Raw genomic sequence first — 57,273 nt, 5'->3', positions numbered from 1 at the left:
GGCTCGCCGACCGCGCGCGGCCGGGCGTGGCGGAGCTGCTCACGGGCGCCGAGCGCCTCGAGTCGGTGCTGCTCCGGACGCGCGATCCTCAGCTTCAGGTGCTCACGGTCGGCCGGGTCGACCCCACGACGGTCCCGGGCTTCGAGGACGCGCTCGCCCGCGGGCCCGTGCTCCCGAGCGTGCTCGCGAGGATCGCGCCGGACTTCGACCTCGTGGTCGTGGACTGCCCCGCGGGGCTCGGCAAGGTCACGACGCGCGCGCTCGAGGTCGCGACGCACGCGCTCCTGCCGCTCCAGGCCGAGCCGCTCGCGCTCCGGTCGGTCGGCCAGCTGCTCGCGGTGATCGATCGCGTCCGCGCCGAGAAGAACCCGCGGCTCTCGCTGCTCGGCATGGTGCTGTCGATGTTCGATCGGCAGGCGCCCGCGTCGCTTGACGTCGCCGAGGCGCTCTGGACCCGGTTCCCCGACGGGATCATCCTCGATACCGTCATCCCGCGCGACGAGGCGTTCCTCGAGGCGTCCCTGCGCGGGGCGCCGCTCCTGCTCATGCAGAAGCGGCCTCCGCCGCTCGCGCGCGTCTTCGACCAGCTCGCGAACGACGTGCTGGTTCGCCTGGAGCCCACCTCGCCGGACGATGACGATGGCCCGATCTCGCTCCTCCTTTGACCTCGACGGCGCCGTCCTCACCGCGGCGGCGCTCGTCAAGCAGCCGAAGCCGCGGAAGCGGCAGGCGCCGTCGATCGCCCCCGCGGGCGCGCCGCTCGTGTCGTTCGACTCGCGGCCACCGCCGACCGCGCGGGCGGACGTGGAGCCGGTGTCCGCGGCGCCGCTGTCGCCGTCGTTCGAGGAGCTCGCGCCGTCGAGCGACCTCTCGCCGATGTCGAGCGTGGGCGCCGGCGGCGCGCTCGGCCTGCGCAGCGCGCTGCCCCCGTCGGCCGACGACGGCGACGCGCGGCAGGCGCTCGATCTGCCGTCGCCCGCCTCGTCGGCGTCGTTCGTGGCGGCGCGCGAGCCGCTCGCGGATCGGCTTGACCTCGCCGTCGAGGCGCTCGCGGCGGGGCGCGCGGCGCCGCGCTTCCCGGACCTCGCCGCGGCGGGCGGGCCGCTCGCGCGCTGCGAGAAGGTGGTCGAGTGGATCGCCGAGGCGACCGGCGCCACCGACGTCTTCCTCGCGGACGCGGCCGGCCTCCCGTTCGCCGGCGCGATCCGCGACACCGAGGCGCGCCTCGCCGCCTCGGGCCTCATCGCGTCGGCGATCGGCTCGCTCGTGGCGGCGCTGCCGGGCGCGCCGTCGCAGCGGTTCGAGCTGTGCGTCGGCGACGGGCCGTTCTTCCAGCTCATCGGGTTCCAGGCGCGCTCGGCCGCGTACATCGTCGGCCTGATGCGCGCGGTCCCGCTCATGCCGCGCGAGGCGCACGCCGTCCGCATCGCGTGCCGGCACGCGCTCGACGCCGCGGTCGGGGTCGTCGGGTGAGCGAGGAGTACGGCGAGGCCTCGCTCGACCGTGAGATCGCGGCCGTCGCGGGCGCGCTGGACGACGACGATCCGCTCGCGCCGATCGCGCTCGACAGCATCGGCTACGGCGTCGACGGCCTCGACGCGATCGTCGTGTTCCACCTCAGCGACGCGCGCGTCCACGCCCTGTTCGTCCGCGAGGGCGCGGCCCTCTCGCCGGGCGACGTCGCCGCGGGGCTCCGCGACGCGTACCTCGGGAGCCAGCTCGCCGCGCAGCGGCTCGTCCCGGAGCGCGAGGCGTCGGCCCGCTCGAGCCGCGGCCGCGGCGCGCGGTCGTCGAGCAAGCCGCCGGGCTCGCACGGCCGCGGGGAGGAGCTGCCGGACCCGGTGGTCACCCTGGAGCTGAGCGGCCGGACCGTCCTCTTGCGCCGCGTCCGCGCGTGCGTGGTCGCGAGCCTGTTCGACGCCACGATGCCGCTCGGCATGGCGCGGCTCGTGGCGCAGCGGCTGGCCGCGGCGCTCGCGCCCGAGCTGCCGCTCGAGGAGCCGCCCGAGGAGATGCTGAGCGACCCGCCGGGGCTGTTCGAGGAGGCGCTCAGCGCGGACACGGTGGACGATCTCGTGCGGGGCGTCGCGCGCTCCGCGCCGCCGCGGGGCTCGTCGAGCATCCCGGCGCGCCGGACCGGGGGGACGCCGCCGCCGGCGGACCCGCCGTCGGCCGAGGCCGCGCGGATCGAGCGGCTGCTCGCGCTGCTCGAGGCCCGCGCGCCGGAGCCGCACGTCGCGCGGCTGCGGCTCGCCCTGCGCGCCGGGCTGACGCCGCTCGCGCTCGATCACCCTGGCGAGCTGGGGGCGGAGGCGACGGTGCTCATCGAGACGGCGGTGGCGGACATCCTGGGCCTGGAGCGCGCCGCGCTGCGGAGGCTCCTGTGACGGCGCTCCGGCGCGGCCTGCGGGGCCGCATCGACGGGCCGCTCGGCGATCTGCTCGGGCCGATCGCGCCGCACTGCCTGCTCCACGTGGCGGACCAGCTGGTGATCGCGCACTCGCACCACTTCGCGCTCTTCCTGGAGCAGACGATCTTCGACGCGCTCGGCGGCGAGAGCCGCGGCGTGCGCCGGCAGGCGGCGTTCGAGGCGGCGCACGCGCTGCTCGGCCCGCTGTACGCGGCGCGCCACGGCGCCTCGCCGGAGGAGAAGCTCGAGCTCGCGGCCGAGCTGTTCGCGGCGATGGGGCAGGGGCGCCTGCGCTTCGAGCTGAGCGCCGAGGGCGGCGCGGTGCAGGCGGAGGCGCTCTTCCACGGCACGAGCTTCCACGCGAAGTACGGCGGTCGGATCCAGAACCGGCTGGCCGTGGACGCGTTCGCGTCCGGCTACTGTTCGGCGGCGGCGAGCCTCGCGTTCCCGTCGGACTGGGGTCGGCTCGACGCCGACGAGGTCACGTGCGTCGCGCGGGGCGATGCGGCCTGCACCTTCCTGCTGGCGCGGCGCTCGGAGCGGCCGCGCTTCGGCGAGGCGCTGACGCGCAAGGTGGTCGAGTCGGCGCGGGTGAGCTGGGAGCCCGAGAGCGGCCCCGAGGCGCGGGCGCAGCGCACGGGGGACGCGATGCTGGAGGAGCTCGGGGCGCAGCGGTCGGACGAGCGCGGGCTCATCTCGGCGTACGGCGTGAACCTGGCGCTCTTGCCGGTGGGGTACATCGATCAGAAGACGTTCGACACGGTGCACCTCATCGAGCGGCGGTCTCCGGAGCTGGTCCCGGTGTTCGAGGCGCTGGTGCGGGAGGCAGCGCAGACGGGCGCGTTCCATCTGCTCGGGGGGATGCTCGCGTCGGCGTCGTTCGAGGCGATGTGCGGTCCGGTGGGCCGGGATCAGCACGGGCGCCTGGAGCAGCTGCTCGGGCTCTCCCGCGCGCTCGGGTGGGGGGCGCTCTCCGCGCCCGAGTTCCAGCCGGGCCGGGTGCTGGTATTGCGGGCGCCGATCACGCACGAGAGCGCGTATTACGCGATGAAGCACGGGTCCACGGCGCGGCCGCGGCTCCTGTTCCAGCAGGGGACGGCGCTCGCGATCATGCAGCTGCTCCACCGCATGGATTTCGGGACGGAGCGGCCGATCGACGCGGAGACGTACGGGGGGTTGTTCAAGATCGGGACGCGGTTCCGGGTGCAGGAGACGAAGTCGCCGCTGCGGGGGGACGACGCGTGCGAGGTGCGGGTGGAGGCGATCGAGGACCGGTGGTGATGGCGGCTCCTGCGGCTCGCCCGGCGCGCGGCATCGCAGTACGCTATGGGGGAAGAGGTTGATCATGGCCGAGCCCGCGCGGAAGCGGACGTTCACGTTCGCCGAGTACCTCGCCCACGAGCAGGCGAGCGAGGCGAAGCACGAGCATGTGAACGGCGAGATCTTCGCGATGGCCGGGGGCACGCCGGAGCACGGGCTCATGGCGGTCAACGTGGCCAGCGTGCTCCGCGGCCAGCTCGTCGATCGGCGCTGCCGTGTCTACAACTCCGATGTTCGCGTGCGCGTCCAGGCGACAGGGCTCTCGACGTACCCGGACGTCAGCGTGGTGTGCGGTCGGCTGGAGCGCGATCCGGAGGACGAGAACAGCCTCCTGAACCCGGTCATGGTCGTCGAGGTGCTCTCGCCGAACAGCGAGGCATACGACCGCGGTGAGAAATTCGCCCACTACCAGATGATCCCGTCGCTTCGCGAGTACGTGCTCGTCTCGTACCAGCGGCGGCGGGTGGAGGTCCTGCGTCGCAACGACGACGGCACCTGGACGCTCCACGACGTGCGGGAGAGCGGCGTCGCGGAGCTCGCGTCGATCGGGTGCAGGCTCCCGCTCGACGAGGTGTACCGGGGCGTTTTCGATGGGCCGGAGGACGAGGCGGGCTGAACGGAGCCGATGACGTCGCGCCTCGGCGGGCTGGAGCGGTTTTTAGCTGAGACACCGTTCTCCGTCTCTCGTCCCCGTCTTCCGTCTCCGTCTCCGTCTCCGTCTATCGTCTTTGCTCTTCCGTGCGCGTGCGCGCTGATTCCGGCGAATCGCGCACGCGCACGAAGGACGCGCACGAAGACGGAGGACGGGGAGGAGAGACGGGGAGGAGAGACGGAGGACGGTGTCTCAGTCGCAGCCGAGAACCGCTGACGCGCGCGGGCGCGAGTCGACCCGATATGCTATAGACGCCACTGAAGATGCGCCGTTTTGTGTCAGGTCTTCCTCGATCGCCAGCCTTCCTTCTCTCGGCGTTCGCGCTCGCCGCGTGCACCGCGACCCCCGAGATCATCGGGAAAACCATCGACCTCTCCGGGACGGGGGGCGGCTCCTCCGGGACCGGCCTGGGCGGCGACTTCTCGCCGGTCGGCGGCGGCTCCTTCCCGGGCGCGTCCTCCTCGAGCGGCGGGCAAGCCGGCTGCGCGCCGCGGCTCGAAGGGGTGGTGCGCGATTTCAAGGCCTACGACACGCCCGGCGGGCACCCGGACTTCGAGCACTTCGAGGGCACGGGGTTGCCGGGGCTCGTCGAGCCCGTGCTCGGCCCTGACCAGAAGCCGGTGTACGCCCACGCGGGGGCCACGGAGTACACGACCGGGCCCGAGTACTTCGATCAATGGTTCCGGGACGTCCCGAGGGTCAACCGTTCGATACGGTTCGTCGTCCCCCTCGACGTGAGCGATGGCGAGTTTCGTCTCTTCTCCAGCAGGGAGTTCTTCCCCATCGACGGCAAAGGCTGGGGCAATCAGGACAGGGACCACAATTACGGCTTCACGTTCGAGCTCCACATGAATTTCAGGTACAGGGGCGGGGACGACTTCATCTTCGGCGGCGACGACGACATCTGGGTGTTCATCAACAATCAGCTGGTGATGGATCTGGGCGGGGTCCACGGCGCCATGTTCGACACCCTCGATCTCGACGCGATGGCCGAGGATCTCGGCCTCGATCTCGGGAAGGACTACCCGCTCGACATCTTCTTCGCGGAGCGCCGCAGCGGCGGATCGACGTTCATGATCTCGACGCTCAAGTACACGAACTGCGAGCCGATCATCCTGTAGCGGCAGGGCCGCCGCCGGCAGCACGGGAGCACCACGGCGAGATCGATCGCGCCGAGCGGCGGCGCGGGGCTGGGCTCCTCGTCCCTCCATCCACGTGCCCAGCGCGGCGTCGGGTGACGCTGGCCCCCGGCCATGTGGTAGATTGCGCCGCCTGCACGTCCGATCCGCGGAAGCGTTCCGAACGCAGAGCACGTCGACGCGAGGCTGGAAGGAAGCAGATGACGCCGATCCTCTTCAGAAACGTGACGGTCGTGGACGGCACGGGCGAGCCGCCGTATCGCGGTGAGGTCCTGATCGAGGGCAACCGGATCCAGGCGATCTCCCGGACGGCGGGGGCGCTGTCCGCGCCCGGCGCCGAGGTGATCGACGGCGGAGGCGCCGCCCTGATGCCGGGCATGGTCGAGGCCCACGCGCATCCGAGCTTCGCCAACACGTCGGACCTCGCGTCGCTCGGCGATATCCCGCCGGAGGAGCACACGCTGCTCACGATGAAGCACGCGCGCGTGCTCCTGGATCACGGCTTCACGAGCATCCTGAGCGCCGCGTCGGCGAAGCCGCGGCTCGACGTCGTGATCCGCAACGCCATCAACGCCGGGGAGATCCCGGGGCCGCGCATGCTCGCCGCCTCGCCGGAGATGACGGTCACCGGCGGCCTCGGCGACGTCCGGCTCCACCACCTCCACCGCGAGAGCTTCGCGCTCATCGCCGACGGACCCGACGAGTTCCGCCGGGCCGCGCGCCATTTCGTCCGCGAGGGGGTCGATACCCTCAAGATCAACCCCTCGGGCGACGAGTTCGTGCCGAGCGCCAGGGCGATGCACACCGTCATGAACGAGGCCGAGGTGGCCGCCGTCTGCGAGGTGGCGCGCTCGCGCGGCAAGCGCGTCGCCGGCCACGCGCGCAGCGCCGAGAGCGTGAAGATGTGCCTGCGCAACGGCGTCGAGATCCTCTATCACGCGACCCTCTCGGACGCCGAGGCGCTCGACATGCTCGAGGCCGCGAAGGACAGGATCTTCGTCGCGCCGACGCTCGGCATCACCTACACGTCGCTTTACGAGGCGAAGGATTACGGCGTCACGCCTCCCCCGGACGTGGCGCGCGCGCTCGAGGTCGAGCTCTCGCTCGGCTGCGAGAACATGAAGGCGCTGCGCCGGCGCGGGGTCCGCATCCTGCCGGGCGGCGATTACGGCTTCACCTGGAACCCGATCGGCCGGAACGCGCGCGATCTCCAGCACTTCGTCGACCTGCTCGGCTATACGCCGATGGACGCGATCGTCGCGGCGACCCGGCTCGGGGCGCAGCTCATGATGATGGGCGACGAGCTCGGGCAGGTCAGGGAGGGGTTCCTCGCCGATCTGCTGCTCGTCGACGGGGATCCGTCGAAGGACGTGCGAATCCTGCAGGACAGCGGCCGGCTGCTCGCGATCATGAAGGACGGCCAGCTCCACAAGCGACCGCCCGCCGCGCGGGGCGCTTACGCGATCGCGGCGGAGTGACCGCCCGCCGGCGCCGCGCGGCGGTCCGGCTCCCCGGCGGGCGGCGCGGCGCTCGCTCGCGCCGCCGGTGGGCTCAGTGGGCCGCCGCCTGTCGTTGCGGCCTCGCGTTCCACACGCGCGTCGCCAGCGCGAAGCCGACGAGGGCGACCGGGAGCATGGCGACCGGCCATGGCATCCAGTTCCCCGGGTCCTTCGCCGCGTCGCCCGAGGGCAGGATGCTGGCGTAGAGGAACGATTGCGCCGCCGTGCCCAGATAGACGAAGCCGTCGATGATGCCTGTCGCGACGCCGGCGTTCTTCCTTCCGCCGAAATCCATGCTCGCGGTCCCGGAGAGCATGCCGTGGACGCCGATCACGCACAGGGACATGAACACGACGGTCCACCCCGCGATGGGCAGGCTCAGCGTGAAGATGACGATCACCGCGCCGATCACGAGCCCTGCGTACAGCACGGAGGCCACGGGGCCGCGGCGCGACTCGAACACGTGGTCCGAGATGAAGCCGGCGAAGACGCCGCCCAGGATGCCGGCGATGCAGAGGAGCACGCCCCAGTGCGTCGACACGAAGCCCTTGAGGCCGGTCTTGTCGGCGAAGATGAGGTACCACTTCATGACGGCGTTGCGGAGGAAGCCGCTGCAGAACTCGATGGCGACGATGATCCAGATGACCCTTTGCGAGAACATGCGCCGCGCGACCTCGATCGCGCCGAGGCGCTCGCCGGTGTCGCCCGAGGAAGCGTCGGCCGTATCGAAGTCCTGGAAGCCCGCCTGGCCAGGCGTGTCGCGGATGACGAAGAAGTCGAGCACGAGGAAGCCGAGCAGCAGCAGGGCGGGGACGTAGAAGACCCACGGCATCGGCAGGTGTTTGGCGATGAATCGACTCCAGTCGTAGGCGAAATAGAGCCCCAGCGAGATGAGGATACCGAAGACGCCGCCGAGCATCCCGCGCTCGCGGACGTGGAACCAGGGCGCGTTCACCTTGACGATGGATACGGCGCCGAAGCTCTGGAAATACATGTTGCCGGCGAAGAGCGCGGTCATGGCGGTGACGGCCGCGTCGTGGCCGAGCTGTCCATCCTGGGCGAGGCGGACGGCGCCCCCCATGAGCAGGTTCATGAGCGCGGAGCCGCCTGCGGCGAGGAGGATGGTGGCGCGCCCGCCCCATCGGTCGGTGAGCGGCCCGTTCAGCAGGAAGGCGACCCCGTAGACGGTCGAGCCCCAGCCGTCGATGTTCCCGAACTCCTGCTTGCTGACGAGCTGCATCGCGTCGAGCGCCGACGCGTTGGCGGAGAAGTTGTACCGCCCCATGTAGAGGAAGGCGTAGGTGAGCCCGAGCGGAAACCAGTTGAAGAGCCGCCGGCGCTTGAACTCCTCCGAGTGTCCGAGGTCGATCTTCGGCAGCCGCCGCATGACGACCGCGATGGCCGCGAGCAGCAGAAGGATCGGCAGCAGCTGATTGAGCCAAGCAGGCATGGATCGCCCTCCGGCCGCCGACGATAACGGCCCCCCGCACCAGCGGCTACGCCTTCGCGCCCGCCCGCTTCACCGAGAGCCCCCGCACGAACAGCCGTCGCGATCCAGCAAGCCCCCACTCTCCACCAAGCCGCCGCGCAGCGCCTCCCTGCTGGCGGCCTCGAGCCGCCGGAGGGGGCAGGGAGCGCGTGCGGCGCGCGTGGGGACGGGCCGATGTCTGAGCGCGCGCCCTGGGCCTTACCCGCAGGGTAAGGTCCAGGGCGCGCGCGAGTCCGGCGGGGCCCCGCGCGCGCCGCACGCGCTCCCTGCCCCCTCCGGCGGCCCCTGCGGTTCAGATCCCCGCTGCCCCCCGGATCACCCCCCGCGCCCGCGGAAAATCGCGTGCCGGAAGTAGTTGATCTGGCTCTTGGCGAACTCCTTGGCCGCGTCCAGCCGGTCCCCGTCGCGCGACGAGCTCCGGATCAGGAGCTCCCCGTTCTCGTAGAGCTCCCGCGTCTTGCTCCGCTGGAGCTTCCCGCTCGACGTCTTCGGCAGCACGCCTGCCCCGACCGCCACCACGTCGTCGACCGTGAGCCCCATGGCCTGCTGCACCACGCGGCGCACCTCGCCCCTCAGCGATTGCTTCTCCTGCTCGTCCGACGCCGTCGTCTCGAACACGATGACCACCCGCTCGCGGTCGTTGTGCGGCTTCATCGTGCCGAACGCGATCACGTTCCCCTTCCGGACCCCGGCGACGCGGCTCGCCTCCCACTCGAGATCCTGCGGGTAGTAGTTGCGCCCGTTGACGATGATGACCTCCTTCGAGCGCCCGCAGATATAGACCTTGCCCTCCGCGAGGTACCCGAGATCGCCCGTCCGCAGCCAGCCGCCCGCGAACGCCTCCTTCGTCAGGTCCGGCTCGTTGAAGTACCCGGGCATCACGCTCGGCCCCCGCAGCCGCAGCTCCCCGACCTCGCGGTCGCCGAGCGGGCGCGCGCTCTCCGCGTCGTCCGACGCGAACACCGCGATCTCGTGCCCCTCGAACGCCGACCCGCACTGCACGAGCGACGACGCCCCGTCGCTGTCGGCCGGCACGGGCACCGCCTTGCCCTCCTTCCAGAGCGTCTCGCCGTCCACCGCGTCGGTCTGCAGCCCGGTCCCGAGCGCGCTGAACGACACCGCCAGCGTGCTCTCGGCCATGCCGTACGAGCAGACGAACGCCTTCTCGTCGAACCCGACCGGCGCGAACTTCTCGGCGAACGCGCGCAGGTTGTCCGCCCGGATCGGCTCGGCGCCGCAGCCGGCGACCCGCCACGTCGACAGGTCGAGCCCCGCCATCTCCTGCTCCCGGATCCGCTTCACGCAGAGCGCGTAGGCGAAGTTCGGCCCGAACGACACGTTGCCCCGGTGGCGCGTGATCGTCTCCAGCCAGCGCACCGGCCGCTTCAGGAACAGGAGCGGGGGCAGGAACGTCACCGTGTTCACGTGGTAGAGCGGCGCGATCACGAAGCCGATGAGCCCCATGTCGTGGTAGAGCGGCAGCCACGACACGCCGGTGTCCACCGACTCGCGCACCGCCAGGCCGAGCTCCACGATCGCCCGCACGTTCGCGGCCAGGTTCGCGTGCGTGAGCACCACGCCCTTCGGCCGCGACGTCGAGCCGCTCGTGAACTGCAGGAAGCACACGTCGTCGAGCTCGACCTTCACCGGCTTGAGCTCCTCGCGCGAGCCCCGGATGCCCTCCACCGCCACGATCTGCTGGAGCTCCGGCGCCTGCGCCTGGATCGTGCCGAGCATGCGCTTGATCTCGCCGCTCGTGAGCAGGACCTTGGCCCCGCTCTTCGCGACGATGTGCAGCGTGTTCTCGAGGTAGCCGGTCAGCTTGCCGAGGCCCGTCGGCGGGTAGATGGGCACCGGGATGACGCCCGCGCGGATCGCGCCCAGGAAGGCGAAGATGAAGTCGGCGTTGTCCGGCAGGATCAACGCGACGCGATCGCCCTTCTCCAGCCCGAGCGCCTGGAGCGCGCCGCCGATGCGCGCGCTCGCCCGCTCGATGCCGCCGTGCGTGAAGAACGGCTCGTTCTCGCTCGACTCCTCGATGAAGCGATAGCCCGTCTTCGTGCTCGCCGCTGCGTCCTCGATCGCCTGTGCGACCGTCCGCGCTTTCCAAACAGCCGTCATCCCGAGAGCCTTCCTTCGTTCTTGAGCCGGAGCTCGATGGCCTTGACGACGTCGGCGACCGTGTCGACCTCGCGCAACATGTCGTCGGGGATCGAGAGGTCGAACTTATCCTCCATATCCGCGACGATCTCCATCACCCCGAGCGAGTCGAGGCTGAGATCGGCGACGAGATGGCTCGACTCCTCGATCTTCACCTCGCCGGCCGTGTGTCCCTCCAGGAGCTGGATGATCTCTGCCCGCAATGTCTCCCGTGTCCACGTCATCATACGGTCCTACCCCAACTGCGGCGTGGCGAGGAGGGGCTTGCTCGGCCGCGGCGCTGCCCGGCCGCGGCGTCGCCCGGCCGCGGGGACGCACGACCGCGACGTTACTCGGCCGCAGGCGCTCGCGCGCCCCTGAACGGACGATCGCTCCGTGCATCATGGACGGGCGGCGTCGATGATCTCTCGCAGCCGATTGAGCCCCTCGAGCGCCCGCGCGCCATACCACATGAGGTCCTTGCCATCGCATCGGATCACGCGGCCGCGGCGAGCGGCGGGGATGTCGAGGGAACGAAATATTTCTGCGTCGGCGTCGGTGAAGGCGTGCGGCTCGTCGGGCAGCAGCACGATCTCCGGGGCGCGGGCGACGACCTCGTCGAGGGTGACGCGGGGGTAGCGGACGTCGCGGCCCTGGACGCGCTCGGGCGGGAGCGGCGGCGCCTTGCCCAGGTCGGCCGCGAGCGGGTAGCGCCGGGGGCGATCCGCGAAGACGTTCTGGGCGCCGGCGAGGTCGAGCATGTCGGAGATGAAGGTGTCGCCGTGCACGGTCATCAGCGGGTCCATCCAGATCGGGACGAAGGCGCGGAGCGGCGGGCGATCGCGGCGCAGCGCCTCGGCCGCGGCGTGGGCGCGGTAGGCGGCCGCGACCTGCTCGCGCGCGGCGGGCGGCGGCTCCAGCGGGTCCTGGGCGCCGCCGTCCGCCGCGGCCGGCGCGGCCTTCACGCCGTGCCCGAGCAGGCGCGCCAGCCGGGCGAGGTGCGCCACGCCGTCGGCGACCCGCCTCGGGAACGAGACGAGCACGCGCAGGCCCGCCGCGTCGAGGCGCTCGATGTCGCGCTGGTTGTTCTCCTCCTGGTTCGCGACGACGACCTCGGGCTCGAGCGCGACGATGCGATCGACGTCGGCGTCCTTGGTGCCGCCGACGAGCTCGATGCCCTCGACGTCCCCCGCGGGCGCGACGCAGTAACGGGTGCGGCCGACGAGGCGGCCCTGGGCGCCGAGCCGGACGAGCGAGTAGGTGTCGCTCGGCACGAGCGAGACGATGCGCCGCGGGGGCGTGCGCCACTCGTGCCGGCGCCCCCGGTCGTCGACGATGCGGATGAACGATCCGGCAAAGGGCTGTCCCCAGCCTGCGCTGAACGTCATGCGCCGGATGTAGCCCGCCGCCGCGCGCGCTGCACGCGATCGGCGAGGCAGGCTGCGCCGGGGGCACGGGCGAGCGCAATCAGGGCAGGGGAGCTGCGGGGGAGCTGAGCAAAAAAACTATAAGATTCCAATGGTTGGTTCCTTGCGTGGGCTCCCTCCGGGCCTGCGCGGCCGTCCCCGGTGCCCGGGGGCGCCCGCTTAGTTGGCCCGTCCGCGCGAAGTCTGCGAGGAGGGGCCGTGCAGATCGATCGCCTCGATGTGCGTCGCGGAGGCACGCTCCCGTACCCGCCTTCCGGCCTGCCTCCGCTCGCCGGCGGCGCCGGCCGCGAGGAGCGCCCGCTGCGCCGGGCGGCGCCCCGCAGCGGGCGGCCGTTGCCGTGCCGGATCGGCCGCTACACCCTGTTCGACCACATCGGCCAGGGCGGGATGGCCGATCTCTACCTGGCGCGGGTGCGCACCGATCTCGGCGCCGCGCGCCTCGTCGCCATCAAGGAGGTCGCCCCGAAGTTCGCGCACGATCCGCGCTTCGTGGAGATGCTCGCGAGCGAGGCCAGGCTCGCCGCGGGGCTGCGCCACGCGTCCATCGTGCAGGTCGAGGACCTCGGCCGCGAGGACGGCGCGCTGTACATCGCGATGGAGTACGTCGAGGGGTTCGACCTGCGCGAGCTGCTCCGCCGCTGCGCGCGCCAGAAGGTGAAGCTCCCGGTGGCGTTCTCGCTCCTGATCGTCGCCGAGGCGCTGCAGGCGCTCGCCTACGCGCACCGGAAGGGCGTCGTGCACCGCGACGTCTCGCCGTCGAACGTGCTCCTGAGCTTCGAGGGCGAGATCAAGCTCTGCGACTTCGGCATCGCCCGCGCGCACGAGCGCTGCGGCGGGACGCTGGACGAGGCGCTGCAGGGCAAGGCCGGCTACATGAGCCCGGAGCAGGCCCGCGGCGAGGCGCTCGACGCGCGCTCCGACCTCTTCGCGGCGGGCATCCTGCTGTGGGAGCTGCTCGCCGGCCGGCGGATGTACAGCGCGGGCCCCGGGGCGGCCCTCTCCAAGGACGAGGCGCGCGTCGAGCTGCTCGAGCTCGCGCGGCGCGCGGAGATCCCGCCGCTCGCGGAGCGCGGGCTCCCCGACGAGGCGGCGCTCCACGCGATCGTGGCGCGGGCGCTCGCCGAGTCGCCCGAGGATCGCTACCCGAGCGCGGCGGCGATGCTGCGGGACATCGCCGCTTACGCGGCGGCGGCCGAGCTGACGGCGAGCCCGCTGCGCTTCGGGGCGTGGCTGCGCGACAACTTCGGCATGGAGATGGTCGCGGCCCGCCGGGCGCGCGAGCGCGCGGTGCGCGCGCTGGAGCTCGGTCCGCCCGCGGTGCTCGAGCCGGTCGCGACGGCGGCCGCCACGCCGCGCGCGATGGACGCCGGCGCGGCGCTCGCGCGGGAGGCGGCGGCGCCCGCGGCGAGGCACGAGGCGGCGGCGAAGGAGGCGGTAGCGCCCGCGGCGCGCGAAGCCGCCGCGCAGCTCGCCAGGGCGGCGGACGCGCAGGGCGCGGCGCCCGCCGCGGTCGAGCCGCCGTCGCCCTGGGTCAAGCCGCGGCGCCCGCTCGCTCCCCCGGAGCGGCAGGGGCTCGCGCCGCTGCTCCTGCACGGCGCGCTGCTGTTCGCGCTCGCCGCGCTCTGCATCGCGGCCTGCTACCTCGCGGCGCGATAGTCAACCCACGTCGGCGATCGGCGCCTCGGGCACGGGCACCTGCGCCTCCGGCTTCCGCTCGCACGCGTCGTGGCTGACGCCGACGCCGTAGCGGTAGATCAGCTCGCCTCCCAGCCAGCCGCTCGCGCCCGCGAGGCCGAACCCCGCGGTCGACAGCGCGATCCCGAGCGGCCGCAGCCCGATCGCGCGCGAGGCGAGCGAGGCGCCGTACACGCCCGCGATCGCCAGGTTCATGGCGCCGTGGACGAACCCGATCCGCTTCGCCGAGCCGAGCGTGGTGCTCCAGTCGGCGAGCCCCGCCAGGGCGGCCACGAGCGCCCCGCCGAGGCCGATGGCCGTGCTCGCGTCCGCCCCCCGGTGGAGCCGCCGCCCGCGGCGGCCGATGCCCGCGAAGTCGAGCACGAGCCCGCAGGACCACGCGCCGATGGGGATGGTCACCAGCACCGGATGCAGCGGGTGCCCGAGGAACTTGCCGTGGAGCACCTTCGCGACCACGGGCGCTCGCCTCAGCACGGACCGGATGCCGTGCTGAAGCGGGTCGGCGATCCGGTCGATCCAGTCCTGCCACTCGATTCCCCCCAAGACCGCGGTTCCGATCATGTTCCCTCCTCGCAGGCGCCTCATCGCGCACATTTCCAGCGCATGGCGCCCGCCCGCCGGCCCTCCAGCGGTGAGCCCCTGACCCGGCTCCCGAGCAATCGGCGGACCCCACGGGAGCGGCTCGGGCGTTCCCACCCCCTCACGCGGTGCGTGCCGGTGCGACGCGCGGACACGCCGGCGGAATTCGCTTCTGCAATGGTGAATTGCTGAAATTTCAGATTCGAAATCCAGGAACGCCTCATCTGGAACGAAATACGTTCGGATCGCGAACAGCAGAGATGGCACGGACGGTGCTCTCTGTCCGGCCAGCGCTGCCGGCGCGGCCTTCCCCCCCCCGAGGCCCCGGCGGCGCTTTTTTTTGCCCGCTTTTCGGGACCGCGGGACTGGACGGGCGCACCGTGCGCGCCCGTCTCGTGCATTCCTCGTCCTGAGCGGCGTTCTCTGGTATCTCGCCCGTGCCGCGCCGAGCGCGGCCTCCCGGAGCGATGCCCCTCCTCGCCGACGTCGCGGTGCCCGTCCCGCTTTCGCAGGCCTTCACCTACGAGGTGCCGGCCGCGCTCGCCGGCGAGGTGCGGCCGGGGGCGCGCGTGCTCTGCGAGTTCCACCGGCGCAAGCTGCTCGGCGTCGTGCTCGCCGTCAGCGAGCGCAGCGCGGCCATCGACCCGTCCAAGATCAAGCCGCTCGCGGCCCTCATCGACGCGCGCCCGGCGCTGCCGGCGGAGCTGCTCTCGTTCCTGCAGGAGCTCGCCGCGTACTACTTCGCGCCGATCGGGGAGGTGCTCCGCCTCGCGCTGCCGGCGATCGAGCGCGAGCAGGTGCGGGCGCTCAAGGCGCAGGGCGAGCTCGACGGCATGCTCGATCTCGGCCGGGCCAAGCAGGTGGGCGGCCGCAAGGTGGCGTACGCCAGCGCGACGGACGTGGTCGAGGAGCCGGGCACGCTCCGCGGGCAGGCGGCCGCGGTGCTCGCGCTGCTCCGGGCGAACGGCGAGCAGCCGGTCGCGCGGCTCGAGGAGCGCTACGGCAACGCGCGCAGCGCCCTGAAGAAGCTCGCCGAGCGGGGCCTCGTCGCCCTCGACGAACGCGAGCCGCCGCGCGATCCGTTCTTCCGCCTGCCCGAGGAGCGCGACGTGCCCCCCGAGCTGAACCCGGCGCAGGCCGAGGCCGCGGCGCGGATCGACGCGGCGCTCGCGGCGCTGTCCGCGCCCGGAAGCGCGGCGCCGTCCGTGCCCGGAAGCGCGGCGCCGTCCGTGCCCGGAAGCGCGGCGCCGTCCGCGCCCGCAGACGCGGAGGCGCGCGGGGCCGCCCCACGCGAGGCGCGGCCCGCCGGGCCGAGCGCGTTCCTCCTCTTCGGCGTGACCGGCTCCGGCAAGACCGAGGTGTACCTGCGCGCCATCAAGAGCTGCCTCGACCGCGGCCGCGGCGCGCTCGTGATGGTGCCGGAGATCGCCCTCACCCCGCAGCTCGTCGCCCGCTTCCGCGCCCGCTTCGGCGACGAGCTCGCCGTGCTGCACAGCGGGCTGAGCGACGCCGACCGCCACGCGATGTGGGCGAGCCTCCACGGCGGCAAGGTGCGCGTCGCCATCGGGGCGCGCTCCGCCCTGTTCGCGCCCGTGCCGGATCTCGGGCTCATCCTCGTCGACGAGGAGCACGACGGCTCGTTCAAGCAGGAGGAGGGCGTGCGCTACCACGCGCGCGACATGGCGCTGCTCCGCGCCCACCGCGCCGGGGCGGTGTGCGTGCTCGGCTCCGCGACGCCCTCCATCGAGTCGGTCGCGCTGGTGCGCCGCGGCAAGCTCGCCGAGCTGCGCCTGCCGGACCGCGCGCACCGCGAGGCCAGCCTCCCGGAGGTCGCCCTGGTCGACCTCCGCCGCTTCGGCGCCGGCCCCTCGGGCGACCCGCTGATCTCGCTGCCGCTGCACCGCGCGCTCGAGCGGACGCTCGCGGCGAAGGAGCAGGCGATCCTGTTCCTGAACCGGCGCGGCTTCGCGCCGAGCGTCGTCTGCGGCTCGTGCGGGAACCTGACGACGTGCTCGGCGTGCTCGGTCGCGCTGACCTACCACCGCGGGCGGCGCCGCGACCCGCGCCCGCAGGCGCCGGCGGGCGCGCCTGCGCCGGGCGCGCCCGCGCCGGGGCCGGCGGCGCCGCTCGACGAGCGGCCGCAGGGCGGGCTCCTGCGCTGCCATTACTGCGACTACGCGGGGCCGCTGCCGGAGCGCTGCGCGTCGTGCGGCTCGCGGACCCTGCTGCTCGAGGGCCTCGGCACCGAGCGGCTCGAGGCCACGATCGCCGCCTCGTTCCCGGAGGCGCGCGTGGCCCGCCTCGACCGCGACGTCGCGGGCAAGGACCGCTCGCAGGCGATCCTCGCGAGGATGCGCGAGGGCAAGATCGACATCCTGGTCGGCACGCAGATGGTCACGAAGGGCCACGATCTGCCCAACGTGACCCTGGTCGGCGTGGTGAACGCCGACGCCGCGCTGGGGCTGCCGGATTTCCGGGCGGCCGAGCGCGGCTTCCAGCTGCTCGTGCAGGTGGCCGGGCGCGCGGGGCGGCGCGACCGCCCGGGCCGGGTGCTCATCCAGACGCGCAACCCCGAGCACCCGGCGATCGCGTTCGCCGCGGCGCACGACGTGCCGGGCTTCCTCGAGCGGGAGATCCGCGACCGCGAGGAGGTGGGCTACCCGCCGGCCACGCGCCTCGCGCTGATCCGGATCGACGCGGTCGACGAGGGCGTGGGCCGCGGCGCCGCGGCGAAGCTCGCGGCCCACGCGCGCACGTGTCCGGACGGGCTCGCGCGGCGCGTCGAGGTGCTCGGGCCGTCGGCGGCGCCGATCGCGCGGCTGCGCGGGCGGTACCGGTTCCGGGTGCTCCTCCGGGCGCGCGAGCGCGGGCCGCTCCGGGGGACGCTCGCGGCGCTCACCGGGCTGATGCGCGACGGGATCGACCGGAACGCGCGGGTGATCATCGACGTGGATCCGGTCGCGATGCTGTGACCGGCGCGGCGCGCGCGGCCCCGCGCGGCGCGGCGCCGCCAGGCGACCGCCATCGCCGCGCCCGCCGCGCGCTACCCCGGCGCGGCGAGCGCGGCGAGCTCGCCGCGGGACGCGCTCGAGAGCCGCTCGAACTCCGCGCCCAGCCAGTCGAGGAACGCCGCGTCCCACGACGGCCCTTCCGGCCGGGAGGCGATCGCCTCGGCGAGCTCGCGATCCCAGCGGCCGTACACCTCGCGGAGGAGCGCGTGCGCCCGGCGGCTCGCGGCCGAGGCCGGGTCGGCCTGGCCGTCGACGCGCTCGGCGAAGGCGTCCTCGCAGAGGAAGTAATTGCAGGTCGCCGCCCGCCGATCGGCGGGGATCGTGCAGCCGCGCGCGCCGTGATAGACGCACTTCGAGCGCCGCGGGGCCGCGGGGCCCTCCCGCTTGCGCACGCGCCGGAGCGCGAGCCCGCGGCTCGCGGGGAGCAGGTTGCCGGCGGCGATCTGCTCGAGCAGCCAGCCGCGGCCGGAGAGGGAGACGATGCGCCCGATGTCCGTCCAGTCGAGCTCGGGCGGGCTGACGCAGCACCCCGCGGGGCCTTGCGGGCACTGGCCGCACAGCGTCGAGTGCAGCCGGGTGTGCTCTCCTGAAAGCTCCAGACGGATCATCGATGCCCTCGCCGTCCCCCGAGGGGCCGAGACGGGCGCTCGGGATAGCGCACCTCGGGGACCACGGCTCGCCAGGAATGACAGAAGCGCCCCGCGGTCGCAACGGGCGCTGGCCGAGCGGAGACCCGGCGCGGCGCACGTGAGCTTGGCGCCGGACCCGCGCGGCGGCCCGGCGCGGACCCGCGCGGCGGCCCGGCGCGGAACCGCGGCGGCCCGGCGCGAATCCGCTCGAGCCGAGCGCGAGCCCGGCGCCAAGCTCACGTGCGCCGCGCGCTCGTCGACGTCGACATGGTGTTCGAAAAGAGCGAGAACGCGCACTCCCGGGCGCTCGTGGAGGAGCTGAATCAGTTATAGTAAGTAACGGGGCATCGACGCGCGGTCGCGGAGGGCGAGACGCGAAGGGCGAGAGGCGGAGGGTGAGAGAAAGATGCGATCGTCCTTTTCTGGCCGCGGCGGGAGTTGATAGGCTGCGCCGGCCATGGGCGATGCGCTTCCCAAAGAGGTCGGTCGGGCCATTCGCGTGCTCCGGCTGCTGCACGGCCTCAGCTACGCCGAATTCGCCGAGAAGGCGCGCCTCTCTGCGACGTACCTGCGGCAGGTGGAGCGCGGAGAGCGCGATCTCGGGCTCGGCGCGCTGGCGCTCATCGCACAGGGGCTCAACTGCGATGCTCGTCTCCTCCTGCCCGGCGACGGGCGGAGCCCGGTCTCCGCCGTGGTCGCCGATCGCTTCGACCGCGCGCCCGAGGCGCTCCAGGAGGCGCTCCTTTTTCTGCTGATCGAGCCGGACGACTCGCCGAAGAAGCAGGCCATCCTCGCCCTCATCAACGATGATCCGGAGCGCGGCCGTCCGCGCTCCCGGCCGCGGCCCGAGGAGCGCGGCTCGCGCGGCTCCTCCCCCCCGTCGTCGAGCCGGAAGCCCGGGCGATGAGCCCCCGCGCGGTCACGGCCGCGCGGACGAGATGAGGACGAGCATCGGCGGCGAGCGGGGCGCCAGCAGGCCGCTGCTCTGAAGGTCTATCCCGTCCATCGCCGCGAGCCGCTGCGCGGCCAGGAGCTGAAACGCCGCGAGCGCGCGCGTACGCCGCTTGTACGCCGTCGAGAGGGGGATTCCCGACTGGCTCGCGAAATCCGCCATCGGGACACCCTCGATGTCGTGGGCCACGAGGACCGCGCCGAGCTCGGCGTCGAGCTCCCGGAGGATCGAGAGCGCAAACAGACGATCGCACTCCGAGATGATCTGCTCCTCGGCTGACGGCTCCTCGAGCTCCGCGTCGAAGTCGTCCGGCAACGGCTCCTCCACGCGGCGCCGCGCGCGCTCCGCGTAGTGGGACGCGGTGTGGACCGCGATCCGGTTGAGCCAGCGGTCGGGCGGGCCGCGCGCGGGGTCGTAGTTCGCGAAGCTCTCGTGCGCCGCGAGCATCACGTTCTGGGCGACGTCCCGGCGATCTCGGCGCGGCACCCCCAGGAGACGCAGCCAGCGCCGTACGAGCACGATCGTTTTCTTGTTGAAGAGCCGCCAGTAAGCCCCTTCCCTGTCGTTCGGCGGCATTCCACCGTCGCTCCCATGCCCTGTGCCCGGCATTGCGTAACGATCGTTATCACAAGAAACCAAACTTGCAAAACGCGACCGAAGCGATCCCAGGCAGATTTTCGCTCTTTCGGGTGCTTTGGGGTGGGATAATGTGGGTGCAGGTGGGCGCTGCGTCGGGGGATCGCTCTCCTGCATGTTACGCAGATACAGGCTGAATCGTTCGGAAAAGCGTCGCTCGACGATGGTTCCCGGGATGTAACGATCGTTCATCGTCCGGCTCCGGCGGCGGGAACCGTGCGTCGCGCCCGTCGCGCCGGCCGCGCTCGTTCAGCGGGCCGGCGCCGCGCGCTCCCGGTGGGCCCAGGGCGGACGCGGCCGGGCGCGCGCCTTCGGAGCCGGCCGAGGGCCGCTTTCCTCGCTGGACGCCACGGCACCGCGCCGGTAACAGGCGGGCTCGATGCACACGCTCCACCGAAGGATGCCGGCCCCGCGGCGGGCGGTCGCGCCCCGCCGGGGGCATGTCGCGATCGCGCGCGCGGGCTCTGGCGAGGCGCCCATCCCCCATGTCGGCTGACGCGGAGGGGGCGGCGCGCCGCGGCGAGGCGGCTGCGGCAGGCGACGCGGGGGAGGCCCCCGCGCCGCGCCCGCGGGTCGCCTACTTCGGGCGGCCGGGGACGTTCAGCCACGAGGTGGCGTCGCGGCGCTTCGGCGCGAGCGCGGACCTCACGCCCCGGCGCACCATCTCGGAGGTGTTCGACGCCGTGGCCGGCGGCGCGGCGGCGTACGGCATCGTGCCGATCGAGAACGCGGTGGGCGGCCCGATCTACGACACCGTAGATCAGCTGATCCGCCGCGAGGGCACGGGCGCGGCGCTCGTCGTGTGCGAGGAGCTCTCGCTGCACGTCACGCTGTCGCTCCTCGGCAGGCCGGGCGCGGCGCCGAAGCGCATCTATTCGCACTTCGTCCCGCTCAAGCACTGCGGCGACTGGCTGCGCGCGAACTACCCCGACGCGCAGATCCTCGAGGCGGAGAGCACCGCCGAGGCGGTCGAGCGCGCGGCGCAGGACGGCGAGGCCTGGGCGATCGGCAACAAGGGCGCGGCGGCGATCTACGGGCTCGAGATCCTCGTGCCGAAGCTCGGCGTGAAGGGCGAGAACATCACGCGCTTCTTCATCGTCGGCAGGGCCGCCGAGCCGCCGCCCTCGGGCGGGCGGACGCTGCTCCTCTTCGGGCTCGACCACCGCCCCGGCGCGCTGGTGGCGGCGCTGTCCGCGCTCGGGAGACACCATATCAACCTCACGCGCATCGTCTCGCGCGCGCTGCCGGACAGCCCCGAGGAGTACCTCTTCCTCGTCGAGTGCGAGGGCAGCACGGAGGAGCCCGCGTTCAGGGACGCCCTCGCGCAGCTCGAGCAGCACGCGACGGGCGTGCGCTCGCTCGGCTCGTTCCGCGTCAGCCAGAAGTACGAATAGCCGAGTAGGCGCCCCCACCGGCGGGCGGAACAACGCCGCTCGGAAGCTGGAAATATCCTCGCGCAGGGTGGCCTGCGTGACTCCTCTGCTCTTTTCGATAGCCAGTCGCGCCTCGCCTGGGACTAGAACGCTCGCCGCGAGCGATCTTGCGTTCATCGACAGGCGAGGTGACATGAATCTACGTTGGCAATGGCTCTTCGTGGTTGTGCCGGCGCTCATGGGTTCTCTGGAAGCGTGTGACATGGGCCCATGGAGGCTGGCGCCGCCGGGCGACGGCGACGGCGACCTGCGCGGCGGGATGGAGCCGAAGCGGAACCCCGCCGGCGCGCGCTGCGGCTGTGATGCGGATTGCGACGGCGACGCGGCCGTCTGCATGCTGGGCATCTGCATGCAGCGCGCGGAGGGGCGGTGCGCGGCGCCGAACGGCGAGGAGGGCTGCGCGCCCGGCTCGCGCTGCTTCAACACCGACATCCTGGCGGACACGGGGGTGTGTTATCCCGTCTACGATCTCGAGACCTGCGAGGGCGTGGAGAACCGTCACGGCCTCTGCTCGCCTCGGCGCGGCGACGGGTGCAACGCGGCCTGCGGCGCGGCGTGCGCGGAGGACACGGTGGGCCCCGGGCGCGTCGGCGCGGCCTGCGACGCGGACGAGGCGTGCTCGCTGCCCGGCGCGACCTGCTACCGCGACGCGGACCCGGCGGAGCCGAACGGCTGGGTCGAGGGATACTGCCTCGCGTTCGACTGCGAGAGCGACGACCAGTGCGGGCCGGAGGCGGGCTGCTTCCCTGCGGCCGAGGGCGGCGCGCCGGTGTGCATGAACACCTGCGGCAGCGATCTCGACTGCCGGCCTGGTTACGTGTGCCACGTCCTCGACGAGGCGCACGGATCCGCGTGCTTCGCCGGTTGCGACGCCGCCGCCACCTGCCCGGACGGCGCGACCTGCCTCGGAGAGCTCTGCGTGTCGGACGAGGTCGCGTGCTCGCCGGACGTCCCGTCCGGCTGGTGCCCGGAAGGCAGCCACTGCGACGACGGCGCGTGCCGCAAGGACGCCTTCGCCTGCGAGTCGGAGGGCGACGCGCTGGAGCCCAACGACGACGCGGGAGCGGCGGTGAGCGCGCCCGTGGGAGTCACGAAGGAGCTCACCCTGTGCGAGGGGGACGAGGACTGGTTCAGGATCGTGGTGCCGGAGCGGACCATCGTCCGCGTGGGCATCCGGTTCCGCCACGCCGCGGGGGACATCGATCTCGTGGCGTATGACGGCGCGGGCCGCCTGCTCGGCTCGCGCTACGGCGAGCAGTACCCGTACTCGTACCGCGATCAGGAGACGAACACCGAGTTCTACGGGTTCTACTCCGAGCGAGGCGGCGCCGAGTACCTCGTCCGCGTCGTCGGCTACGACGGCGGGCAGAACGCCTATGATCTCGACGTGACCTCGTATCCTTATGTCGACGGCCCGAGCTGCGTGGGCGCCGGCTTCTCGTTCGGCGAGTGCGCCGGCTTCGGCGACGGCGGCGGCGGGCTCTTGCCGTTCCCGTTCCCGGATCCCGACGACTCGGTCGTCGGCGGCGGTTACGTCTGGGAGACCTTCAGCAACTACCGCTTCGCGCGGCGCGAGCTCATCATGCTCGTCCGCGACGCGCTGGCCGAGACGCTGCGGGCGTTCCCTGGCACGGCGCCGCTCTCGCTGATCGACGTCTGCCAGATGAACGGCGTCACGCCCGGATACGACGTCGACGACCCGCGCCACCCCGAGTCGACGCACGATCAGGGGGGCAACATCGACATCGCCTATTTCCAGACGGACGGGTCGAACGACGGGCAGATCATCTGCGGGGACGGGTCGAAGCACGAGGACGGGTACTGCTCGTCGGCGGCGAAGCGGAAGCACATCGTCGATCTCGAGCGGGAGGCGTTCTTCATGGCCAGGCTGTTCCGCTCGGCGCGCACGCGCGTCATCGGGGTGGACAAGATCATCGCGCCGTTCCTCTCGAAGACCGCCGAGAAGCTGAACGCCCTCCCGAACAGCGATCCGAGGAAGATCACCAACGGCGAGCTCGCGAGCTTCTCGGACCGGATGGCGTACGGCGAGGGGTGGCCGTATCACCATCATCACATCCACCTCAGCATGGACTGGTGGCCGAGGCGGGCCGCGGGCGACGGTGCTCAGGCGGGCGCGTCGTTCGCGGCGCCCCCTGCCATCCACCGTTCGCCCGGGCTCGCGGGCGAGCAGCGGATGGCGTGGCCTCCGCGCCCCGGCGCGGTGAAGCGGTGAGCCGCTAGACGAGAAGAACAACCACAGAGGCGCAGAGGGCACAGAGGAGAGAGGAAATATCTAATCTTCTCTTCCTCTGTGCCCTCTTGCGCGTCTGTGGCTCGATCCTCTCTTTTCTTCCCGTGTCTCGCCGCTGGCGAACGACCCGTTCTTCGGCGGCGAGGCTCCCGCTCAGGGCACGATCGTGATCCGGTCGAGCGCGGGCGGCGCGACGGGCGAGCGCGCCGCGAAGTAGTCCCGCAGGGCGTCCAGATCGAGGGCGCCGCCGAGGCGATCGGCGCCGTCGTTGAGCACGGTGAAGCCGTCGCCGCCGGTCGCCAGGAAGCTGTTCACCGTCACGCGGTAGGTCCGCGCCGCCTCGATCGGGACGCCGCCGATCCGGATCGAGGCGATGTCGACCTTCGCGCCGATGGGCGCGCTCTGGCTGTACGTGTACGTGAAGCCGTCCGACACCTGCAGGATCAGGTTCCGCGGCGCGCCGCTCGCGTCCACCCGGAACTGCTGCTCCAGCAGCTGGTCGATCTGCTCGCCCGTGAGGGTCATCACGACCAGGCTGTTGCCGAAGGGCTGCACGGTGAAGATTTCGCCGAACGTGACCACCCCGTCCGTGATCTCGGTCGGCGAGGCGGCGTAGGTCAGGTCGGTGCGGACGCCGCCCGGGTTCATCAGCGCGACCTCGGCCCCGCCTTTGCTCGCCTCGCGCGTGGCGGCCAGCTGGGCGTCGGCGATGACCGCGCCCATCGCGAACAGCCCCGCGCCCATGGCCGGGACCGCGCGGTCGAGCGTCGCCGTGATCGTGCCGACCTGCATGTTGGCCAGCGGCGCCGAGAGGTCCTTGTAGCGCGTCACCAGGTCCGCCACGGCCGCGTAGGGCTCGTCGTGCGTGTCGTGCGTCACGACGACGTTGTTCGCCGTCTTCGCGGTCACATCGCCCGTGGTCCTGCTGATCTCCAGATCGATGTCCGTCACCAGCCGCCCGAACGACGCCGCGCTCGTCACGATCTTGTCGCCGAGGAGGCAGTTGTACGCCTGGTGCGTGTGCCCGGTGACGAGCACATCCACGGCGGGGTCGACGTTCGTGGCGATCTCGATGATGGGGCCGGAGATGTCGGGGCACTCGTTGAAGTGGCCTGTCGGGAGCCCTCCCTCGTGGAGCACCACCACGATCGCCTCGATGCCCTGCGCCTGGAGCTCAGGGACGATGTCGTTCACCGTGTCGACCTCGTCCATGAACGAGAGCCCCGCGACGCCGACCGGCGTCACGATGGACGGGGTGCCCTCGAGCGTCATGCCGATGAAGGCGATCTTCACGCCGTCGAACTCGCGGACGTCGTAGCGCGGGAAGAGCGTCCTGCCGGTCGTCGTGTCCACGACGACGTTGGCGGCGAGGAACTGGAAGCTCGCGCCGGCGAAGAACGTGCCATCGGTGCAGCCGTCGACCGGGCTGCACCCGCCGTACTGCATCCGGAGGAGCTCTGCGGTGCCTTTGTCGAACTCGTGGTTGCCGACGCCGTTGATGTCGAGTCCGAGGAGGTTCATGGCCTCGATGGTGGGCTCGTCGTGGAACAGCGCCGACACGAGCGGGCTCGCGCCGATGAGATCGCCGGCCGAGACCACCACGGTGTTCGGGTTGGTGGCGCGGAGCGCGGCGATGCGCGAGGCGAGGTAGGCGGCGCCGCCCGCGTTCACCTGCGTTGTATCGGGCAAGGTGATCCTGCCGTTGTTGCCCGGGGGGTGCTCCAGGTTGCCGTGGAAGTCGTTGAAGGCGAGGATCTGCACGCTCACGGTGTCGCCGCCGCTGGTGCCGCCTGCGCCGCCGGTGCCGCCGCCCTGCCCGCCGGTGCCGCCGCCCTGCCCGCCGGTGCCGCCGCCCTGCCCGCCGGTGCCGCCGCCCTGTCCGCCGGTGCCGCCGCCCTGTCCGCCGGTGCCGGTGGCGCCCCCGGTCCCTGAACCACCGCCGCCCGAGCCGGTACCCGTGGCGCTGCCGGTGCTGCCGGTGCCGCCGGACGCATCGCTGGGGCCGATCGGCTCGTCGTCGTCGCAGCCCGCGCCGGCGAGCGGGGGCACGCACAGCAGGGCGCCAAGCAGCGTGACCCGCCACGCCGGCGCGCATCTCCCCAGGACTCCGGAAGCACCGCTCGCTCTCATCTCCGCTCCTCCACTCCGCCGCGCTCGCCGCACCAGGCTCTCACATGCTGGGTTCGCGTGGAAACAGCCGTGTGAACGCACCGCAGCGGGCTCATGGCTGGCCGCGGCCGCGGCTCCAGAACGCGACGACGTCCTCCGGCCGCTCGCGCTCGCGCAGGACCCGGATCTCGTCGCCGTCGACGCCGAGCACCGCCGGAATGCCGCGGCTGCAGTGGCGCGACCACATGCTCAGCGTGTACGCGCCCGTGTCGCGGATGAGCACGAGATCCCCGGGCGACAGGTCCGGCAGCGGGAGATCGCGGGCCAGCACGTCGCCGCCGAAGCACAGCGGGCCGCCGAGGGTGCACGCCGAAAGCGGCCCCTCCTTCGCCGCGGCGTCGGGGTCGAGCGCCACGAAGTCGTGGTGCCAGTCGTCCGGGTGATAGGCGCGGCGCAGCAAGAAATCGGCCCCGAGGTGCAGGATCGCGGTGCGCCCGGCCGAGTCCTTCTTCACGTACTCCACGCGCGAGACGGCGAAGCCGCAGCCCGCCTGGACCCAGCGCCCGAGCTCGGTGATCAGCGTGGTCCCGCCCTCGAAGAGCGTCGGCACCTCGCGGCGCAGCGCGGCCGCGTAGTCCTCCAGCGCCGGCGGGCGGTCCGTGCTCCGGTAGGCGACCGGCAGCCCGCCGCCGATATCCATGACGGAGGCGGCGCCCGACCCCCGCGCGCGCCGGATCTCCTGGCGCAGCGCCTCGACGCGTCGGATCCCGTCGATCAGCTGCGCCTGCGCGCACCCCTGCGAGCCGACGTGCACGTGCAGCCCGGCGAGCCACGGGTACCGCGCGAAGGCGGCGCGCACCGCGTCGGCCTGCTCGAGGGGGACCCCGAACTTGGAGCGCCGGTCCGCCACGCTGGTGATGGCGATGCTGGACGCCCCGACCTGCGGGTTGATGCGCAGCCCGATGCGGCCGGCGGCTGCCTCGGGCTTGACGAGCGCGTCGATGCGCTCCAGTTCGTCGAGGTTGTCGGCGTTGAGCCGCACGCCCAGGCGGAGGGCCTCCGCGATCTCGGCGCGCGTCTTGGCGGGGGAGTCGTAGACGATGCGCCCGGGCGGGCAGCCGGCGGCCAGCGAGAGCCTCACCTCCTCGAGCGAGGCCGCCTCGAGCCCCGCGCCGCAGTCGACCGCCGCGCGCAGGACCTCCACGAGCGGGTTCGCCTTGATCGCCACCGCGTGGAGGGCGCCCGGCGGGAACGCCGCGCCGATCCGCCCGATCCGCGCCCGCATGCGCCCGAGGTCGTGGAACAGGACCGCAGGCTCCACCTCCATCCCGCGGCGCCGCGCCTCGCGGAACGCGCGCGCCATGCTCGCTGGCTCCAGCCGATCCGTGTCGCTCATGGCACCTCTCTACCGCAGTCTGCCAGCCGGGAGAGCGATTGTCCGCCCCGCGCGACGTCCCGCGGCGCCGCGCGCGTGCGGCGAACAGGAGGGTTGCCTCGCTTCCAGGATGTCACGAGACGCTCGGCACCCAGGGGCCGGGCGCCTCCCGGGCAGACCCAGGGAGAGCCCGAGTCGGCCTCGGGGGCGGACGCGCACCGCCCCGGGCACCGCCGGGAGTCCTGTGCGCTCAGGCGCGGTCGACGACGATGTTGAGAATGCCGGTGACCAGGCCGGGGGTGTACTGCATCCTCGGCATGGCCGGGCTGTCTCCCGGCAGGTCGAGGCTGGACGCCGGGATGTTCGTCGACCGCCCCGCGTACGCCGGCTCGGCCTGAGCCACCTGCCGGCTGAGCTCGGCATCGAAGTAGAGCTGCGTGGTGATCAGCCGGGTCGTCTGGCCGTTGATGCGAGCGACCAGGTGAACGTGGATGGGGCGCGCCCCATCCCACCCGGGCCAGATCGACGTGAAGCCCACGATCCCGTTGCGGTCGGTGAGCTGGACGCCGCGGCAGAAGCGGTCCAGGTGCTCCGGCGCGCGCTCGAAGGCTCCCGTGTACGGCGTGGAAGGATCCTGGTTGTTGGGGCCGCTGTAACGGCCGTCCGCGTCGCAGTGCCAGATGTACACCTCGGCGTCGGGGATCGGCTCGCCGTCATTCCGGCCGTCGAGCAGGCGGAGATAGAGCCGGAACTCGCAGCCGCGGTGACCGTCGCGGAGATCGCTGCGGAATAGGTTGATGTCGTTCGGGATCTCGCTGTCGTCGATGAAGAACGGCGCCTCGATGTCGGTGGCGGTCAGGTCGCATCTCGCGCCGTTCGCGAAGATCGAAGGATCGATCGCGTCGGCGCCCCCCGCGCCCACGCCGCCGACGCCCGCGCCGCCGCCTCCGGTGCCCGCGCTGCTCGTGCTCGCGCCTCCGGTGCCCGCGCTGCTCGTGCTCGCGCCTCCGGTGCCCGCGCTGCTCGCGCTCGCGCGGCCCGTGCCGGCGCCTCCGCGGCCGGCGCCTCCGCGGCCAAAGCCCGCGTCGTTGGACCCCTCGTCGCCCCACGACACGATCACGGGCGAGGTGCCGGCGAGCGCCCCGAGCTTCATGAGGACCTGCCACCGGTCGACGACCTCGCCAGGCCGATCACGAGTCACGGTATTCTTTTTGTCACGCATAAGTTAGTCTCCTTGGGGTAAGTCGGTGGCCTGCTTGGGAGCGCTGGTGGGCATCGGGCCGGCGCCTCCGCGGGTGGTGCGGAGGCGAGGGGGATCTCGGCGCTTGCCGCTCGCGTGGCCGATTCAGAGGGCGCGGGGGCGCCTCCCGCCGTTGTTCCCCGACGAGGGGCTCTCTCTCGGTCCCACGGAGACACGTTGCTCGTCTGGAGAGATTTTACGGAAGGCTCGCAGCGCACGCGCCACATCGGGCGAGGGCGCCCAGGCGCGGGGTCATCGGTCCTGTTCTCGTCGAGAACAGCCGTGCCGCGCTCTACGTCGGAGTCACGGCGATCTGCATCTGGGCGACCACGATGTCCCCTTCCATCCACGCCTTGGCGCGAAGGCCGCTGTTGCCCGCCTCGTCGGCCTTGATGGCGCCTGCGTACGCCGTCGCCAGATTGCCCATGGTGCGCGCCTTGTACGGCTCGTACTGGGTATGAACGGAGTCGGTGAAGGCGGGATCGAAGTAGAACTGCGTCGTGAAAATGTGATCTCCACCCTGGTAATTGACGCGGCCCCTCGACGTCGAGCCCTTCTTGAAGCAGACGAAGTGGATGTGGACATCGCGGCCGTTGTACCAGCCGGGGAAGATGCTTCGGAACGAGACGACACCGTTCGCGTCCGTCGTCTGCACGCCGCGACAGAAGCGTTCCGTGGTGTCGAGGTTGTTCTGATTCGGCCTGCCCGCGTACGGCGAGTCGGGTTTCTGCTCGTTGGCAGAGCCCCTGGCCCCGAAGCCGCTGTAGAACCCCTGGCCGTCCGTGTGCCAGATGTAGACGTCCACGTCCGGCACGCCCACGCCCTTGCCATCGCAGTCGGGCTTGCTCAGGTCGAGCACGCGCAGGTGGAGATGCATCTCCACGCCGGGCGCTGCGCTCTCGTTGTAGCGACCACGAATGTCCTGTCGGATCAGGGAGATGTCGTCGTTCTTCTCGAGCTCGTGAATGAAGAAGGGGCCCTGACCGGCGCCGTCCGTCTTGTTCTGCGCCCTGCACATCGGCACGTCGTCGAACGGCGGCGGTATGAGGCTGTCGCCGCCGCCGCCGCCGCCCATGCCTCCCACGCCCGCGCCCTCGCCGCCCGCGCCTTCGCCGCCCGCACCCCCGGTGCCCACGCTCGTGCTCGCGCTGGTGGTGCTCGCGCCGGTGGTGCTCGCGCTGGTGGTGCTCGCGCTGCTCCCGCCGGTGCCCCCGGAGCCGCCGGCGCCGCCGCCTCCTCCGGTCTCCGAGCCGGTCGACCCCTCGTCCCCGCACGCGCCGAGCACGGGCACGGTGATGGCGAACGCGCCGAGCTTGAGGAGCACCTGCCGCCGGTCGACGACCCCGCCGAGCAGATCACGAGCCGCGGGTTCTTTTTTCTCGCTCATACAGAAGTCTCCTTGACCTAAGTTATGTCCTGACCGTCGATCGCTCTCGATGAGCTGGCGCGACGCGCAGAGGAGCACAGTCCCCAATGCGCTGGACCGCCATTGGGAATACCGTTGCGCTATTTTGTTGTCAATTAGAACTATTTCTTTTTGAGCGACGCGAGAGTTGAATTTGCACCTGTGCTGAGGTCGATTCGAATCGAGGGTCGACCGGCAGGATCGGGCCGAGCGCCCGAGGGCGTTCTGCTCGGCCTGTCGAGCGCTGTCCGGTCCTTGCCGGCCGGGACGGCGCGTGTCTCGTCTATGGCGCCGACCAGGAGAGGGTCGGCGGGCTGGCGCTCTCGTCCCATTGTTCCGTCGTCACGTCCTTTCCGAGCAGGAATCTCTCCGCGAAGCCGAGGATCGCGTTCGCCTCGCGGGTGGTCATCACACCATGACTGTGGTCGTCCGCGACCCAGCCGATGTGATCCTCGATGCCAAGAGCCTCGAAGACCTCTCTTGCGGCCCAGACCGCCTGGTAGGGGCCGCCATTTCTGTTGTTGTTCCAGCCGTCGGACTTCCCCTCCTGCACGATGATCGGGCGGGGCGCGACGAGGGCTACGATCGAGTGAGCGTCGAACGGGAGGGTCGTGGTCTTGCCGCTGAACGTGGCCCCGAAGCCGTCGCCGAACCACTGCGGGGCCTCGCCGTTGATCTGGCTGAGCGTCTGCACGTTGGATTTGCCCTCGGCCGCTCGCCAGCTGCCGACGCCGCCGGCGCCCGACCTCGCCGTTCAGCGTCCCTGTGACGTTCTCGGGGGACGGCGGGTAGGGGCCGTGTTGGAAATGCTGAATAAGCTGGCTGAGCTCCGCGCGGCGGCATCGCCAGTCCGCTGCGGTGGTCATTCGTGTGCCATCGAGGAACGTGAACGGGTCCGGGTGCTCCGCGATGGGGGGCAGGGAGGAGACCTCGGGAACGACCGGATCGGTGCAGGAAGGCGCGCTGCCGCCGGCGCTGGCGGATGCCGCGGTCGTCCCGCCGCCGCTGCCTGCGGTGGCGGAGGGGCGGCCGGAGCTCGCGGAGGCGTCGGCGCCGCCCGCCTCGCCGAGGCCGCCGCCAGCGTCGTCTGCCCCGCCAGCGTCTTCGCCGCCGCAGCCCGCGAGGAGCAGCACGGCAGTCGTGGCGAAGAAGTTCAATACGCTGGTGCGCACCCGATTCTCCCGTGTGACTTAGACGAATTCCCGGAGGGGGCCGCTGTGATCACGCGGGTGCTCGAGGAGAAGCCGGATAAGCCACCTCCTGTTCGGGTCATGATGATGCGTTGCGTTATGACGCGGAGCGACCCGGACCGACGGGCCCGCGAGGCGGGTGGGAGGCCGGGGGAAGGGCGGGATGACGGCTGCCAGCGGGCGCACCCGGACGCCCTGGTGTCGGAAACGTGACGACCGCTTTTGCTTTTGCTGTTTCTGTTGTACCTAGGCGCCCCGAGAGCCCCCGCAGAGGCCCTGTATGATCCGCATCCTTCTCATCGACGACTCCGCCGCGATGCGGGCCCACATGAGGGCCGCGCTCGAGCGGGCGCCCGAGCTCGGGCAGGCGGCGGAGGTCGCGGAGACGGCGAGCGGGTTCGAGGCCCTCCGGCTGATGCACCGCGGCGCGTACGACGCGGTGATCATCGACATCAACCTGCCGGACATCGACGGGCTGGAGCTCATCCGGTTCATCCGGCAGAGCCGGCACCACCGCGACGTGGCCCTCGTCGTCGTCTCCGCCCTGTCGTCGGCGCGCGAGCGCGAGCGCGCCTTCCGCCTCGGCGCCCACGCGTTCGTCGCCAAGCCGTTCTCTCCCGACACCCTCGCGTCCGCCGTCCGGCGGGGCGTCGCGTCGAGCCAGCTGCGCCTGCGCGTCGCCACGTAGCCGGGCGCGGCCTCCCCGCGCCGAGGCTTCCGGCGCGCCTCCCCGAGCTGGTAGGGTGCGCGGCCATGACGCTCCGCCCCATCTTCCGCCGCCTTGCCGCGCCGCTCGCGCTGCTCGCGGCGGCCGCCTGCTCTGCCTCGTCTCCCCCGCCTCCCGCCGAGCCGCCGCCCGGCGCCGCCGCCCCGGCGCCCGCGCCGTCCGGCGCCGCGGATAGCCCGACCGGGCTGCTCTCGGAGGAGGACTTCAAGGCGCTCCACCAGCTCCGGTCGGACAAGGCCCCGCCCGCGCGCGGGCAGACGGTCGACGTGGCCGGGACGAAGGCGTACCTGAGCCTGCCGAAGGACGCGAAGCCGCCGATCCCGGGCCTCGTGGTCATCCACGAGTGGTGGGGCCTCAACGAGCACATCAAGCACTGGACCGACCGCCTCGCGGAGGACGGGTACGCCGCCCTCGCCGTGGACATGTACGGCGGCAAGGTCGCGACCACGCCCGACGACGCGATGGCGGCGATGAAGGCCGTCGACGAGGCGAAGGGGCTCGAGGTCGTGCGCGCCGCGCACCGCTTCCTCTCGACCGACGCGCGCATCTCGGCGCCGCGCACCGGCTCGATCGGGTGGTGCTTCGGCGGCGCCTGGTCGCTCAAGCTCGCCCTGAACGAGCCGGAGCTCGACGCCGCCGTCATCTACTACGGTCGGCTCGTCACCGACCCCGCGCAGCTCAAGGCGATCAAGGCGCCGGTGCTCGGCGTCTTCGGCAACCAGGACAAGGGCATCCCGCCCGAGGTCGTCAACGAGTTCGACAAGGCGCTCCACGACGCGGGCGTCGAGCACCAGGTGCTCCGGTACGACGCCGACCACGCCTTCGCGAACCCCTCGGGAGAGCGGTACGACACGAAGGCCGCGGCGGACGCCTGGGAGAAGGTGCGGCAGTTCCTGGCCGCGAAGCTGAAGGGCGGCTAGCCCTCCGAGGGCGCGGCGGCAGCGCGCTCAGCGACCCTTCAGCCGCTCGATCTCCGCGCGCGCCTGATCGAGCTGCCGCTCCGCCTCCTCGCGCAGGCGCTGTTCCTCCTCGCGCAGGCGCTGCTCATCCTCGCGCAGGCGCCGCTCTCGGTCGAGCTCGGCCGCGAGCTCCTCGGCCAGGCGTTGCGCTTCTTCCTGGCGAGCGATGACCTGATCGAGCATGCCGCCGAGGCGCACGATCATCTCGTCGGCGTCCTCGAGGGGGGCATTGCCCGCAAAGAAGCGGAGACGGGAGCCGTCGAGCAGCAGATCGAGGCCGAGCACCTCGGAGACGAACCGGCCGGCCTGGGGCACGATCCGCTGATACACGCGCGGACGCGAAGGGTCGCCCTCCTGGGCCGCCGGCAGCCTGTAGGCGTGCAGGCGCAGGCGGGAGCGATCGAAGAGGAAGTACTCGCGGACGCCGAGCCGGGCGTAGCGCTCGACGTTGTCCTCATGATCCTTGGCACGATTGCCGGCCACGTGGACCTCGAGCACGAAGTCGAGGCCCTTGCCCTCCACATCGACGACCCACTTCATGCGCTCGTGGGGCTCTACGTCGAGGACGGCGAGCACGTCGGGCGCGAAGCGCGGCTCGCCGGGGTAGAAGACGGCGAGCTCGGACGAGAGGTAGATCTTGCGGCCGATCCGGCGGAAGAAGCCGTCGAGGGCGTCCAGCGCGTCGCGCTTGGCCTTGCGGTGCGCGTCTCCCTCGGGCGGCATGAGATCGAGTGGGACGTCGGCGGGGAGCATGTCCACGACGCGGGCGCGCTCGGCCGGGGTCATGCGCGACCACTGCTCGCTCGTCGGTGCGCGCGGATCTGCTGCATCGAAGACGTAGCTGGTGGTGGGGAGCGCCTGAGCCATGGCGAAGTCTACCCGATACAACAGCCCTCCGCGAGGCTCCCGGAGCCGTTTCCGCCGCGAGAAAAGCGCGTTACGTGCAGGCGTCTTCCGTCATTCGATTCCAGGAGCGGCCGCCCGTCATTCCGTCATCGGAGCTCGCGGAGCGCCGCGATGAGCTCCGACAGCGACGTCGCGTCGCTCCGATCGAGCGCCAGCGAGCCCTCGGCGAGTGCCTCGGCGAGCGCGCGCGAGCCCCCGGCCTCCGGCGCGGCGGCGGCGACCGCCGACTCGGCGCGCGCGATCTCCGTCACGAGCGCGCCGAGCGCCGCCGGGTCGATCGCCGCGGCCCTCGCCGCCGCGGAGAGCGCGCCCGCGGCGCTCTCGACCTGCTCCACCGACGCGCGCGTCGAGGCGTGGAGCTCCGACAGGCGCAGCCGCTCGAGCAGCGCCCCGTACGCGGACTCCATCGCGGCGAGCTCGCCGAGCGCGACGGACGCCGGGCCCTCCGCCGCGCCCGAGCCGGCCCCGCCGCGCGCGTCGCCCGCCGCGCGCCGCTCCGCGATCGACGCGACCTCGACGCGCGCCGCCCGCACCTCGCCCAGGAACGCCTCGATCGACGCCGCCGCAGGCGCGATAGCGCCCGCGCCCAGGGTCGCGAGCGCCTGCATGGCCTCGCGCGGCCGCCGCCGCAGGAGCCGGCGGAGCGGCGCGTTGCAGGCGATCCGCAGCGCCGCGGCCTCCGCGGCGGCGAGCACCCGCTGGCCCATCGACACCCTCGTCGCGGCCTCGTCGCACGCCCGCGCGAGGTCCTCGGCGAGCGCGCTCGCCTCCTTCGCCTGCGGCCCGTCCTCTGCGCCGCGCTCCTCCCCGTCGCCGCCCGCGCCGCGCGCCGCGTCGCGCCTCGCCTCGAGCGCGGCGCGCGCGTCCCCCAGCGCCCCGACGGCGGCGCGCAGCCGCTCCACGGCGGCGTCGGCCGCCGCCGTCTCGGCGGCGAGGTCGTCGCCCTCGACGTAGGCGCGCTGGCTCGCCGCGAGCAGCCGGCGCCGCGCGTCGCCCGCCCGCAGCGCCGCGGCGCTCCGCCGGGCCCGCGCCGCCCCGAGCGCCGCCGCGCCGGCCGCGCCGAACGTCCACGCGCACGCCGCGGTCGCCCCGAGCGCCGCCGCCGCGGCGATCCCCACCGCGGCCGTCGGCAGGGCCGCGCCCGCGCCGGAGCCCACGCGCAGCCCGATCATCCCGGCCACCAGCGCGCAGGCCGCCACGCCCGTGCCGATCGCGCGCGCCCCGCGCCGCGGGGGCGCGGCCGCGAGCGCGGTCACGCCGATGTAGGCCGCCGACCCGAGCGCCACGACCAGCAGGACGAGCGACAGCGGCGAGGTCAGCGTGACGAGCAGCCAGCCGAGCAGCGAGACGTCGATCATGGCAGCGCGCCGCTCGCCAGCGCCACCTCCCGATCCCGCGCGCCGACCGACCCCGGCGCGCTCGCGACCCGGAACGACGCCCCGTCCCACACGATCGTCGTCACCACGAAGCGCACGTCCCTGCCCGGCGGATCGCTGCGGAACCGCACGCGCCACTCGAGGCGCGCGAGCTCGGACGCGGGTAGCTGCACCGCCGCGAGCCCGACCGCCGGCGCGAAGAGGCCGTCGCCGAGCGCCGCGTCCACCTGGCCGTCGCGGGCCGCGAGCGCGAGCTCCGCCGCGTAGTCCTCCCAGAGCACGACGCGCAGCGCCCCCGGGCCGCTGAAGAGCTGCAGCTCCTTCAGCTTGCGGGCGAGGCTCTCGGCCTCGGCGCCCGCCGCGGGGGCCGCGACGCCGTCGCCTGCGAGCAGCCGGCCGATGCGCGCCGCCGACAGGAGCCGCGCCCACGCGCGCGGATCGTCGGGCCCCGGCGTGCCCTCCGCGGCGGCGACCTTGCGCTGGATGCGGAGCGCCTCGTCGACGCGCCCGCTCCCCGCGGCCGCCGCGGCGAGCCGCAGCCAGCCCCGGGGCTCGGCCGGCGCGAGATCGGTGAGGGTCGTGTACTGGCGGTACGCGGCCGCGTACCAGCCGTGCCGGAGGTAGACGTCGCCGAGCAGCTCGCGCGACGCGGGGCTCGTCGGATCGAACTCGACGACCTCCGAGTAGGTGCGCAGCGCGTCCGACGCGAAGCCGCTCGCGGCGAGCACGTCGCCGAGCTCCAGCGCCAGCGCCGGGCTCATGAAGCCGCGGTCGCGCAGCCTCCGCCCGTAGGCGAGCGCCTCGTCCTTCCGGCCCGCCTCGGCGAGCAGGCGCACCCGCCGGATCTCCCCCTCCGGATCGTCCGGCCGCTCGGTGAGCGCCTGCCGCAGCAGCGCGAGCCGGTCCTCGACCGCCGGCAGCGCGGCGAGCCGCTCGTCGAGGAGCGCCCAGCTCGCCTTCGGATCGACGCCGCCGAAGAGCGTGCGCCGCACCGCCGCGGAGATGGCGGGATCCACGCTCCGCCGGAGGAGCGCGTGCGCGATGAACCGCTGCGCCTCGGGCTCGCCGGCGAAGCGCGCGAGCAGCGCCTCGGCGCCGCCCTCGGTCGACACCTTCGCCTGCAGGAGCGAGAGCAGCGCGGCCCTCGAGCGCCAGTCCGGGAGCTCGCAGGTCGAGAGCGCGCCCTCGTAGCGCGCGATGAGCTGCTCGGCCGCCGTGGCGCGGGCGAGGCGCTTCGACCAGACGACGATGCGCTCGGCGAGCGGCCGCCGCGCGGTGTCGCTGCACGGCGCCATCGCGACCGGCGGGGGCTTGAGCGTCACGATCGGACGTGGCCTCGGCGCGATCGCCGGCGCCGGCCTGGCCGCGGCGCCCAGCGGCGCGGCGCCCGCGGCCGGGGCGACCGGCCCGCCGCCGCCGCGCGGCGGGGCGCTCGACTTGTTCGCGCCGGCCATGCCGAACGCCGCGTGCTCGCTGTCCGCCTGGGGCGCCGCGGACGAGGGCCGCGCGCGGATGGAGGTCGTGCGTCTCGCCGTGGCGTCCTGCTCCAGGGGCTCGGGCGGCAGCGCCGCCTCCTCCGCGTGCGCCGCGGTCGCCGGGGGCGGGGCCGGCAGCGCAGCCGCCGGCGAGGCGACGTCCGCCCTCGGGGCTTCATCCCGCGTCGCGTTCTCTGCCATCGCCGGCGCCGGCGCCATCATCGGCGCCGCCGCCGCCTTCTGCGCGTAGCCGCCCTCCTTCCCCGCGCTCTCGTCGTAGCTCGGCTCGCTCTTCGCGCACCCGAAGGCGACCCCGGCGGCGGCCGGCGCGAGCAGCGCCGCGAGCTCGCGCTCCCGCTCGGGCGTGAGCGCCGTCAGCCGCTCGCCCCGGAGCGGCGAGCGCCGCCGCTGGATGCCCTGGTTCAGGTACGCCTGCTCGCTCTCCAGCGCCAGCGTGCTCGTGAACGGCGTGATCAGCCCGTAATCGAGCCCGAGCTCGACCACCTTGCCCCGGTGCGCCTCGATGTCGTCGCCGTCCGCGAGCAGCCGCCGCATCTTCTCGGCCGCCCAGAAGCGCGGCACCAGCGCCGCCCCGACGCCCCGGTCGATCTCGATCGGGTGCTCGCGGGCGTACTCCTTGCCGGCGAGCCGGCCCTTCACGACCGCCTTCGCGGGCAGCGCGTGGTGCGTGCGCGCGAGCAGCACGACCTCCTCGCCGCGCGACACCTTGCCGCTCGCGGTGAGCATCGGCTCGTCGAGCCCGGCGCCGAGGTCGATCGAGAGGTCGGTGATGGTCGGCGTCTTGATCGCGCCGGCGAGGCGCAGCACCTCGGACGTCGAGCCCTCGACCTCGTCGATCCGGAACGCCTGTCCGCCCCCGGCGCGCGCGAGCTCGCGGAGCAGCGCGTGGTTCGCGTGCTCGCCGACGCCGACGGTGAAGAAGCGCGCGCGAGAGTCGGTGAGCGAGCGGCGCAGCCGATCGGCGAGGCGCGCGCCCGTCACCTCGCCGCTCGTCGCGAGCCCGTCGCCGATGTAGATGACGGCCGGCTGCTCCTTGCCGTGCACGCGCCCGAGCGCCGACTCGAACAGCGCGCCGAGATCGGTCGCGCCCCCGGTCGCGTGCTCGGCCAGCCGCGTGAGCGCCGCGGAGATCTCCTTGTCCGACGCCTCGGCCAGCCCGTCCTTCGGGTGCAGGACCGCGGGGGCCGAGTCGAGCGCGATCAGCGCGAACCGGTCCGACGGCGACATCGTCCGCAGGATCGCCTCGGCCGCGGCCGCCTTCTGCTGCCGCGCCGTCTCGTCGGCCGACGCCGACGTGTCCACCACGACGACCAGGTCGGCGGGGAGCTCCTTGAGCTCGGCCCAGTCCACGTCGGGCACGTACCGCGCCATCACGTAGTCGGCGCGGTCCTCGCCCGCGGCGAAGCGCGACACGCGCAGCGGCGCCGGCTTCGCCCTGACGGCGGCCTCGAGCTGGAAGTCCGCGCGCGGCTCGTACCCGCTCCGCCGCATGCTCACCCGTCGCCCGCCGTCCTCGATCACCGCGTCCGCGAGGGTCGCGATCTGCATGCCCTGGCCGGCCTGGCCGAGGTCGACCGACAGGGAGAACTCGCCGATCTGGACCGGCTCGCTCGAGCGCATCGGGTACACGTAGGTGAGCTTCCCGGCCGGCGCGCCGAGCATCTCCACGTAGCGCAGCACCACGCGCCGCGAGCCGCTCGCGGGCACCGGGAAGATGCGGGCGCGGTAGCTGCGCCCGTCGACCCACTCGAGCAGGGCCGGCTCGTGGCCGCTCTGCACCGCGGCCTGGTACCGCTGGGCCGCCTCCTTCCGCTCGATGACCTCCCCCTCGACGAGCACGCCGTTCGTCTCGACCGCGAACGAGCTCACGAGCGCGCGCTCGGGCACGGTGAACCAGTACCAGCCCTCGACCTGTCGCCCGCCCGGGTTCGAGAAGGTCTGGTCCACCTCGGTCTCGGCGATGCCGTCGCGCACGACGGCGCGCACGGCCTGCCGGCTGATCTCGAGCGTGCGCGCCTGCGCCCCGGGGGCGCCCTGCAGGTCGACGCCGTAGATCCGGCCGGAGCCGCTGCCCTCGCCCGCGAGGGGCCGGTGGTCGCCCATGCCGCCGGTCCAGTCCTCCCAGTAGGCGAGCGGCGCGACCTTGGGCGCGGCGCCGCCGGCGACGGTGGCCTGTTCGCCGGCGTGCACCTCGACGCGCCCGCCGGGGGCGGTGACCACGGCGAGCCCGCGGGCCACGTACACGCTCACGGCGTCGCCGGCGCGCTTCATCGACAGGCCGGCGTCGGACGCCGTGACCCGGACCTCCCCGAGCGCGTGCGAGAGCTCGCCGCGCCCCTCGGGCGGGGCGTCGAGCCACACCTCGCCCTGGGCGACCGAGAGCCCCTCGGCGCCGAGCGCCACCTCCGAGTCCGCGCGGAGGAACACCGCGGAGCCGTCGGCGAGCCGCACGAGGGCCCGCGCGCCCTTTCCGGTCGCGAGCTCGGCCCCGACCGGGAGGGGGACGCCGGACACCACCGTGGATTTCCGGTCGTCCTGCTCCAGCGTGACCTCACCCGAGGAGAGCTCGAGCCGGGCGCCGATGGCGCTGGCCTTCACGGGCGCCTTCTCCTGGGTCAGGACGAGCGCGGTCACGCTCGCGGCGAGCACGAGCGCGCCGGCCGCGAGCCGGAAGCGCAGGCCGCGCCTCTTTCGTGCCAGCTCGATGCTCGCCTCTGGCGCGCCATGTTCTGCCGGCGTTGCGGCCGGCTCCCTGTGTTCATGCGACGACATCCGAGACCTCCTCGCCGCGGTGGCCCTCGCCCCCGGAGCCAAGCGCGGGGCCGCGTGCAGACGTCCCATGCCCCGCCGCGATCTACCGAAGCGATCGCGCCGGTCATCGTAACGGGAAAGCGCGCACGAAGCGTAGCCCCATCCCGGAGCCGGGGGCGCGCGGCGCTCGCGGGGCGGAGGCCTGCTGCGGGGACGGGGGGAGCGGCCAGACGCACCTGCAGAAGGACAGGAGAAGAGATTAAACGCCAAGGCGCCAAGGCGCAAAGGCGCAAGAGAGAGAAGAAGAGAGGCGAGAATAATTTTTTTTTGTCTTTTTTGCGTCTTTGCGTCTTTGCGTCTTTGCGCCTTTGCGTTGACTCTCTCTCTGCTCTCCTCCCGCCGCTCGGCGCTTCAGGTCACCTCCTGCCCCTCGGATCAGGGCTAACGAGCTCTTTCAGCCGGCCCCGGCTCGGTCCATACCATGATGGAACAGGCCGCCTGGGCCGGGCGCACGTCCGAGCGAACGCCGAACGCTGGTTTCTGGGAATCCATCCATCCTAGGAGGGGGCGATGACAGGACTGCTTCCGGGAATCCGGAGGTTTATCGGCTACGTGTCTCTTGTCTCCCGGCGGCGGCTGCGCAGGGCGCCCGATTTGCCGGGCGCGACCTTCCGCGCAGCGGTGGTCAGGACCGTGGATGGGGACACGCTCCACGTACGCGACGAGCGGGGCGTGGACCATCCGATCCGCATGCTCTCGATCGATACGCCGGAGACGCACTTCCTCGGCGCCTCCCAGGGCCATTGGGCCGAGGCGGCGGCCGCGCGGCTCGCCGAGCTGCTCCCCGAAGGCGCCGAGGTCGAGATCCAGACCGATGAACAGCCGTGCGACGCGTACGGCCGCGTGCTCGCCTATGTGCTGTCCGGCGGCCGGATCATCAACCGGCAGCTCCTCGAGGAGGGCCTGGCGGTGACGTACACCGTCGCCCCGAACCTGCGCCACGCGCAGGATTTCTCGGAGGCCGCGCGGCGCAGCTTCACCGAGCGGCGCGGCATGTTCAGCGATCCCGACCTCCTCCTCCCGTACGAGTTCCGGTGGAGCATGAGAGGTCAGTCGAGCGCGAAGCTCGTCGGCAGCCTGTCCCGAGGCGAGGTGTTCCCTCTGTCGGAGCGCGAGCGCGTGCCGTGCTGGGATCGGGTGTTCTTCTTCGACGCCCGGGATGTCCGAGCGCCCTTTGTCCGCATCGCGACCGACGGGCGCGCGCGCGGCGGTTGATCGGGACGTCCTCCACGCGCGACCTGCCCCTCTGTCCAGGTCGTCTCAACGTCAGCGAGCCACCATGCCACGCCATGTGGCAAAATGTCTCGTCCTGCGAGGCTCCTGCGCGCGACGACCCGCGCTCCTGAACCCGGGGGGCGCGGCGGTCTCCGGCGGCTCGGCGGAGGGACGGCTCCCGATCCGCACGAGGAAGCAGATGTCTCCCTCACCCGACGCCGCGCTCCGCGCCCGGTCGGGAGCCGCGCGCATGGCGGACGCGGCCTTGGCACAGGAGTCGCCTGCGGGCGGAATTGCTCATGCGCCTGGCCTGCGAGCCCGGCGAGTCGCCCTCTCGTGTGAGCCGGACGGGAGCTCGGCGCGTCCGAGAGCGGGGCGCCCGGTCGGTCGTCCCCTGTCGATGTATTCCTTCGAAGGAGCGCTTCTATGCCTGTGAAGAGAATGGATATCTCGTGCCTGGTCGCGTGCACCGCGGCGCTCTCGCTCGGCCTCGTGAACTGCGGCTCGGCGCCGGGCGCGCGGCCCGAAGACCCGACCGGCCCGCGGGACGCGCCCCCCGCGACGGCCGGGACGATCGCGCCCGCGGGCCCGCGGGCGCCCATGAACGCGAACCCTCCGCCCGGCCCCGAGACGCCGCGCACGAGCTACCTGCCGGTGGAGGACAAGGAGCCGTTCGCGGCCATGGTCGCCCGCATGAAGGCCGACAAGCCCGCGGTGGAGAAGCGCCATCGGGCCCTGCTCGATGAGCGGTACGACCTCTCGAACCGCGCCGCGCAGGGGGTCACCATGTCGCGCGGAAAGCCCGTCCAGGCCGGCGTGCGCGTGAAGCTCCCGAAGGGGACGACGTGGGAAGCGCTGGCCGCGCTCTCGCCCGACGCCATCCGGGAGCAGGGGCTCTGGCCGCGGGGCTTCCTGCCGCTGCCGCACGCGAACCACCCGGAAGGCGGCATGGTCTTCCCGAAGTTCCACATCGACGAGCTGAAGCGCCAGACGGGGCGCGACCTCACGCGCTTCGATCTCGACTTCGACCTGCCGGATCACCTCATCTCCGAGTTCCCGGCGCCCATCTATCTCACCACCCGGCCCGACCTCGGCGACGTCTCCAAGGGGCAGCTCGTCACGATCGACAACTTCTACGAGCTCTTCAACGGCATCCTGACGCCGAAGCAGCTCGAGGGGCTCCGGCTCCTCGTCACGCCGTTCCCGCAGATGCAGTTCAACGCGACCGCGGACCGGCGCTCGGAGAAGGCGAGCCTCGGCGTCGCCTGCTTCGATTGCCATGCGAACGGCCACACGAACAACGCATTTCACCTCGTGGGCGACACGAGGCCCCAGGAGTTCCGGCACCGGGTCGACACCCCCACCTTGCGCGGGGTGAACATCCAGCGCCTCTTCGGCTCGCAGCGCGCGCTCAAGACCGTCGAGGACTTCACCGAGTTCGAGCAGCGGGCGGCGTACTTCGACGGCGACATCGTCATCGCCGTCAAGAAGGGGATCAACATCCTGGACCGCGGGCACCAGGTCCACGCGATGGCCGAGTTCCAGGAGATCCTCGACTTCCCCCCGGCGCCGAAGCTCGGCGTGGACGGCCGCCTCGACCCCGCCAAGGCCACGCCCGAGGAGCTGCGCGGCGAGCAGGTCTTCCACGGCAAGGGCCGGTGCGGGACGTGCCACGTGGCGCCGTACTACACCGACAACCTGATGCACAACCTGCGGGCGGAGCGCTTCTTCAAGCCCGAGCTCATCAACGGCCGGATGGCCACCGCCGACGGACCCATCAAGACGTTCCCGCTGCGCGGCATCAAGGACAGCCCGCCGTACCTGCACGACGGGCGCCTGCTCACGCTGGAGGACACCGTGGAGTTCTTCAACCTCGTGCTCGGCACGAAGCTGACCGCGCAGGAGAAGGCCGACCTCACGGCGTTCCTGCGGGTCCTCTAGCGCGTCCTGGCGGCCCGTCCCCTGCGCTTGACCAGGAGCGGGAGGCTCTCGAGGATGTCGACCCGATCCGCGATCATCAGCAAGAGCCAGTGCGAGACCTTGTGATCCGGGACCTCGTAGGCCAGGCGGCGCAGCGCGCCGCTGGCGCCTCTCGGCGGCAAGGCCGCGCTGAACACCGGCGTCGGCCGGGCGAGCCCCGGGTGCCTGAGCACCCGGCCCTCGACCGGCTGCCGCTCGGGCTCTATCCAGTGCGCCCACGAGAGCAGGTGCGGCGGCGCCTCCCTCGGGACGCCGGGCCTGTCCTCCGGGCACAGATCGACTCCCCAGTACGGCAGCTCCTTCGGCCGCATGAACTCGGCTTCCATGGTCGCCTCCTCCTCGGTGACAGCGCTCATTTGGCGCCCGACGGGATGAGCACGCATTTGATGATCCCGTCGGTCCTCGCCGCGAACAGGCGGTACATCTCCGCGGCCGCCTCCAGCGGGACGCGGTGGGTGATGAGCGCCCTCGGGTCGATGTTCCCCTTGCGGATGTGCTGGACCAAGTGGGGCATGTACCGCTTCACGTCGCACTGCCCGGACTTGATCGTCAGGCCCTTGTTCATGACCGCGCCCACGTCCACCAGGTTCCACGGCGGCCCGTAGACGCCGATGATGGAGACCCTCCCGCCGCGGCGGACCGACTGGATCGCCCAGTTGAGGGCGACGGGCGAGCCGGCCTGGAGCATGAGCGTCTTGCCCAGCAGGCCGTGCAGCGTCGAGCCGCTCGCCTCGAGGCCGACCGCCTCGATGCAGACATCCGGCCCGCGGCCGTCGGTCATGTCCCGGAGGACGGACACGACGTCGGGGACCTTGGTGAAATCGAGCGTCTCTGCCTGGTTGTACCGGCGCGCGAACTCGAGGCGGTAACCGACCGAATCGATGGCGATGACGCGGCGGGCGCCGAGGAGCCAGGAGCACCGCTGGGCCACGAGGCCGACGGGCCCGCAGCCGAAGACGGCCACCGTGTCCGCGGGGGTGATGTCGCCCATCTCCGCGGCCTGGTACCCCGTGGGGATGATATCCGAGAGGAAGAGCGCGTCCTCGTCCGAGAGGTCGTCGGGGATCTTCATGGGGCCGACGTCGGCGAAGGGGACGCGGACGCGCTCGGCCTGGCCGCCCTGGTAGCCGCCGGTGGTGTGCGAGTAACCGAAGATCCCGCCGGTGATCGTGGTGAGCGGGTTCGTGTTCTCGCAGGCGGAGGTGCGCTCTCGCTGGCAGAAGAAGCACGTCCCGCAGGCGATGTTGAACGGCACCACGACGCGGTCGCCGCGCTGGAGGGTCCGCACGGATGGCCCGACCTCCTCCACGACGCCGGTGAACTCATGGCCGAAGATGGTGCCGACGCGCGTGTCGGCGATGTAGCCGTGATAGAGATGCAGATCAGAGCCGCAGATCGTGGCGCGGCTCACGCGGAGGATCACGTCGTTCGGATGTTGAATCCGAGGCTCCGGGTTTTCCTCGACGCGCACGCATCTCGGCCCATGGTATGTGACCGCCAGCATTCGCAGTACCTCCCGCCTGCTCGATGGGCGAAGCAAGGAGCGAACCCGGCGCGCGCGCTCGCGAGTGCAACCGGCGTAGACATCGGCCTTCCGCGGCTCGCCGGCCGGCGCCGCGGGAGAGCGGCTGTCCATCGTTTGCGGGAGCGCCGGCGCGCGGGCCGTTCTCCGCGGTCTCCTCGCGGCGCTGTAACCTCCGCCCGCCGGGGTCGTCGCCGAGCGCGCGCCCCTCAGGGGCGCTGCCGTCTCGGCTTCGCGGGCGCGCGCTCATCGAGCTGCTTCACGAGGGTCTTCGGCGCCTTGAGGCGCCATCCGCGCTCGAGCCGCATGCGGCACCCGGGCGCGCAGCGACCGCCGCCGCGGCGCAAGACGGGAGCACGAGCGGCCGTCGAGAGTCCAGAGCGATGGGCGCTCTCGGCGGGCTCGCGGCGCGCCGCGCGGCGTGCGCCGTGCCAGGGGCCGCGCGAAGCGCGCTGCCGGGGCCGCTCTCCCTCGGCGCGACCGGGCGCGGTCCCACGTATCGCAGATTCGCACATCGACTGGCCAAGTTGCGCTATAAAATGCGCGAATGTGACCTGGCAGCCTCGCGCGGGGGAGCCCAAGATGCGCCGCGCGAGGGGTTCTTGAATGCACGGGGGACTGCGGCTTTTTTGGCGGGGTGCGCTGATGTTGAGCGCTGCTCTCGTCGGGGGCTCCGACGGCGTCGGCAGCGCAACGGACAGCCGCTCAGGCGCGCTCGGCGACCAGAGCAGCGGAGTGTACGGGCCGTGCACGGCGCGCTCGGAGGTCATCGGCGTGGAGGACGCCTCCCGGCTCGGCTTCTCGGCCAATGACGTGGTCTCCGCCGTCTCCGGCGCGCGCTCCGCCACGCTTTCGTGGGCGAAGGGAGGCAGCACGATTGTGACGGTCTCTGCGGGCGCGCCGCTCGCCGCGCGCTTCGTCCACTTCACGAGGTCAGCGGTCGAGTCCACGGCGGGGGGCGATGGGCCGCCCGACGACCCGGCAGACCTCCGGGAGGCGGGCTGCCCCGGCGGCGCTCCGTTGCTGGAGATCGACGTCCCGCTGCGCTTCTCGACGGGCGACGGCGCCTTCGCCGACTCGTTCCCGGTCACGCTCCGGGCCGTGCGTCGCGACGCTGTCGCGTACATCCACGTGATCCATCCCTCCCGGATCCAGGGATCCTACCGGATCACCGAGGTCGACCCCGCGGAGGTCGATGACGTGCGGCTCGTCCTCTTCGGCACGATCCGCGGCCGCGTCATCACCGGAAAGCTGCAAGGGCTCGCCCCGGGCAACCCGAACGGGACCGGAGAGGGCCCAGACGCGCACGGGCGAAGGCTCGACGTCGCGGAGTTCTGATCGTCGCCGAGCTCGGCGGCCCCGGCCGGCGATCTCGACACGATCCGGCGCCAGGATGGGTGTTCGCCCCTCGCCCGCGGGCAGTGCTCGAATCTGCCCGAGAGAGTTCACATGAAGGCGGGAAGGCGGGAAGAACATTGATAATTCTTCCCGCTTTCCCGCCTTCATGTTCAATTTTGATCACTGCCCGCCCGCGCTCCCGCGCCTCACGCCGGCGGATCAGGCCGCCTCGTCTCCGCGGAGGCCGTAGGCCGCCATCTTGCGCTTGAGCGTGTTTCGGTCGATGGCGAGCGCGCGCGCCGCGCGCGAGATGTTGCCCCGATGCACCCTGAGCGCGCGCCCGATCGCGGCGCGCTCGGCCGACGCCACCGCCTCCGCGAGCGGCGCGACCTCCTCGCCCTCGGCCTCCCCCTCCGGCCCCCGCGCGACCCCGCCCGCGCCGCCCGCCGGCCCCGCGGCCGCGGCGGTGATCTCCGGCGCTAGATCGCCGACGTCGACCGTGTGATCGCAGAACACCCCCCACCGGTGCACCTCGGCGCGCAGCTCGCGCACGTTGCCGGGCCAGGCGTGCTGGTACAGGCACCGGAGCGCGTCGCGCGTCACCTCGAGCCCGCGCCCCTTGCGGCGCGCCCGCACCTCGTCGAGGAACGCGTCGATGAGGATCTCGATATCCCCTCCGCGGGCGCGGAGCGGCGGAACGTCGATGATCGCGCCGCGGAGCCGGTAGTACAGATCCTCGCGGAACGTCCCTTGCTCGACCATCTTCGCCAGGTCGCGGTGCGTGGCCGCCACGACGCGCACGTCGATCTCGATCCGGGCCTCGCCGCCCACCCGGCGCAGCGTCCCGTCCTGGAGCACGCGCAGCAGCGAGGCCTGCACCCGCGGCGACAGCTCGCCGATCTCGTCGAGGAACAGCGTGCCGCCGTGCGCCTGCTCGAACACGCCGCGCCGCCGCCCCGCGGCCCCGGTGAAGGCGCCCGCCTCGTGGCCGAACAGCTCGCTCGCGAGCACGCCCTCGGCGAAGACGCCGCAGTTCTCCGCGACGAACGGGCCCCGGCCGCGCGGGCTGTGCTCGTGGATCGCCCTGGCCGCGAGCTCCTTGCCGGTCCCCGTCTCGCCGACGATCAGCGCCGGCACGTCGGTCGCGGCGACCCGGGCGATCCGGGCGCGGAGGGCGCGCATCGGCTCGCTCTCGCCGACGAGCACGGCGTCGCGGGTGCGCGCCTCGGCCCGCAGGCGCACGACCTCCTCGCGCAGCGCGCGGATCTCGGGGAAGCCCTCGATGTCCAGCCGGACCTCGCGCACCGGCCGCGGGTGCGGGTGCGGCACGAACGCCGCCGGGATCACCTGGAGCATGCGCGCGGGCAGGATCCCCGCCTGGACCAGGATGACCCAGAGCGTCTGCGCCTGCGGCGTGCCCGCCGAGAGCAGGACGTCCGTCGCCCACGCCGCGTTCGGAAAGGCGCGCTTGAGCTGCGCCGAGAGCTTGCCGAGCGCGCGGAAGAGCTTCGCGTGGTCCGACGGGTCGTCGACGTCGACCACGCGGAGCTCGACGCGCGCGGCGCGCGCCCGCGCCCGCTCGACGAGCGCCCGCGACGGCGCCTCGCCGGCCGGGATGGTGAGGATCACGATCGCGTCGTAGCGGCTCTCCTCCTGGTCGAGGAGCCGCAGCACCGGCCCGCGATCGCCCTCCGCCCGGCGGCCGTGGTGCGCCGGCGCCGGCCCGAGCGTGCCCGCGTCCGACCAGGTGAGGAGGAGGCGATTCACCGGTGCACCGTACACCAGAAGTGGTGCGCCGTGCACCATGTTGTCTGGTGCATCGTGCACCAGGTTGAAGCGATCTGCCGGCGCAGGGGCGGGTCGCGCGCTGGCACGGGAGCCGCAAGGATCCGCCGCGTTCCCCCCGCGCCGCCCGCCTCGGGCGCGCGCCCGCCACGGAGATCTCATGAAAGCGCCCGCCGACAGCGTCGTTCTCCCCGCCCACGCCCGCCTGGTCGCCCGCGACGACGTCTGGCTCGAGGGCAACGCCGTCCAGCAGCTCGCGCGCGTCGCCGCGCTGCCCGGCTGCGTCCGCGCCGTGGGCATGCCGGACCTGCACGCGGGGCGGGGCATCCCGATCGGCGCGGCGTTCGCCTTCGCGGACCGCGTCGTCCCGCAGCTCATCGGCGGGGACGCCGGGTGCGGCGTGCGGCTCGTCGCGACGTCGATCGGCCGCATGTCGGCGGACGTCCTCGAGCGGCGCGCCCGGCAGGCGATGGAGGACGATCCGCTGGCCGACTGCGACCCGGCCGCCGTGTTCGAGCAGGTCTGGCGGCGCGGGGCGCGCGGGCTCGCGGAGGTCGACGGCGTGCCCGAGGCGCTCGCGCAGCTCGCGGCGGCGGAGCTCGAGGACGGCCTGCGCCCGAGCGGCGACGCCTCGCCGTACCGCGCGGGGTACGAGGGGGCGCTCGGCTCGGTCGGCGGCGGGAACCACTTCCTCGAGATCGCGCGCGTCGGCGCGCCGCGGGACCCTGCGGCGGCGGCGGCGCTCGGCCTCTCCGCCGGGGATCTCGTCGTCCTGGCCCACTCCGGCTCGCGCGGGCTCGGCGGCGCGCTCGGGCAGCGCTGGGGCGACGCGGTGCTCGAGGGCGACGCCGCCGAGCCGTACCTCGGCGAGCTCGCCGGCGCGTGCCGCTTCGCGCGGGCGAACCGGCTCCTGCTCGCCTACCGGATGCTGCGCGCGCTCGGCGCCGCGCGGGCGTCGAAGATCGCCGGCGGGCTCGACCTCACCCACAACGACGTCGCGCGGGAGATCGTGGGCGGCGCGCCGGCGTGGGTGCACCGGAAGGGGGCCGCGCCCGCGCGGGGCAGCGACTTCACCGTGGTGCTCGGGTCGCGCGGCGCGCCGTCGTGGGTGATGCGCGCGAGCGACGCGGAGGCCGGGCTGCGCTCGGTCGCGCACGGCGCGGGCCGCAAGATGGGCCGCAGCGAGGCGCGCGAGAAGATCGCGGCCCGGTACCGGCGGCGCGAGCTCGCCCGCACCGAGCTTGGAGGCCGCGTGGTGTGCGACGATCCGGCGCTGCTGCTCGAGGAGCACCCGGACGCGTACAAGCCGATCGCGCCGGTGATCGAGAGCCTCGTGGAGGCCGGCCTGGCGACGGCGGTCGCGCCGCTCGTCCCGGTGATCACGGTGAAGCGGTGAGCCGGTCGTGGGTGCAGATCAGCGCGGGGCGGGGGCCGGTCGAGGTGCGGCGGTTCGTGGCGCGGCTGGCCGAGCGGATGGAGGCGCTCTGCCGGGAGCGCGGGCTCGCGGTGGTCGACGTGACGGTGCACGGCGACGAGGGCGCGCCGGCCTCGGTCGAGATCCTGGTGGAGGGCGACGCGCGGCGCTGGCTCGAGGGTGAGATCGGGACGCACGCGCTGATCGAGAAGAGCGCGGACCGGGGGCGGGCGGCGCGCAAGCGATGGTTCGCGGGGGTGGCGATCCACCCCGCCGGGGCGGACGCGGGCGCCGGGGCGGGGGAGGGCGCGGGCGTGGATCTGCGGGATATCGAGATCTCGGCGTGCCTGGCGGGAGGGCCGGGGGGGCAGCACGTGAACAGGACGCGGTCGGCGGTGCGGGTCCACCACCGGCCGAGCGGGATCACGGTGCGCGTCGCCGACGAGCGCTCGCAGCGCGCGAACGTCCGCCGCGGGGTGGAGCGTATCGCGGAGCGGCTGGCGGAGCGCGCCGCGCGGCGGGCCGCAGAAGGGGAGGCCGCGCGCTGGAGCGAGCACGACCGGATCGTCCGGGGGGAGCCGGTGAGGACGTACCGGATGGGGCGGAAGAGGGCGCTCGAGGTGGCGGGGGCGCGGTGAGGGGAGGCGCCCGCCCGATGGGCAAGCTGCCCTTGCTCGTCGACGGCGGCACCGTCGTCACCGAGTCCGCGGCGATCGGCCTCTATCTCGCGGATCGTTATGCCCCGGGCCGCCTCGCGCCGAAGCTCGAGCGCGACGATGGAATCGGCCATCTCTGGCCGTGACTTCGTCCTCGGCAAGGAGTTCTCGATGGCCGACGTCATCTTCGGCGGCACCATCGCGTATATGCTTGACGTCAAGATGCTCGAGCCGCGCGCGATCGCGCGCCGTATCCGCGCTCGCCCCGGACGACACGTTCAGCGCAGTCAGTCCACGTCCTCGGCGAAGGCTCGCCGAAGATGTCTGCTATGCGTTGCCTCCCGGGTGGAAAGCCGTCCGGGGAGGCGCGTCGGGTAGGGGCATGGCGACGAGCAAACGTCATGCTCGATCTCGAGATGCCCGTACCACCGGAGGTAACGGAGCATCCGCCCGACGGCGTGCCCGCTTGAGCGACAGCACATCTATGATGATCTGAACGTTCTGCAGGGGTTGCTTCAGATCACCCGCGACAAGGGAATCCCCTTCATCGATCGGATGGCCTCCAGCGCCGCGTGGGTAGAGAACATCGGGCGAGCACAGGCCAGCGCCTTCTACATGACGGCGACGCCACGCCCTCGAACGAGGAGGGGGCGAGGGGGCTCGCCACGCTCGTCGTCGAGGGCGCCGGGCGCAAGCTCCGGAGTTCGCCGTGCGGCAGCCGCGTCGGACCTGCATCGAGGCGGATGGGCTCCAAGGAACCGGCGGCCGTGAGCTCGTCGCCGGGCCATTTCGGTTGACGGCGCCGTTGTGAACGCTCACAATCGTTCTCGAACTGTGGACCAGGATGTGCACGCCTCGCCCGCTCGAGCGCCGGAGCACCTCACGCTAGCGCCCATCGGCGCAGCAACTACGCGCGAACCGAGGAGCGAGATGGCACGTTTGGGAAGCAGCTCGAGAGCGCGATTCCTAGTGGCGCTCTTATGGACTAGCGGGTGCAGCGACCCGGTGACGACGACCGGCAGAGACGCAGGACCCGACGGCGAGCCCCCCGCGTGCTCCGAGGGCACCTGGGATCACGACGGCGATGGCGCGACGAGCTGCGTCGCATGGACAGGCTGCACCGCAGGCACCTTCGCGAGCGCCGAGGGCTCGCCTACGGCGGACCGGCGGTGCACGGCGTGCCCTGAGGGCACCTTCAGCGACACGATGAACGCGCCGAGCTGCAGGATGCACACGCCCTGCGCGCCTGGGACGACGCAGACCGCGCCTGGGACGAGCACCACGCCCGCGCAGTGTGACGCCTGCTCGCCGGGCACGTACTGCGCAGGCGGGGCCGCCGCGCCTGTCGACTGCGCGGTCGGCACCTGGGACGACGACGCCGATCCCGCGACGACATGCGTAGCGTGGACCGACTGCGTGCCAGGGGAGCTCGTCGGCACGGAGGGGAGCAGCACCACGGACCGCAGCTGCCTCAAGTGTACGAACGGCGAGCACACGGCCTCGATGAACGCGAGCAGCTGCTCCCCGGGGGCCTGGGTGCTGAGCTACTTCGGGCCGCATCAGGACGTGCCGAGCGATTCGCTGCACCTCGCCTACAGCACCGACGGGCTTCACTGGTCGACCCTCGCCGATGGACAGCCCGCGTACCAGCTCACCGGGATGGGAACGAATCACATCCGAGATCCGTTCCTGTTCCGCAAGAACGATGGCACGTACGTCTATATCGCCACGGACTGGACGCTCTCGAACAACGACTCGAACTACTGGAACAACCCGAGCTCCAAGATCTTCGTGGCGGACTCGACCGATCTCATCACCTTCACGAATCCCCGGTTGATCACGCTCACGAACCTTCCGGGCCCCGGGGCCACCCCGATGCACGCCTGGGCCCCGGAGGCTTACTACGACCCCGATCGTAAGCTCTATGCGATCATCTGGTCCGGAAACGACACCACGGGCGCGAACCGGATCTACGTCAGCTACACCGAGGACTTCGTCACCATCGTCAACCCGACGCCCGACGTGCTCTTCGATCCGGGCTACAGCGTCATCGACGCGACGATCACGCAATGGAACGACCGCAACTACCTCTTCTTCAAGGACGAGACGGACAGCAGCGGGAGCGCGCTCACAGGGTCGGGCAAGGACATCCAGATCGCGCGCTCCTCGACGCTCGCGCTCGATCCGGCGACGTTCACGCGATGGAGTCCGGACTACATCACTCGCGGGTCGACCCAGAGCAGGAGACGAGCGACGGAGGGACCGTTTGTCATCAAGGACCCGCGGCAGAGTCGATGGTACCTGTTCGCCGACTACTACCTGGACGGCGGTGTGTTCGGGTGCTGGAGCACGACGGATCTCGACGCGGATCCGGGCTCTTGGACAGAGCTCCCGAGCGCGCAGTACCGCTTTCCGTCCGGCGTGCGCCACGCGAACGCGGTCCGGGTCACGCAGGCGGAGCTCGACGCGATCATCGCCCACTACTGAACATCCTGCCGGATCCGCAGCACCTACGGCGAGGCGAGCGTGTCCTCGTCTTGACATCTCCACGGATTGTTAGGGGCTCCCCCTATCATGCGCACACCGAAATCTCCCCACTCAGCGTGCACTTCCCTCCCTGCGCCACGCGGCGCGCTCACGGCGGCAGCTTGCGCCTTCGCCGCATTGCTCGCGGTGGTCGGGTGCTCGGATGGGCCCTCGACCGACGCGCCGGACGCGTCGACCAATTCATTGCGGATCATGACGGCGGGCACAGCGCTCAGCACCTCGGAGTCCGGCGGGCGGGTGACCGTGAGCGTGGCGCTCGACGCCGCGCCTCGCGAGCCTGTCACGGTGCCGGTCTCGAGCTCGGATGCGACCGAAGGCTCCGTCTCACCGGCGACCGTCTCGTTCACGGCGGAGGATTGGAGCATCCCTCGAGAGATCACGGTCACGGGCGTTGACGATGCGGAGAGCGACGGGGACCAGAGCTTCCGCGTCCGCTTCGGGCCCTCGGTCTCCGCCGACCCAGCGTGCGACGGCCTCTTCGCGGAGTCCGCTGGCATCACGAACACGGACGACGACGGTCCAAGGACGGCAGCGATCGTCGTCAGCGACCCGTCGGGGACCCTCGCCGAGCGCGGCGCGCCCGTGACGTTCACCGTGCGCCTCGCATCGCGGCCGAGCGCGCCCGTGACGATCGCCCTCAGCGTCAGCGACACGACCGAGTCGACGCTGAGCCACGCGGACCTCACGTTCACGGAGGCGGACTGGAGCGCGGCGCAGACCGTGACCTTGAGCAGCGTCGATGACTGGCAGGCCGACGGACCTCAGCCCGTACGCGTCGTCTTCGGCTCACCGGCCAGCGAGGACCCCGAGTATGCGGCCCTCGCCGCCCCCGCTGTTCTCGAGCTCTCCAATCTCGACGACGACGTCGGAGGGGGGTACCATATACGCACGACGCACGCGGAGGACGCGCCGCTCTACGTCGCGCATTCCTATTATCACGCGATGATCACCGGCCTCGACGACAGGGCGAACAACCAGGTTCCTGCCGACTTCCAGTGGAAAGTGGTGCCCGGCCTCGCGAACCCGGACGATCCGACGCTGGTGTCGTTCGAGTCTGTGGGTTTCGGCGGTCGCTACCTGCACGTCGACAGCGTGAATTCGACCCGGTACCCGCTGCAGGATGAGGCGTCCAATCGGGCTGACGGGCTCTGGCAGACCCCGCCCGATGAGAGGAGTCACCTCCTGTGGATCGACGTGTTCACGGATACAACCACGTTCCGGAGGGACGCCACGTTCCGGATCGTGCCCGCGCTGAACGGGGATCCGACGATGGTCTCGCTGCAGTGGTACTCGGATGCGACACGTTATCTCCGGCACCTGAACTACCAGATCTATGCGCACGTGCTCGACGGCACGGCGGTCGAGAGCTCGGAGGCGTCGTTCGCGCTCGAACCGCTCGGCTATTTGGTCTCGCAGCGCGCTGATCCCCACATCAAGCGGCATACGGACGGTTACTACTACTACACCGCGAGCGTGCCGACGTACGATCGCATCGAGATCAGGCGCGCGACCACGATACGAGGCCTGGCCAACGCGACCCCGAAGGTCGTCTGGACGAAGCACGCGTCCGGCCCGATGGCGGCGCACATCTGGGCGCCAGAGCTACATTTCATCGACGGCAAGTGGTACATCTACTTCGCCGCAGGGAGCTCGACCGACATCTGGGCCATTCGCATGTATGCGCTCGAGAGCTCATCGGCCAACCCGATGGATGGCAGGTGGATCGAGCGAGGGCAGATCGTGACGGACTCGGACACCTTCGCGCTCGACGCGACGACGTTCGAGCACGACGGCAAGCGCTATCTCGTGTGGGCGCAGGAGGACCCCAGCGTCGCGGGCGACAACAGCAGCTTGTTCATCGCGGCCATGGTGAACCCGTGGACGCTGGCCAGCCCCAACGTGCGGATCGCCAGACCCGAGCACGCCTGGGAGACGGCGGGGTTCGCCGTCAACGAAGGTGCTGCCGTGCTCGAGCGGAATGGGCGGGTCTTCATCAGCTACTCAGCGAGCGCGACGGACGCCCGCTACTGCCTCGGCCTGCTCACGGCGAGCGCGACGGACGACCTGCTGAGCGCCAGCTCGTGGACGAAGAACGAGGAGCCAGTGTTCGTCAGCGCGAACGGGCTGTATGGCCCGGGCCACAACTCGTTCACGACATCGGCGGATGGATCGATCGACGTGCTCGTGTACCACGCGCGGAACTACGAGAAGATCACGGGGGACCCGCTCTACGACCCGAACCGCCACACGCGCGTCCAGCGGCTCGAATGGAATGCAGACGGAACGCCGAACTTCGGCGTGCCGCTCCTGAACGGCGCGAATACGATTGGCGATTGACCATTCGTAGAGGAATCGAGCTCCCCAGGCCACCATCGGCCGCCTCGTCCCCGGCAGGAGACGCCGGCGGCCCGAGCAGCTGAGCAATCGCGCTCGTGCTCGCTTGCGCTGTCGCCTGCGCGCCCGCCGCTCAGAGCCCGGTCTTGGCCTGGACGCGTCCGTTCTTCACCGCGTCCACCAGCGCTCGATGGTCGCGCTCCGTCTGATCGGCGTAGGCGATCGCGAACGCGGCGATCGCCTCGTCGAACGTGTCCGCTTTTCCGAGGTAGGCCGCGATCGCGATCCGGTCGCCCGAGCGCGCGTGCGCGCGCGCGAGGGTCCAGCCGCAGAGGCTGCCGTACGTCGCCAGCGCGACCCGATCCAGCGAGGCGATGTCCGCCGAGAGCTTCCAGTCGCGCAGCTGGCGCACGTAGAAGTCGCGCTCGATCCCGTCGACGCCCTTCACCCGCTGCCAGCCGAGGAAGATGTCGCTCGCGGCCTGCATCAGCCGCTGGCCGGCCACCACGCGCTCGCCGCTGTTGCGGTGCTCGCTCCTGCCGAGGAACCGCTCGAGGACCGACGCCTGCGCCTCCTTCGCCTGCAGCAAGAGCGGGTCCTGGTCGTCGCGGCCGAGGAGCAGGATGATCCAGGCGCGCAGGCCGACGCTCCCGATCCCGACCACCTTGTGGGCCATGTCCGCGAAGCTGTACCGCTCCAGCAGGTGCCGCCGATCGCTCTGGAGGGTGCCGCGGTAGCCGCGCAGGATCTCGCGCACCTGCTGCTCGAGCTGCTCGCGGGCCACGCCCCCCACGAGCTCATCCATCCGGACGATCAGGGGAGGATCGCTGATGATTCGCCGCCGGCCGTCGACCTCTCGCGTCAGCTTCTCGTAGGCCTGCATGCTGTCCCTCGCCCGAGCCTTGGCGACCTTGCGCTCGGTGACGTGCAACCGCTCGCGACCCACCCGCGAGCGGAACCGGTCGATGATGCGCTCGATATCGAGGCTCGCGTACCAGACGTCGAGGTCGCGGAGCGCGGCGAAGCTCCGCATCGCCTCGCGGTACTCGCGGACGGTGGCCAGGACGATCTCGGAGCGGGCCGATCTCGAGAAGCCGTTGTCGCGCCCCGCCAGCTCCATGCTGACGGCCAGCCGCTTCACGTCCCAGTCCCACGGTCCCGGGAGCGTCTCGTCGAAGTCGTTGATGTCGAACATCATGCGCCGCTCGGGAGAGCCGAACACCCCGAAGTTCGAGAGGTGTGCGTCGCCGCAGAGCTGCACCCTCAGGCGCGATCGCGTGGTGGCGGCCAGATCAGAGGCCATCACGCACGCGGCGCCACGGTAGAACGCGAGCGGGGAGGCCAGCATCCGGCCGTAGCGGATCGGTACGAGCTCGGGCACACGGGTCTTCGCTTGCTCCTCCAGCAGCGCGATCGGATCGGGCCGGTGGGGCGGCGCCCCCCAGGTCGCGTGGGTGGTGCGCGGGATCTCCGCGCGCTCCGCCTTGCCGCGGGCCGCGTGGTCTCCGGCGGAGAGGTGCGGCATCGCCCACTCCTTCGTGACCGCTGTCGATGCGTCGATGCTGTCCATCTCCTCCGTCCCGTCTCGGTGATCGCCATCCCACGGCAGGGCGGGCGCGCCGTGAGATCCTCGCCGATCCGCCCGACGCGCGAGCGATGCTCAATCACCCATCGTGCCCATCGTGCGCCGCAGATCGAACATCGCCTGCTGGCTCACCCTGAGAGCCCCGTCTTGCGGGTGATCGAGGTCGGCGATCAACATCAGGACGATCGAGAGGCCCATGACCAGCGTCGCGACCGTGGGAGACCGGCGCGTCCTGACCAGACCGGCGTGATAACCGACGGCCGCCAGGTTGAGGACCGCGATCACGAAGAGCGCCGCCCACAGGACGCCTGGAATGCCGCCCCGGACGGCCACCTTGACGCGTGTCGCGTGGAGCTCGATCGCCCTGTTCAACGACTCGATGAAGAGCGCCACGGCGGTCGAGCTGGGCTGGTCTCGTGCCGCCGCCTCCGCTTCTTTCCACAGCTCCCGGTGCAGCTCCTCCGAGCGCCGCAATGCCTGCTCGACGTTGCCGAGCCTCACCGCGTCCAGACGAAGCTCGACGTACTCACGCAGCATGTCGCGGACCTTGTGGCCGCGATCGCCGGGGAGCAGGCCGGCGCGCAGGTAGGTCGTCTCGATGGCGTTGGCCTCGTCGACGACGGCCTGTTTCCTGGCCTCGAAGCGGGTCGCCGCGAGTCCGAACGTGAACGCCAGGATGAGCGCCAGCAAGCCCATCGTGGCCGTGGCCAGCGCGAGCACGTGCGGCCCGTACTCCTGGTCGGAGCGGCGCAGCCGGTACACGCCCAGCCGGTAGCCGCCCTCGACGGCGAGCAGCAGGACCACGATCGTCATCCCGAAGAGCAGCCAGAGCGGAAATCGATCGAGCGGTCCACCCACGGGCATCGACGCACCTCGCTCCAATCACGGCTCTTCGCCGTCGCGAACACAGATCCGATGCCACGCGAGGCGTGTGCGTTGTGCGAGCCTGCTTCGTGAGGATGCGCTCGGGGCGCTCGGCTGCCCCTCCATGTGCGTGTACGTTTCAGCCGAATCGGCTGCACCCCGGAGACTGACCAGCCGGAGCCGGCCCTGGAGATCGCGCGTCTCGACAGGCGCGTAGGGGATGGCGTCTGCTCCTCGGCGGTGCGGTGCGGATCTGCAAAGGCCACCTCCCGAGCTCGGTAAACCTTGCGTGCTACCGGCACGAGCTGGCCCGCCCCTTCGATGCTGACGCGCCAGGGATCTGCCTCGCGCACGGAGAGAGAGCTCAACGCAAAGGCGCCAAGAACGCAAAGACGCAAAAATGCATCATAGTTGTTCTTCTTGCGCCTTTGCGCCTTTGCGCCTTTGCGTTGAACTCTCTCTCCGGATCCCTGGCCGGACTCCTGGTGGGGTGGAGCTAGAGCATGGATCCGGCCGGGAAGCCGACATCCACGACGAGCTCGGCGTCCGCGAACACGTCCAGCGCATCGAGGGGCTTCGCAGCAGCGGCGAGCGCGAGCGCCCACAGCGAAATCGTGGCGCCGAGGCGGCGCGCAAGCGTGCCTCGAGCCACGCGATTCAAGCAGCGATGATCAGGCGCGCCGCGGCGCCTGCGCCGGCGGAGCGGCCGGCGTCGCTCGGCGGTCTCGGGCGTGACGCGGCGGCGGGGGTGTTGTAGCGGAAACGATCGCTGTGCGGCGCTGTGTCCCTGGCCTTGGTGTGCTGATCGCGGGTGCCCTCGTGGGCGCGTGCGCCGCCGCGCCGGACACGACCGCGCGGCCGCGCGGCGAGGTCGGGGCGCCGGCTGGCAGCGCGCTGGCTGGGGCCGCGGAGGCGGCGCGGGTGCCCATGCCGAGGCCGGCGCGGGCGCGGCTCGGGGCGGCGGCGATCGCGAACCAGGCCTGCGAGGGGTGCCACGAGGAGGTGGCGCGGGAGTGGCGCGCGTCGCTCCACCACCGGGCGAACACCGAGCCTGCCTACCGGCGGGCGTTCGCGATCGAGCCGATGCCGTTCTGCCGGGCTTGCCACGCGCCCGAGGCGAGGCCGGAGGAGCCAGAGCCGGAGGCGCTCGGGGCGCTCGGGGTGGGGTGCGTGACGTG

At 72.3% G+C, this 57,273-nt stretch carries 44 protein-coding genes and 1 pseudogene (2 of these 45 cut by a window edge); 24 read left to right on the top strand and 21 right to left on the bottom strand.

Going from position 1 to position 57,273, the window contains the following annotated elements:
* From WMF26_RS40655 to WMF26_RS40625, 7 genes are all read left to right on the top strand, one after another.
* Positions 1-665 carry the 3' portion of a ParA family protein gene (locus WMF26_RS40655; RefSeq protein ID WP_020740128.1) on the top strand. Its footprint begins 145 nt before the window's first position, so 665 of the gene's 810 nt are visible here — the last part of the coding sequence; its start codon lies beyond the left edge, outside the window; its stop codon occupies positions 663-665.
* Positions 640-1,473 (top strand): hypothetical protein, encoded by an 834-nt coding sequence (locus tag WMF26_RS40650; protein ID WP_437951498.1) that lies wholly within the window; start codon positions 640-642, stop codon positions 1,471-1,473. Before WMF26_RS40655 ends, WMF26_RS40650 begins: the two co-directional genes overlap by 26 nt.
* On the top strand, positions 1,470-2,387 hold the full coding sequence (locus WMF26_RS40645) for a hypothetical protein (RefSeq protein ID WP_437951497.1): 918 nt from the start codon (positions 1,470-1,472) through the stop codon (positions 2,385-2,387). Before WMF26_RS40650 ends, WMF26_RS40645 begins: the two co-directional genes overlap by 4 nt.
* Positions 2,384-3,691 carry a hypothetical protein gene (locus WMF26_RS40640; RefSeq protein WP_437997116.1) on the top strand — a complete coding sequence of 436 codons (1,308 nt, stop codon included), beginning with the start codon at positions 2,384-2,386 and terminating at the stop codon, positions 3,689-3,691. Before WMF26_RS40645 ends, WMF26_RS40640 begins: the two co-directional genes overlap by 4 nt.
* 64 nt (positions 3,692-3,755) lie before the next feature.
* A complete protein-coding gene (locus WMF26_RS40635) occupies positions 3,756-4,346 on the top strand; it encodes a Uma2 family endonuclease (protein ID WP_437951495.1) in 591 nt (196 codons plus the stop codon).
* Between the two features lie 311 nt (positions 4,347-4,657).
* On the top strand, positions 4,658-5,503 hold the full coding sequence (locus WMF26_RS40630) for a fibro-slime domain-containing protein (protein ID WP_437997115.1): 846 nt from the start codon (positions 4,658-4,660) through the stop codon (positions 5,501-5,503).
* A gap of 218 nt (positions 5,504-5,721) precedes the next feature.
* A complete protein-coding gene (locus tag WMF26_RS40625) occupies positions 5,722-6,999 on the top strand; it encodes an amidohydrolase family protein (RefSeq protein WP_437997114.1) in 1,278 nt (425 codons plus the stop codon).
* A 73-nt stretch (positions 7,000-7,072) separates the two neighbouring features.
* Here the strand turns inward: WMF26_RS40625 and WMF26_RS40620 are convergent, their stop codons facing one another.
* From WMF26_RS40620 to WMF26_RS40605, 4 genes are all read right to left on the bottom strand, one after another.
* Entirely contained in the window at positions 7,073-8,470 is a 1,398-nt protein-coding gene (locus WMF26_RS40620; RefSeq protein ID WP_437997113.1) for an MFS transporter, read from the bottom strand.
* A gap of 354 nt (positions 8,471-8,824) precedes the next feature.
* The gene (locus tag WMF26_RS40615; protein WP_437997112.1) at positions 8,825-10,630 is read right to left on the bottom strand and encodes a fatty acyl-AMP ligase; all 1,806 of its coding nucleotides are present in this window, start codon (positions 10,628-10,630) and stop codon (positions 8,825-8,827) included.
* A complete protein-coding gene (locus tag WMF26_RS40610) occupies positions 10,627-10,896 on the bottom strand; it encodes an acyl carrier protein (protein WP_129579187.1) in 270 nt (89 codons plus the stop codon). Before WMF26_RS40610 ends, WMF26_RS40615 begins: the two co-directional genes overlap by 4 nt.
* 153 nt (positions 10,897-11,049) lie before the next feature.
* A complete protein-coding gene (locus tag WMF26_RS40605) occupies positions 11,050-12,036 on the bottom strand; it encodes a helical backbone metal receptor (protein ID WP_437997111.1) in 987 nt (328 codons plus the stop codon).
* Between the two features lie 237 nt (positions 12,037-12,273).
* Here WMF26_RS40605 and WMF26_RS40600 point away from each other — a divergent pair, with 237 nt between their 5' ends.
* Positions 12,274-13,731, top strand: a complete 1,458-nt coding sequence (locus WMF26_RS40600) for a serine/threonine-protein kinase (RefSeq protein ID WP_437997110.1) — start codon at positions 12,274-12,276, stop codon at positions 13,729-13,731.
* Here the strand turns inward: WMF26_RS40600 and WMF26_RS40595 are convergent, their stop codons facing one another.
* The gene (locus WMF26_RS40595; protein WP_437997109.1) at positions 13,732-14,331 is read right to left on the bottom strand and encodes a DUF2231 domain-containing protein; all 600 of its coding nucleotides are present in this window, start codon (positions 14,329-14,331) and stop codon (positions 13,732-13,734) included.
* A 485-nt stretch (positions 14,332-14,816) separates the two neighbouring features.
* On the opposite strand from WMF26_RS40595, the gene priA reads away from it, so the two are divergent.
* A complete protein-coding gene (gene priA / locus WMF26_RS40590) occupies positions 14,817-17,321 on the top strand; it encodes a replication restart helicase PriA (protein ID WP_437997108.1) in 2,505 nt (834 codons plus the stop codon).
* A gap of 71 nt (positions 17,322-17,392) precedes the next feature.
* On the opposite strand, the gene WMF26_RS40585 is transcribed toward priA, so the two are convergent.
* Entirely contained in the window at positions 17,393-17,968 is a 576-nt protein-coding gene (locus WMF26_RS40585; RefSeq protein ID WP_061627597.1) for a hypothetical protein, read from the bottom strand.
* A gap of 478 nt (positions 17,969-18,446) precedes the next feature.
* Between WMF26_RS40585 and WMF26_RS40580 the strand changes: the two genes are divergently transcribed.
* Complete coding sequence (locus WMF26_RS40580) at positions 18,447-18,896, top strand: helix-turn-helix domain-containing protein (RefSeq protein WP_061622109.1); 450 nt, start codon at positions 18,447-18,449, stop codon at positions 18,894-18,896.
* Between the two features lie 12 nt (positions 18,897-18,908).
* Here WMF26_RS40580 and WMF26_RS40575 read toward each other — a convergent pair whose 3' ends face one another.
* Positions 18,909-19,769, bottom strand: a complete 861-nt coding sequence (locus tag WMF26_RS40575) for an RNA polymerase sigma factor (RefSeq protein ID WP_437997107.1) — start codon at positions 19,767-19,769, stop codon at positions 18,909-18,911.
* Positions 19,770-20,062: 293 nt separating this feature from the next.
* Between WMF26_RS40575 and WMF26_RS40570 the strand changes: the two genes are divergently transcribed.
* Together WMF26_RS40570 and WMF26_RS40565 are read left to right on the top strand one after the other, a co-directional pair.
* A complete protein-coding gene (locus WMF26_RS40570) occupies positions 20,063-20,971 on the top strand; it encodes a prephenate dehydratase (protein ID WP_061622107.1) in 909 nt (302 codons plus the stop codon).
* 241 nt (positions 20,972-21,212) lie between these two features.
* The gene (locus WMF26_RS40565) at positions 21,213-23,243 is read left to right on the top strand and encodes a hypothetical protein (protein WP_437997106.1); all 2,031 of its coding nucleotides are present in this window, start codon (positions 21,213-21,215) and stop codon (positions 23,241-23,243) included.
* 171 nt (positions 23,244-23,414) lie between these two features.
* Here the strand turns inward: WMF26_RS40565 and WMF26_RS40560 are convergent, their stop codons facing one another.
* From WMF26_RS40560 to WMF26_RS40540, 5 genes and pseudogenes are all read right to left on the bottom strand, one after another.
* Positions 23,415-25,391, bottom strand: a complete 1,977-nt coding sequence (locus WMF26_RS40560; RefSeq protein ID WP_437997105.1) for a bifunctional metallophosphatase/5'-nucleotidase — start codon at positions 25,389-25,391, stop codon at positions 23,415-23,417.
* 91 nt (positions 25,392-25,482) lie between these two features.
* The gene (locus WMF26_RS40555; protein ID WP_437997104.1) at positions 25,483-26,766 is read right to left on the bottom strand and encodes a diaminopimelate decarboxylase; all 1,284 of its coding nucleotides are present in this window, start codon (positions 26,764-26,766) and stop codon (positions 25,483-25,485) included.
* Between the two features lie 229 nt (positions 26,767-26,995).
* Entirely contained in the window at positions 26,996-27,946 is a 951-nt protein-coding gene (locus WMF26_RS40550) for a protocatechuate 3,4-dioxygenase (protein WP_437997103.1), read from the bottom strand.
* Between the two features lie 331 nt (positions 27,947-28,277).
* Positions 28,278-29,372 carry a hypothetical protein gene (locus WMF26_RS40545; protein WP_437997102.1) on the bottom strand — a complete coding sequence of 365 codons (1,095 nt, stop codon included), beginning with the start codon at positions 29,370-29,372 and terminating at the stop codon, positions 28,278-28,280.
* Positions 29,373-29,673: 301 nt separating this feature from the next.
* A pseudogene (locus WMF26_RS40540) lies at positions 29,674-30,126 on the bottom strand (glucuronyl esterase domain-containing protein); the annotation flags it as partial.
* 734 nt (positions 30,127-30,860) lie between these two features.
* Here WMF26_RS40540 and WMF26_RS40535 point away from each other — a divergent pair.
* Positions 30,861-31,268, top strand: a complete 408-nt coding sequence (locus WMF26_RS40535) for a response regulator (protein WP_437997101.1) — start codon at positions 30,861-30,863, stop codon at positions 31,266-31,268.
* A gap of 65 nt (positions 31,269-31,333) precedes the next feature.
* Entirely contained in the window at positions 31,334-32,227 is an 894-nt protein-coding gene (locus tag WMF26_RS40530) for a dienelactone hydrolase family protein (protein WP_020740100.1), read from the top strand.
* Between the two features lie 27 nt (positions 32,228-32,254).
* Here WMF26_RS40530 and WMF26_RS40525 read toward each other — a convergent pair whose 3' ends face one another.
* From WMF26_RS40525 to WMF26_RS40515, 3 genes are all read right to left on the bottom strand, one after another.
* A complete protein-coding gene (locus WMF26_RS40525) occupies positions 32,255-33,133 on the bottom strand; it encodes a Uma2 family endonuclease (protein WP_437951479.1) in 879 nt (292 codons plus the stop codon).
* A gap of 125 nt (positions 33,134-33,258) precedes the next feature.
* The gene (locus tag WMF26_RS40520) at positions 33,259-34,530 is read right to left on the bottom strand and encodes a hypothetical protein (RefSeq protein ID WP_437997100.1); all 1,272 of its coding nucleotides are present in this window, start codon (positions 34,528-34,530) and stop codon (positions 33,259-33,261) included.
* On the bottom strand, positions 34,527-38,816 hold the full coding sequence (locus WMF26_RS40515) for a VIT domain-containing protein (RefSeq protein ID WP_437997099.1): 4,290 nt from the start codon (positions 38,814-38,816) through the stop codon (positions 34,527-34,529). Before WMF26_RS40515 ends, WMF26_RS40520 begins: the two co-directional genes overlap by 4 nt.
* Before the next feature lie 549 nt (positions 38,817-39,365).
* Between WMF26_RS40515 and WMF26_RS40510 the strand changes: the two genes are divergently transcribed.
* Both WMF26_RS40510 and WMF26_RS40505 read left to right on the top strand, forming a co-directional pair.
* Positions 39,366-40,070, top strand: a complete 705-nt coding sequence (locus WMF26_RS40510) for a thermonuclease family protein (RefSeq protein WP_437997098.1) — start codon at positions 39,366-39,368, stop codon at positions 40,068-40,070.
* A 600-nt stretch (positions 40,071-40,670) separates the two neighbouring features.
* Entirely contained in the window at positions 40,671-42,011 is a 1,341-nt protein-coding gene (locus tag WMF26_RS40505; RefSeq protein WP_438002483.1) for a cytochrome B6, read from the top strand.
* Here the strand turns inward: WMF26_RS40505 and WMF26_RS40500 are convergent.
* Complete coding sequence (locus WMF26_RS40500; RefSeq protein ID WP_437997097.1) at positions 42,008-42,376, bottom strand: hypothetical protein; 369 nt, start codon at positions 42,374-42,376, stop codon at positions 42,008-42,010. The genes WMF26_RS40505 and WMF26_RS40500 overlap by 4 nt on opposite strands.
* A gap of 26 nt (positions 42,377-42,402) precedes the next feature.
* Positions 42,403-43,554, bottom strand: coding sequence for a zinc-dependent alcohol dehydrogenase (locus WMF26_RS40495; protein ID WP_437997096.1), 1,152 nt, complete (start codon positions 43,552-43,554; stop codon positions 42,403-42,405).
* A 663-nt stretch (positions 43,555-44,217) separates the two neighbouring features.
* Between WMF26_RS40495 and WMF26_RS40490 the strand changes: the two genes are divergently transcribed.
* On the top strand, positions 44,218-44,910 hold the full coding sequence (locus WMF26_RS40490; RefSeq protein WP_437997095.1) for a hypothetical protein: 693 nt from the start codon (positions 44,218-44,220) through the stop codon (positions 44,908-44,910).
* A gap of 219 nt (positions 44,911-45,129) precedes the next feature.
* Here WMF26_RS40490 and WMF26_RS40485 read toward each other — a convergent pair whose 3' ends face one another.
* Positions 45,130-46,677 carry a sigma-54 interaction domain-containing protein gene (locus WMF26_RS40485; RefSeq protein WP_437997094.1) on the bottom strand — a complete coding sequence of 516 codons (1,548 nt, stop codon included), beginning with the start codon at positions 46,675-46,677 and terminating at the stop codon, positions 45,130-45,132.
* A 178-nt stretch (positions 46,678-46,855) separates the two neighbouring features.
* Between WMF26_RS40485 and WMF26_RS40480 the strand changes: the two genes are divergently transcribed.
* From WMF26_RS40480 to WMF26_RS40455, 6 genes are all read left to right on the top strand, one after another.
* Positions 46,856-48,091 carry an RtcB family protein gene (locus WMF26_RS40480; protein WP_437997093.1) on the top strand — a complete coding sequence of 412 codons (1,236 nt, stop codon included), beginning with the start codon at positions 46,856-46,858 and terminating at the stop codon, positions 48,089-48,091.
* The gene (locus WMF26_RS40475; RefSeq protein WP_437997092.1) at positions 48,088-48,747 is read left to right on the top strand and encodes a peptide chain release factor-like protein; all 660 of its coding nucleotides are present in this window, start codon (positions 48,088-48,090) and stop codon (positions 48,745-48,747) included. Before WMF26_RS40480 ends, WMF26_RS40475 begins: the two co-directional genes overlap by 4 nt.
* Before the next feature lie 17 nt (positions 48,748-48,764).
* Positions 48,765-48,911 carry a glutathione S-transferase N-terminal domain-containing protein gene (locus WMF26_RS40470; RefSeq protein ID WP_437951466.1) on the top strand — a complete coding sequence of 49 codons (147 nt, stop codon included), beginning with the start codon at positions 48,765-48,767 and terminating at the stop codon, positions 48,909-48,911.
* Positions 48,886-49,143: a hypothetical protein gene (locus WMF26_RS40465; RefSeq protein WP_437997091.1), complete on the top strand. Its 258-nt coding sequence runs from the start codon at positions 48,886-48,888 to the stop codon at positions 49,141-49,143. The genes WMF26_RS40470 and WMF26_RS40465 overlap by 26 nt, the downstream gene beginning before the upstream one ends.
* A gap of 627 nt (positions 49,144-49,770) precedes the next feature.
* Positions 49,771-51,252 (top strand): hypothetical protein, encoded by a 1,482-nt coding sequence (locus WMF26_RS40460; RefSeq protein ID WP_437997090.1) that lies wholly within the window; start codon positions 49,771-49,773, stop codon positions 51,250-51,252.
* A gap of 252 nt (positions 51,253-51,504) precedes the next feature.
* A complete protein-coding gene (locus tag WMF26_RS40455) occupies positions 51,505-53,649 on the top strand; it encodes a family 43 glycosylhydrolase (RefSeq protein WP_437997089.1) in 2,145 nt (714 codons plus the stop codon).
* Positions 53,650-53,779: 130 nt separating this feature from the next.
* Here WMF26_RS40455 and WMF26_RS40450 read toward each other — a convergent pair whose 3' ends face one another.
* The 3 genes from WMF26_RS40450 to WMF26_RS40440 all read right to left on the bottom strand — a co-directional run bounded on the left by WMF26_RS40450 (position 53,780) and on the right by WMF26_RS40440 (position 56,747).
* Positions 53,780-55,171, bottom strand: coding sequence for a DUF2252 domain-containing protein (locus WMF26_RS40450; protein WP_437997088.1), 1,392 nt, complete (start codon positions 55,169-55,171; stop codon positions 53,780-53,782).
* A gap of 135 nt (positions 55,172-55,306) precedes the next feature.
* On the bottom strand, positions 55,307-56,035 hold the full coding sequence (locus tag WMF26_RS40445; RefSeq protein ID WP_437997087.1) for a hypothetical protein: 729 nt from the start codon (positions 56,033-56,035) through the stop codon (positions 55,307-55,309).
* 556 nt (positions 56,036-56,591) lie between these two features.
* A complete protein-coding gene (locus tag WMF26_RS40440; RefSeq protein WP_437997086.1) occupies positions 56,592-56,747 on the bottom strand; it encodes a hypothetical protein in 156 nt (51 codons plus the stop codon).
* Between the two features lie 146 nt (positions 56,748-56,893).
* Here WMF26_RS40440 and WMF26_RS40435 point away from each other — a divergent pair, with 146 nt between their 5' ends.
* Positions 56,894-57,273, top strand: the beginning of a protein-coding gene (locus WMF26_RS40435; protein ID WP_437997085.1) for a multiheme c-type cytochrome. The gene runs 742 nt beyond the window's last position; 380 of the gene's 1,122 nt are visible here — the first part of the coding sequence; its start codon is at positions 56,894-56,896; the stop codon falls past the right edge of the window.

The organism is Sorangium sp. So ce185, from assembly GCF_051526825.1.
Classification (GTDB): Bacteria; Myxococcota_A; Polyangia; order Polyangiales; family Polyangiaceae; genus Sorangium; species Sorangium cellulosum_D.
Note: the sequence above shows the minus strand (reverse complement) of the source record. Positions and strands in the feature narration are given on the sequence as shown.

What these genes read in the sequence shown, in the direction of transcription:
- WMF26_RS40650 (WP_437951498.1), top strand. Translation starts at nt 640, where the DNA reads ATGGCCCGATCTCGCTCCTCCTTTGACCTCGACGGCGCCGTCCTCACC.
- WMF26_RS40635 (WP_437951495.1), top strand. Translation starts at nt 3,756, where the DNA reads ATGGCCGAGCCCGCGCGGAAGCGGACGTTCACGTTCGCCGAGTACCTC.
- WMF26_RS40625 (WP_437997114.1), top strand. Translation starts at nt 5,722, where the DNA reads ATGACGCCGATCCTCTTCAGAAACGTGACGGTCGTGGACGGCACGGGC.
- WMF26_RS40620 (WP_437997113.1), bottom strand. Translation starts at nt 8,470, where the DNA reads ATGCCTGCTTGGCTCAATCAGCTGCTGCCGATCCTTCTGCTGCTCGCG.
- WMF26_RS40615 (WP_437997112.1), bottom strand. Translation starts at nt 10,630, where the DNA reads ATGACGGCTGTTTGGAAAGCGCGGACGGTCGCACAGGCGATCGAGGAC.
- WMF26_RS40610 (WP_129579187.1), bottom strand. Translation starts at nt 10,896, where the DNA reads ATGATGACGTGGACACGGGAGACATTGCGGGCAGAGATCATCCAGCTC.
- WMF26_RS40605 (WP_437997111.1), bottom strand. Translation starts at nt 12,036, where the DNA reads ATGACGTTCAGCGCAGGCTGGGGACAGCCCTTTGCCGGATCGTTCATC.
- WMF26_RS40595 (WP_437997109.1), bottom strand. Translation starts at nt 14,331, where the DNA reads ATGATCGGAACCGCGGTCTTGGGGGGAATCGAGTGGCAGGACTGGATC.
- priA (WP_437997108.1), top strand. Translation starts at nt 14,817, where the DNA reads ATGCCCCTCCTCGCCGACGTCGCGGTGCCCGTCCCGCTTTCGCAGGCC.
- WMF26_RS40585 (WP_061627597.1), bottom strand. Translation starts at nt 17,968, where the DNA reads ATGATCCGTCTGGAGCTTTCAGGAGAGCACACCCGGCTGCACTCGACG.
- WMF26_RS40580 (WP_061622109.1), top strand. Translation starts at nt 18,447, where the DNA reads ATGGGCGATGCGCTTCCCAAAGAGGTCGGTCGGGCCATTCGCGTGCTC.
- WMF26_RS40575 (WP_437997107.1), bottom strand. Translation starts at nt 19,769, where the DNA reads ATGAACGATCGTTACATCCCGGGAACCATCGTCGAGCGACGCTTTTCC.
- WMF26_RS40570 (WP_061622107.1), top strand. Translation starts at nt 20,063, where the DNA reads ATGTCGGCTGACGCGGAGGGGGCGGCGCGCCGCGGCGAGGCGGCTGCG.
- WMF26_RS40565 (WP_437997106.1), top strand. Translation starts at nt 21,213, where the DNA reads ATGGGCCCATGGAGGCTGGCGCCGCCGGGCGACGGCGACGGCGACCTG.
- WMF26_RS40560 (WP_437997105.1), bottom strand. Translation starts at nt 25,391, where the DNA reads ATGAGAGCGAGCGGTGCTTCCGGAGTCCTGGGGAGATGCGCGCCGGCG.
- WMF26_RS40555 (WP_437997104.1), bottom strand. Translation starts at nt 26,766, where the DNA reads ATGAGCGACACGGATCGGCTGGAGCCAGCGAGCATGGCGCGCGCGTTC.
- WMF26_RS40545 (WP_437997102.1), bottom strand. Translation starts at nt 29,372, where the DNA reads ATGAGCGAGAAAAAAGAACCCGCGGCTCGTGATCTGCTCGGCGGGGTC.
- WMF26_RS40535 (WP_437997101.1), top strand. Translation starts at nt 30,861, where the DNA reads ATGATCCGCATCCTTCTCATCGACGACTCCGCCGCGATGCGGGCCCAC.
- WMF26_RS40530 (WP_020740100.1), top strand. Translation starts at nt 31,334, where the DNA reads ATGACGCTCCGCCCCATCTTCCGCCGCCTTGCCGCGCCGCTCGCGCTG.
- WMF26_RS40525 (WP_437951479.1), bottom strand. Translation starts at nt 33,133, where the DNA reads ATGGCTCAGGCGCTCCCCACCACCAGCTACGTCTTCGATGCAGCAGAT.
- WMF26_RS40520 (WP_437997100.1), bottom strand. Translation starts at nt 34,530, where the DNA reads ATGATCGACGTCTCGCTGCTCGGCTGGCTGCTCGTCACGCTGACCTCG.
- WMF26_RS40515 (WP_437997099.1), bottom strand. Translation starts at nt 38,816, where the DNA reads ATGTCGTCGCATGAACACAGGGAGCCGGCCGCAACGCCGGCAGAACAT.
- WMF26_RS40510 (WP_437997098.1), top strand. Translation starts at nt 39,366, where the DNA reads ATGACAGGACTGCTTCCGGGAATCCGGAGGTTTATCGGCTACGTGTCT.
- WMF26_RS40505 (WP_438002483.1), top strand. Translation starts at nt 40,671, where the DNA reads ATGAACGCGAACCCTCCGCCCGGCCCCGAGACGCCGCGCACGAGCTAC.
- WMF26_RS40500 (WP_437997097.1), bottom strand. Translation starts at nt 42,376, where the DNA reads ATGGAAGCCGAGTTCATGCGGCCGAAGGAGCTGCCGTACTGGGGAGTC.
- WMF26_RS40495 (WP_437997096.1), bottom strand. Translation starts at nt 43,554, where the DNA reads ATGCTGGCGGTCACATACCATGGGCCGAGATGCGTGCGCGTCGAGGAA.
- WMF26_RS40490 (WP_437997095.1), top strand. Translation starts at nt 44,218, where the DNA reads ATGTTGAGCGCTGCTCTCGTCGGGGGCTCCGACGGCGTCGGCAGCGCA.
- WMF26_RS40480 (WP_437997093.1), top strand. Translation starts at nt 46,856, where the DNA reads ATGAAAGCGCCCGCCGACAGCGTCGTTCTCCCCGCCCACGCCCGCCTG.
- WMF26_RS40470 (WP_437951466.1), top strand. Translation starts at nt 48,765, where the DNA reads ATGGGCAAGCTGCCCTTGCTCGTCGACGGCGGCACCGTCGTCACCGAG.
- WMF26_RS40465 (WP_437997091.1), top strand. Translation starts at nt 48,886, where the DNA reads ATGGAATCGGCCATCTCTGGCCGTGACTTCGTCCTCGGCAAGGAGTTC.
- WMF26_RS40455 (WP_437997089.1), top strand. Translation starts at nt 51,505, where the DNA reads ATGACGGCGGGCACAGCGCTCAGCACCTCGGAGTCCGGCGGGCGGGTG.
- WMF26_RS40450 (WP_437997088.1), bottom strand. Translation starts at nt 55,171, where the DNA reads ATGCCGCACCTCTCCGCCGGAGACCACGCGGCCCGCGGCAAGGCGGAG.